The 53,738-nt window shown below is 73.5% G+C and carries 59 protein-coding genes and 4 tRNA genes (2 of these 63 running past the window's edge); 28 read left to right on the forward strand and 35 right to left on the reverse strand.

Annotation, left to right across the window (positions count from 1 at the left end; all coding sequences use genetic code 11):
• Together AC3X7Z_RS02130 and AC3X7Z_RS02135 are read left to right on the forward strand one after the other, a co-directional pair.
• Positions 1–379, forward strand: the 3' end of a protein-coding gene (locus AC3X7Z_RS02130; protein WP_489974852.1) for a dicarboxylate/amino acid:cation symporter. 1,016 nt of this gene lie to the left of the window's left edge; only the last 379 of its 1,395 coding nucleotides appear in the window; the start codon falls outside the window, past its left edge; the stop codon is at positions 377–379.
• A gap of 83 nt (positions 380–462) precedes the next feature.
• A tRNA-Arg gene (locus tag AC3X7Z_RS02135) sits at positions 463–538 on the forward strand.
• A gap of 138 nt (positions 539–676) precedes the next feature.
• Here the strand turns inward: AC3X7Z_RS02135 and AC3X7Z_RS02140 are convergent.
• From AC3X7Z_RS02140 to AC3X7Z_RS02150, 3 genes are read right to left on the reverse strand one after another with little or no spacing between them, the layout of a single operon-like run.
• A complete protein-coding gene (locus AC3X7Z_RS02140; protein ID WP_489974853.1) occupies positions 677–1,690 on the reverse strand; it encodes an adenosine deaminase in 1,014 nt (337 codons plus the stop codon).
• A gap of 25 nt (positions 1,691–1,715) precedes the next feature.
• On the reverse strand, positions 1,716–2,498 hold the full coding sequence (locus AC3X7Z_RS02145) for a DsbA family protein (protein WP_186340759.1): 783 nt from the start codon (positions 2,496–2,498) through the stop codon (positions 1,716–1,718).
• Entirely contained in the window at positions 2,464–3,009 is a 546-nt protein-coding gene (locus AC3X7Z_RS02150) for a MauE/DoxX family redox-associated membrane protein (protein WP_489974854.1), read from the reverse strand. Before AC3X7Z_RS02150 ends, AC3X7Z_RS02145 begins: the two co-directional genes overlap by 35 nt.
• A gap of 63 nt (positions 3,010–3,072) precedes the next feature.
• Here AC3X7Z_RS02150 and orn point away from each other — a divergent pair, with 63 nt between their 5' ends.
• Together orn and AC3X7Z_RS02160 are read left to right on the forward strand one after the other, a co-directional pair.
• A complete protein-coding gene (gene orn / locus AC3X7Z_RS02155) occupies positions 3,073–3,717 on the forward strand; it encodes an oligoribonuclease (RefSeq protein ID WP_489974855.1) in 645 nt (214 codons plus the stop codon).
• 45 nt (positions 3,718–3,762) lie between these two features.
• A tRNA-His gene (locus AC3X7Z_RS02160) sits at positions 3,763–3,838 on the forward strand.
• Between the two features lie 61 nt (positions 3,839–3,899).
• On the opposite strand, the gene AC3X7Z_RS02165 is transcribed toward AC3X7Z_RS02160, so the two are convergent.
• Together AC3X7Z_RS02165 and AC3X7Z_RS02170 are read right to left on the reverse strand one after the other, a co-directional pair.
• Positions 3,900–4,979, reverse strand: a complete 1,080-nt coding sequence (locus tag AC3X7Z_RS02165; protein ID WP_489974856.1) for a MerR family transcriptional regulator — start codon at positions 4,977–4,979, stop codon at positions 3,900–3,902.
• 71 nt (positions 4,980–5,050) lie between these two features.
• On the reverse strand, positions 5,051–6,163 hold the full coding sequence (locus AC3X7Z_RS02170) for an FUSC family protein (protein WP_489974857.1): 1,113 nt from the start codon (positions 6,161–6,163) through the stop codon (positions 5,051–5,053).
• Positions 6,164–6,323: 160 nt separating this feature from the next.
• Between AC3X7Z_RS02170 and AC3X7Z_RS02175 the strand changes: the two genes are divergently transcribed.
• Both AC3X7Z_RS02175 and AC3X7Z_RS02180 read left to right on the forward strand, forming a co-directional pair.
• Positions 6,324–6,641 (forward strand): rhodanese-like domain-containing protein, encoded by a 318-nt coding sequence (locus tag AC3X7Z_RS02175; RefSeq protein ID WP_186340754.1) that lies wholly within the window; start codon positions 6,324–6,326, stop codon positions 6,639–6,641.
• Between the two features lie 56 nt (positions 6,642–6,697).
• On the forward strand, positions 6,698–6,880 hold the full coding sequence (locus AC3X7Z_RS02180) for a DUF8730 family Cys-rich protein (protein ID WP_186340753.1): 183 nt from the start codon (positions 6,698–6,700) through the stop codon (positions 6,878–6,880).
• Between the two features lie 2 nt (positions 6,881–6,882).
• On the opposite strand, the gene AC3X7Z_RS02185 is transcribed toward AC3X7Z_RS02180, so the two are convergent.
• Complete coding sequence (locus AC3X7Z_RS02185; RefSeq protein ID WP_186340752.1) at positions 6,883–7,782, reverse strand: universal stress protein; 900 nt, start codon at positions 7,780–7,782, stop codon at positions 6,883–6,885.
• Between the two features lie 163 nt (positions 7,783–7,945).
• Here AC3X7Z_RS02185 and AC3X7Z_RS02190 point away from each other — a divergent pair, with 163 nt between their 5' ends.
• From AC3X7Z_RS02190 to AC3X7Z_RS02205, 4 genes are all read left to right on the forward strand, one after another.
• On the forward strand, positions 7,946–9,514 hold the full coding sequence (locus AC3X7Z_RS02190; protein WP_489974858.1) for a phytoene desaturase family protein: 1,569 nt from the start codon (positions 7,946–7,948) through the stop codon (positions 9,512–9,514).
• Positions 9,515–9,573: 59 nt separating this feature from the next.
• A tRNA-Lys gene (locus tag AC3X7Z_RS02195) sits at positions 9,574–9,646 on the forward strand.
• 372 nt (positions 9,647–10,018) lie between these two features.
• A complete protein-coding gene (locus AC3X7Z_RS02200) occupies positions 10,019–10,798 on the forward strand; it encodes a DsbA family protein (RefSeq protein WP_489974859.1) in 780 nt (259 codons plus the stop codon).
• A complete protein-coding gene (locus tag AC3X7Z_RS02205) occupies positions 10,795–11,463 on the forward strand; it encodes a vitamin K epoxide reductase family protein (RefSeq protein ID WP_186340749.1) in 669 nt (222 codons plus the stop codon). The genes AC3X7Z_RS02200 and AC3X7Z_RS02205 overlap by 4 nt, the downstream gene beginning before the upstream one ends.
• A 266-nt stretch (positions 11,464–11,729) precedes the next feature.
• Here the strand turns inward: AC3X7Z_RS02205 and AC3X7Z_RS02210 are convergent, their stop codons facing one another.
• From AC3X7Z_RS02210 to AC3X7Z_RS02245, 8 genes are all read right to left on the reverse strand, one after another.
• Positions 11,730–11,873 carry a GPGG-motif small membrane protein gene (locus AC3X7Z_RS02210; protein WP_186340748.1) on the reverse strand — a complete coding sequence of 48 codons (144 nt, stop codon included), beginning with the start codon at positions 11,871–11,873 and terminating at the stop codon, positions 11,730–11,732.
• A 98-nt stretch (positions 11,874–11,971) separates the two neighbouring features.
• Positions 11,972–13,981, reverse strand: coding sequence for an NAD(P)-binding domain-containing protein (locus AC3X7Z_RS02215; protein ID WP_489974860.1), 2,010 nt, complete (start codon positions 13,979–13,981; stop codon positions 11,972–11,974).
• Between the two features lie 50 nt (positions 13,982–14,031).
• Positions 14,032–14,331 carry a GroES family chaperonin gene (locus AC3X7Z_RS02220; protein ID WP_489975376.1) on the reverse strand — a complete coding sequence of 100 codons (300 nt, stop codon included), beginning with the start codon at positions 14,329–14,331 and terminating at the stop codon, positions 14,032–14,034.
• A gap of 38 nt (positions 14,332–14,369) precedes the next feature.
• Complete coding sequence (locus AC3X7Z_RS02225; protein WP_186340746.1) at positions 14,370–14,618, reverse strand: DUF3618 domain-containing protein; 249 nt, start codon at positions 14,616–14,618, stop codon at positions 14,370–14,372.
• Positions 14,615–15,370, reverse strand: a complete 756-nt coding sequence (locus AC3X7Z_RS02230; protein WP_489974861.1) for an energy-coupling factor ABC transporter ATP-binding protein — start codon at positions 15,368–15,370, stop codon at positions 14,615–14,617. Before AC3X7Z_RS02230 ends, AC3X7Z_RS02225 begins: the two co-directional genes overlap by 4 nt.
• On the reverse strand, positions 15,367–16,035 hold the full coding sequence (gene cbiQ / locus AC3X7Z_RS02235; protein ID WP_489974862.1) for a cobalt ECF transporter T component CbiQ: 669 nt from the start codon (positions 16,033–16,035) through the stop codon (positions 15,367–15,369). The genes AC3X7Z_RS02230 and cbiQ overlap by 4 nt, the downstream gene beginning before the upstream one ends.
• On the reverse strand, positions 16,035–16,397 hold the full coding sequence (locus tag AC3X7Z_RS02240) for a PDGLE domain-containing protein (RefSeq protein WP_489974863.1): 363 nt from the start codon (positions 16,395–16,397) through the stop codon (positions 16,035–16,037). The genes cbiQ and AC3X7Z_RS02240 overlap by 1 nt, the downstream gene beginning before the upstream one ends.
• Entirely contained in the window at positions 16,394–17,083 is a 690-nt protein-coding gene (locus tag AC3X7Z_RS02245) for an energy-coupling factor ABC transporter permease (protein WP_186340742.1), read from the reverse strand. Before AC3X7Z_RS02245 ends, AC3X7Z_RS02240 begins: the two co-directional genes overlap by 4 nt.
• A 190-nt stretch (positions 17,084–17,273) precedes the next feature.
• On the opposite strand from AC3X7Z_RS02245, the gene bcp reads away from it, so the two are divergent.
• The 3 genes from bcp (at position 17,274) to AC3X7Z_RS02260 (ending at position 18,782) form a co-directional block, all read left to right on the forward strand.
• Positions 17,274–17,744 carry a thioredoxin-dependent thiol peroxidase gene (gene bcp / locus AC3X7Z_RS02250; RefSeq protein ID WP_186340741.1) on the forward strand — a complete coding sequence of 157 codons (471 nt, stop codon included), beginning with the start codon at positions 17,274–17,276 and terminating at the stop codon, positions 17,742–17,744.
• A 9-nt stretch (positions 17,745–17,753) separates the two neighbouring features.
• Positions 17,754–17,830 (forward strand) — tRNA-Leu (locus AC3X7Z_RS02255).
• 61 nt (positions 17,831–17,891) lie between these two features.
• Positions 17,892–18,782, forward strand: coding sequence for a bile acid:sodium symporter family protein (locus AC3X7Z_RS02260; RefSeq protein WP_489974864.1), 891 nt, complete (start codon positions 17,892–17,894; stop codon positions 18,780–18,782).
• Here AC3X7Z_RS02260 and rdgB read toward each other — a convergent pair.
• Positions 18,771–19,385 (reverse strand): RdgB/HAM1 family non-canonical purine NTP pyrophosphatase, encoded by a 615-nt coding sequence (gene rdgB / locus AC3X7Z_RS02265; RefSeq protein ID WP_489974865.1) that lies wholly within the window; start codon positions 19,383–19,385, stop codon positions 18,771–18,773. The genes AC3X7Z_RS02260 and rdgB overlap by 12 nt on opposite strands.
• Positions 19,382–20,110: a ribonuclease PH gene (rph, locus tag AC3X7Z_RS02270; RefSeq protein WP_186340738.1), complete on the reverse strand. Its 729-nt coding sequence runs from the start codon at positions 20,108–20,110 to the stop codon at positions 19,382–19,384. The genes rdgB and rph overlap by 4 nt, the downstream gene beginning before the upstream one ends.
• A 249-nt stretch (positions 20,111–20,359) precedes the next feature.
• Here rph and AC3X7Z_RS02275 point away from each other — a divergent pair, with 249 nt between their 5' ends.
• Entirely contained in the window at positions 20,360–21,514 is a 1,155-nt protein-coding gene (locus AC3X7Z_RS02275) for a sensor histidine kinase (RefSeq protein ID WP_241005164.1), read from the forward strand.
• A complete protein-coding gene (locus tag AC3X7Z_RS02280) occupies positions 21,511–22,161 on the forward strand; it encodes a response regulator (protein ID WP_206054399.1) in 651 nt (216 codons plus the stop codon). Before AC3X7Z_RS02275 ends, AC3X7Z_RS02280 begins: the two co-directional genes overlap by 4 nt.
• On the opposite strand, the gene AC3X7Z_RS02285 is transcribed toward AC3X7Z_RS02280, so the two are convergent.
• Positions 22,158–22,949 (reverse strand): MBL fold metallo-hydrolase, encoded by a 792-nt coding sequence (locus tag AC3X7Z_RS02285; protein ID WP_241005165.1) that lies wholly within the window; start codon positions 22,947–22,949, stop codon positions 22,158–22,160. The genes AC3X7Z_RS02280 and AC3X7Z_RS02285 overlap by 4 nt on opposite strands.
• Positions 22,946–23,776 carry a glutamate racemase gene (gene murI / locus AC3X7Z_RS02290; protein WP_222129567.1) on the reverse strand — a complete coding sequence of 277 codons (831 nt, stop codon included), beginning with the start codon at positions 23,774–23,776 and terminating at the stop codon, positions 22,946–22,948. Before murI ends, AC3X7Z_RS02285 begins: the two co-directional genes overlap by 4 nt.
• A gap of 86 nt (positions 23,777–23,862) precedes the next feature.
• Between murI and AC3X7Z_RS02295 the strand changes: the two genes are divergently transcribed.
• Positions 23,863–24,912, forward strand: a complete 1,050-nt coding sequence (locus tag AC3X7Z_RS02295; protein WP_489974866.1) for an alkaline phosphatase family protein — start codon at positions 23,863–23,865, stop codon at positions 24,910–24,912.
• A 36-nt stretch (positions 24,913–24,948) separates the two neighbouring features.
• Positions 24,949–26,490 carry a CotH kinase family protein gene (locus AC3X7Z_RS02300; protein WP_489974867.1) on the forward strand — a complete coding sequence of 514 codons (1,542 nt, stop codon included), beginning with the start codon at positions 24,949–24,951 and terminating at the stop codon, positions 26,488–26,490.
• A gap of 27 nt (positions 26,491–26,517) precedes the next feature.
• On the opposite strand, the gene AC3X7Z_RS02305 is transcribed toward AC3X7Z_RS02300, so the two are convergent.
• On the reverse strand, positions 26,518–28,452 hold the full coding sequence (locus AC3X7Z_RS02305) for an FUSC family protein (RefSeq protein ID WP_489974868.1): 1,935 nt from the start codon (positions 28,450–28,452) through the stop codon (positions 26,518–26,520).
• Between the two features lie 78 nt (positions 28,453–28,530).
• Complete coding sequence (locus tag AC3X7Z_RS02310) at positions 28,531–29,478, reverse strand: PLP-dependent cysteine synthase family protein (RefSeq protein WP_186340733.1); 948 nt, start codon at positions 29,476–29,478, stop codon at positions 28,531–28,533.
• A gap of 89 nt (positions 29,479–29,567) precedes the next feature.
• Here AC3X7Z_RS02310 and AC3X7Z_RS02315 point away from each other — a divergent pair, with 89 nt between their 5' ends.
• From AC3X7Z_RS02315 to AC3X7Z_RS02330, 4 genes are read left to right on the forward strand one after another with little or no spacing between them, the layout of a single operon-like run.
• A complete protein-coding gene (locus tag AC3X7Z_RS02315) occupies positions 29,568–30,476 on the forward strand; it encodes an ABC transporter ATP-binding protein (RefSeq protein ID WP_489974869.1) in 909 nt (302 codons plus the stop codon).
• Positions 30,473–31,267, forward strand: coding sequence for an ABC transporter permease (locus tag AC3X7Z_RS02320; protein ID WP_489974870.1), 795 nt, complete (start codon positions 30,473–30,475; stop codon positions 31,265–31,267). Before AC3X7Z_RS02315 ends, AC3X7Z_RS02320 begins: the two co-directional genes overlap by 4 nt.
• 31 nt (positions 31,268–31,298) lie before the next feature.
• Complete coding sequence (locus AC3X7Z_RS02325; protein ID WP_489974871.1) at positions 31,299–32,510, forward strand: sensor histidine kinase; 1,212 nt, start codon at positions 31,299–31,301, stop codon at positions 32,508–32,510.
• Positions 32,507–33,133, forward strand: coding sequence for a response regulator (locus AC3X7Z_RS02330; RefSeq protein ID WP_489974872.1), 627 nt, complete (start codon positions 32,507–32,509; stop codon positions 33,131–33,133). The genes AC3X7Z_RS02325 and AC3X7Z_RS02330 overlap by 4 nt, the downstream gene beginning before the upstream one ends.
• 9 nt (positions 33,134–33,142) lie before the next feature.
• On the opposite strand, the gene AC3X7Z_RS02335 is transcribed toward AC3X7Z_RS02330, so the two are convergent.
• Both AC3X7Z_RS02335 and AC3X7Z_RS02340 read right to left on the reverse strand, forming a co-directional pair.
• A complete protein-coding gene (locus tag AC3X7Z_RS02335; protein ID WP_186340728.1) occupies positions 33,143–33,430 on the reverse strand; it encodes a MoaD/ThiS family protein in 288 nt (95 codons plus the stop codon).
• On the reverse strand, positions 33,430–33,900 hold the full coding sequence (locus tag AC3X7Z_RS02340; protein WP_186340727.1) for a M67 family metallopeptidase: 471 nt from the start codon (positions 33,898–33,900) through the stop codon (positions 33,430–33,432). The genes AC3X7Z_RS02335 and AC3X7Z_RS02340 overlap by 1 nt, the downstream gene beginning before the upstream one ends.
• Positions 33,901–33,987: 87 nt before the next feature.
• Between AC3X7Z_RS02340 and AC3X7Z_RS02345 the strand changes: the two genes are divergently transcribed.
• Positions 33,988–35,241, forward strand: coding sequence for an MFS transporter (locus tag AC3X7Z_RS02345; protein ID WP_489974873.1), 1,254 nt, complete (start codon positions 33,988–33,990; stop codon positions 35,239–35,241).
• A 32-nt stretch (positions 35,242–35,273) separates the two neighbouring features.
• On the opposite strand, the gene AC3X7Z_RS02350 is transcribed toward AC3X7Z_RS02345, so the two are convergent.
• From AC3X7Z_RS02350 to clpS, 4 genes are read right to left on the reverse strand one after another with little or no spacing between them, the layout of a single operon-like run.
• Complete coding sequence (locus AC3X7Z_RS02350) at positions 35,274–36,479, reverse strand: DUF429 domain-containing protein (RefSeq protein ID WP_489974874.1); 1,206 nt, start codon at positions 36,477–36,479, stop codon at positions 35,274–35,276.
• A gap of 18 nt (positions 36,480–36,497) precedes the next feature.
• On the reverse strand, positions 36,498–37,088 hold the full coding sequence (locus AC3X7Z_RS02355) for a DUF2017 domain-containing protein (RefSeq protein WP_489974875.1): 591 nt from the start codon (positions 37,086–37,088) through the stop codon (positions 36,498–36,500).
• A gap of 1 nt (position 37,089) precedes the next feature.
• On the reverse strand, positions 37,090–37,449 hold the full coding sequence (locus tag AC3X7Z_RS02360) for a VOC family protein (protein WP_489974876.1): 360 nt from the start codon (positions 37,447–37,449) through the stop codon (positions 37,090–37,092).
• A gap of 26 nt (positions 37,450–37,475) precedes the next feature.
• Positions 37,476–37,781, reverse strand: a complete 306-nt coding sequence (clpS, locus tag AC3X7Z_RS02365; RefSeq protein ID WP_186340722.1) for an ATP-dependent Clp protease adapter ClpS — start codon at positions 37,779–37,781, stop codon at positions 37,476–37,478.
• Between the two features lie 18 nt (positions 37,782–37,799).
• Between clpS and AC3X7Z_RS02370 the strand changes: the two genes are divergently transcribed.
• From AC3X7Z_RS02370 to AC3X7Z_RS02385, 4 genes are all read left to right on the forward strand, one after another.
• Positions 37,800–39,101, forward strand: coding sequence for a nicotinate phosphoribosyltransferase (locus AC3X7Z_RS02370; protein ID WP_489974877.1), 1,302 nt, complete (start codon positions 37,800–37,802; stop codon positions 39,099–39,101).
• A 59-nt stretch (positions 39,102–39,160) separates the two neighbouring features.
• Positions 39,161–41,914 carry an AAA family ATPase gene (locus AC3X7Z_RS02375; RefSeq protein WP_489974878.1) on the forward strand — a complete coding sequence of 918 codons (2,754 nt, stop codon included), beginning with the start codon at positions 39,161–39,163 and terminating at the stop codon, positions 41,912–41,914.
• 117 nt (positions 41,915–42,031) lie between these two features.
• The gene (locus tag AC3X7Z_RS02380; protein WP_489974879.1) at positions 42,032–43,177 is read left to right on the forward strand and encodes a methyltransferase domain-containing protein; all 1,146 of its coding nucleotides are present in this window, start codon (positions 42,032–42,034) and stop codon (positions 43,175–43,177) included.
• A 122-nt stretch (positions 43,178–43,299) separates the two neighbouring features.
• Entirely contained in the window at positions 43,300–43,875 is a 576-nt protein-coding gene (locus AC3X7Z_RS02385; protein WP_489974880.1) for a nicotinamidase, read from the forward strand.
• Between the two features lie 17 nt (positions 43,876–43,892).
• On the opposite strand, the gene AC3X7Z_RS02390 is transcribed toward AC3X7Z_RS02385, so the two are convergent.
• The 3 genes from AC3X7Z_RS02390 to AC3X7Z_RS02400 all read right to left on the reverse strand — a co-directional run bounded on the left by AC3X7Z_RS02390 (position 43,893) and on the right by AC3X7Z_RS02400 (position 46,292).
• On the reverse strand, positions 43,893–44,429 hold the full coding sequence (locus AC3X7Z_RS02390) for a DUF1697 domain-containing protein (RefSeq protein ID WP_489974881.1): 537 nt from the start codon (positions 44,427–44,429) through the stop codon (positions 43,893–43,895).
• A 31-nt stretch (positions 44,430–44,460) separates the two neighbouring features.
• A complete protein-coding gene (locus AC3X7Z_RS02395; protein WP_489974882.1) occupies positions 44,461–45,270 on the reverse strand; it encodes a hypothetical protein in 810 nt (269 codons plus the stop codon).
• Between the two features lie 110 nt (positions 45,271–45,380).
• Positions 45,381–46,292, reverse strand: coding sequence for a LysR family transcriptional regulator ArgP (locus AC3X7Z_RS02400; protein ID WP_186340716.1), 912 nt, complete (start codon positions 46,290–46,292; stop codon positions 45,381–45,383).
• Between the two features lie 72 nt (positions 46,293–46,364).
• Here AC3X7Z_RS02400 and AC3X7Z_RS02405 point away from each other — a divergent pair, with 72 nt between their 5' ends.
• Positions 46,365–46,964, forward strand: a complete 600-nt coding sequence (locus AC3X7Z_RS02405) for a LysE/ArgO family amino acid transporter (RefSeq protein WP_186340715.1) — start codon at positions 46,365–46,367, stop codon at positions 46,962–46,964.
• Positions 46,965–46,967: 3 nt separating this feature from the next.
• Here the strand turns inward: AC3X7Z_RS02405 and AC3X7Z_RS02410 are convergent, their stop codons facing one another.
• A complete protein-coding gene (locus AC3X7Z_RS02410; protein WP_489974883.1) occupies positions 46,968–47,765 on the reverse strand; it encodes a helix-hairpin-helix domain-containing protein in 798 nt (265 codons plus the stop codon).
• A gap of 63 nt (positions 47,766–47,828) precedes the next feature.
• Positions 47,829–49,061: a 4-hydroxyphenylpyruvate dioxygenase gene (hppD, locus tag AC3X7Z_RS02415; RefSeq protein ID WP_186340713.1), complete on the reverse strand. Its 1,233-nt coding sequence runs from the start codon at positions 49,059–49,061 to the stop codon at positions 47,829–47,831.
• An 81-nt stretch (positions 49,062–49,142) separates the two neighbouring features.
• On the opposite strand from hppD, the gene AC3X7Z_RS02420 reads away from it, so the two are divergent.
• Positions 49,143–49,640: an Lrp/AsnC family transcriptional regulator gene (locus tag AC3X7Z_RS02420; RefSeq protein WP_186340712.1), complete on the forward strand. Its 498-nt coding sequence runs from the start codon at positions 49,143–49,145 to the stop codon at positions 49,638–49,640.
• A gap of 10 nt (positions 49,641–49,650) precedes the next feature.
• Here AC3X7Z_RS02420 and AC3X7Z_RS02425 read toward each other — a convergent pair whose 3' ends face one another.
• The 4 genes in view from AC3X7Z_RS02425 to AC3X7Z_RS02440 are tightly spaced (at most 24 nt apart) and all read right to left on the reverse strand, a layout consistent with a single transcriptional unit that may run on beyond the window.
• Positions 49,651–50,286 carry an IclR family transcriptional regulator gene (locus AC3X7Z_RS02425; RefSeq protein ID WP_489974884.1) on the reverse strand — a complete coding sequence of 212 codons (636 nt, stop codon included), beginning with the start codon at positions 50,284–50,286 and terminating at the stop codon, positions 49,651–49,653.
• A 24-nt stretch (positions 50,287–50,310) separates the two neighbouring features.
• Positions 50,311–52,089, reverse strand: a complete 1,779-nt coding sequence (locus AC3X7Z_RS02430) for a DEAD/DEAH box helicase (protein WP_186340710.1) — start codon at positions 52,087–52,089, stop codon at positions 50,311–50,313.
• On the reverse strand, positions 52,086–52,370 hold the full coding sequence (locus AC3X7Z_RS02435) for a DUF3039 domain-containing protein (RefSeq protein ID WP_186340709.1): 285 nt from the start codon (positions 52,368–52,370) through the stop codon (positions 52,086–52,088). The genes AC3X7Z_RS02430 and AC3X7Z_RS02435 overlap by 4 nt, the downstream gene beginning before the upstream one ends.
• Before the next feature lie 11 nt (positions 52,371–52,381).
• A protein-coding gene (locus AC3X7Z_RS02440) for a WD40 repeat domain-containing protein (RefSeq protein ID WP_489974885.1) crosses the window boundary here: on the reverse strand, positions 52,382–53,738 show its 3' portion. The gene runs 5 nt beyond the window's last position; 1,357 of the gene's 1,362 nt are visible here — the last part of the coding sequence; its start codon lies off the right edge, out of view; it ends in the stop codon at positions 52,382–52,384.

Genomic DNA, 53,738 nt, shown 5'->3' on the forward strand with positions numbered 1-53,738 from the left:
TCCCGCGATCTCGGCGATCTTCGTGGCGCAGTTCTTCGGCCTCGACCTCTCGATCACCGACTACGTGCTGATCGCGTTCGTCTCCGTGATCGGCTCCGCCGCGACGGCCGGCGTCACCGGCGCCACCGTGATGCTCACGCTGACGCTGTCCACGCTCGGCCTGCCGCTCGAGGGCGTCGGCCTGCTCCTGGCGATCGACCCGATCCTCGACATGGGCCGCACCGCGGTCAACGTCACCGGCCAGGCGCTGATCCCGACCATCGTCGCCAAGCGCGAGGGCATCCTCGACCAGTCGACGTACGACGCCCCCCGCGGGCGCGAGGCGTGGCGCGAGGACGCCGACACCGACGCGAGGGGCGTCACGCCCGCCGCTGCCTGACCGTCTGCCGCCACCACGGCCCGCGCTCCGCAACCACCTTGCGGAGCGCGGGCCGTGCGCTACTGGGATACTGACCGCGCCCAGCCCCCGTGGCGCAACGGATAGCGCAACGGCCTTCTAATCCGTGGGTTGCAGGTTCGAGTCCTGCCGGGGGCGCCACAGGTCACCGACACGCCCGGCGGCGTCCCCGCGGATGCCGCCCGGCTCCGCCAGAGTGGTCGTCAGGCCCCGCCACGTATGAGGTAGCGGGGCCTTCACCTTTGCCCGCGCCGCCCGGCCGGTGGAGCTGGCGGGCCGCTACCGGGCGGCGTACGCGTCGATCTCCGCGCCGATGCGCGCCTTGACGTCCGCCGGCGCGAACGAGGCGTCGACGGCGGCCCGCGCGAGAGCGGCGACACCCCGCTCGTCGAGGTCGAGAAGGCGCGCGGCCACCTCGTAGTCGTGGTTGAGGGTGGTCGCGAACATCGGCGGGTCGTCGGAGTTGATCGTCACCACGACGCCGGCCTCGACGAACGTGCGGAGCGGATGGTCCTCGATGCGGTCGATGGCGCGCGTGGCGACGTTGGACGTCGGACACACCTCGAGCACCACGCCGGTGTCGGCGAGGTGGGCGAGCAGGTCGGGGTCGGTCGCGGCCGAGCAGCCGTGACCGATCCGCTCGGCGCCGAGCAGCCGCACCGCGTCCCAGACCGTCTCCGGCCCGGTGGTCTCACCCGCGTGCGGCACCGACCGCAGCCCGGCGGCACGTGCGGTGTCGAAGTGCTCGCGGAACTGCGCCCGCGGCACCCCCACCTCGGGTCCGCCCAGCCCGAAGCCGACGAGCGCATCGGTGCGGTGCTCGAGCGCGTACCGCAGCGTCGCATCGGCGGCCGGCAGACCGGACTCCCCCGGGATGTCGTAGATCCAGCGCAGCACCAGCCCGAAGTCGCGCTCGGCGGCGATCCGCGCGTCCTCGATCGCCTCGGTGTAGGCCTCGATCGGGACGCCGCGCAGGACGGAGGTGTAGGGGGTGCAGGTCAGCTCGGCGTAGCGAAGGTTCTGGCCCTCGGCCATGTCGCGGGCGACCTCGTAGGTCAGCAGCCGCACGTCCTCGGGTGTGCGGACAAGGTCGACCACGGAGAGGTAGACCTCGATGAAGTGGGCGAAGTCGCGGAACGTGAAGAACTCCCGCAACGCCTCCAGGTCGGACGGCACCCCCGCGTCGGGGTGGCGCGCCGCGAGCTCGGAGACGATCCGCGGCGACGCCGACCCGACGTGGTGCACGTGCAGCTCGGCCTTGGGCAGGCCCGCGACGAACGACTGGAGGCTCACGCCCCGCAGTGTCGCAGGGCGCGGGTCAGCTGGTGGGCCCGACCATCGCCTCGGCGATCTCGGCGAGGGTCTGGCCCTCGACCTTCTTGCCGTCGACCAGCACCGTCGGCGTGGACTTGATCCCGGCCTTCGACGCGGCCTCGCCGGCAGCGTCGACCCAGCCCTCGAAGGCCATGTCCTCGATGCCGGGACGCACGGCGTCCTCGTCGGCACCGGCCTCGACGGCCCACGCGACGAGCTGGTCGTCGTCGGGGAACGGGCCCGACTCCGAGGGCTGGTTGTCGTAGAGCAGGTCGTGGAAGGACTTGGCGACCTCGGGTCCGGACGTGTCGAGCACCACGGCGAGGGCGTTGGCCGCCTTCGGGGAGAAGTCGCTGATCCGCTCGAGGAACGGCAGCGCCCGGAACTCGACCTTGACCTCGCCGGCCTCGACGGCCTCGTCGAGCTGGTCGCCGACGGTCTGCTCGAGCTGGCCGCAGAAGGGGCACAGGAAGTCCTCGTAGACCACGATCGACTTCGGCGCGTCGTCCTCACCGAGGACCAGCCCGTAGTCGTCGCTCGCGCCAGCGGGAGCGGTGTCGGGCTTGTCGGAGCCGAGGTTGCTGATCAGGAAGTAGCCGCCCACGACGAGGACCAGCACACCGGCGATCAGCCCGAAGCGGGTGAGCTGCTCCTTGCGCTTGGCCTTCTTGCGTCGCTCCTCGGCCTGGGCACGGGCCCGCTCGGTCCGCGCCCGCCGCGCCTCCCGCTTGGCCGCGGTGGCGGCCTTCTCCTCAGCGGTCCTGTGCGTGGTCTTCTTCTGCGCCATCGAGGCTTCCTTCGTGGTCGGAGGTGTCATCGGTCGGGGGGTGGGTGCCGGGATCGGCGGTCGAGGCGAACAGCACGTTGTCGAGCGCCAGCCGGGACGCGGGGCGGACGACGAGCCACCCGCTCAGCGCCATCAGGACGACGTCGCGGGCGATCTCGCGGGGGTACTTCGCAGCGGCGTCGGGGATCTCGCCCCCGCCGCCGAAGCAGCCGCAGTCGATCGACAGCCCGCGCGCCCACGCGCTCGAGATCCCGATGATGAAGGCCAGGTAGAGCAGCGCGGAGACGACGGAGCTGCCGCGCACCAGCACGCCCAGGATCAGGCAGAGCCCGATGACCACCTCGAGCACGGGCAGCAGGTGCCCCACGGCAGGGACGATCGCCTCGGGCAGCAGGTCGTAGGCCCGCACGGCGCGCACGCTCTCGGCGGGATAGGGCAGCTTGAGCGCCCCCGCCACGACCCACACGCCTCCCGCCGCCAGACGAGCGACGAGGCCGAACCAGTCCTTCACGCCCATGACCCTAGGAGGTGAGGCTGAGTCGTCCCTGAGAACCCCCCAGTAGGGTGACACGTCGTGAGCGACAGACTGGTGTGGATCGACTGCGAGATGACCGGCCTCGACCTGGGCGCTGACGCGCTCATCGAGGTCGCGGCCCTCGTCACGGACTTCGAGCTGAACGTGCTGGGCGAGGGCGTCGACGTCATCATCAAGCCCTCCCAGGAGGCGCTCGACCAGATGGTGGAGTTCGTCCGCTCGATGCACGAGAAGTCCGGGCTGCTCGACGAGCTCGCCGCCGGGACCACGCTGGCCGACGCCGAGCAGGAGGTGCTCGCCTACATCAAGGAGCACTGCCCCGACGGGAGCCGGCCCCCGCTGGCCGGCAACACCGTCGCCACGGACCGCGCGTTCCTCGCCCGCGACATGCCCGGCCTCGAGTCGTTCCTCCACTACCGCATCGTCGACGTCTCCTCGATCAAGGAGCTCTCGCGCCGCTGGTATCCCCGGGCCTACTTCGCGGCCCCGACCAAGCGCGGCAACCACCGCGCGCTCGCCGACATCCAGGAGAGCATCGAGGAGCTGCGCTACTACCGCGAGGCCGTCTTCGTGCCCCCGCCCGGCCCCGACAGCGCCACCGCCCGGGAGATCGCGGCCCGGCACGGCGGCCAGCTCACCGGCCTCGGCCCGGACGCGGACGCCGATTCCGGCTCTCCGGACTGAGTGCCCTACACTTCTCGTCGTCCACAGCGCGAGCTGAGGGACATGGTGGGTATAGCTCAGCTGGTAGAGCGCCGCCTTGTGGTGGCGGATGTCGCGGGTTCAAGTCCCGTTACTCACCCCAGGCAGATCGAGCCCCCGACCGGATCCGGTCGGGGGCTCGATCGTCGTACGGGGCGGCCCGCTCAGACCTCCACCACGACGACGGCGTAGTTGTCCGGCGCCCCGGCGGCCAGGACGGCCGCCTCCACCGACGCGGCGACCTCGTCCGGCTCCCCCGGTGCGGTGAGCAGCTCGGCCAGCAGTCGCGGCTCGAGCACCGCGTGGACGCCGTCCGTGGTGAGCACCAGCCGCTCCCCCGGGGAGACCGGGCGCACGGACAGGTCGGGCGCGGTCGGCGTGCCGTGCCCCAGGGCGCGGTTGAGGATGGCCGGCGACGGCTGGTCACCGGCCTCCTCCGGCGTGATCCGTCCCTGGTCGAGCATCGACTGCACGACCGTGTGGTCGTGGGTGAGCCGGACGAGCCCGTCCTCGCCGACGGCGTACGCGCGCGAGTCGCCGACGTGGGCGACCAGCGCGCGGTCGCCGACCAGGAGCAGCGCGGTCAGGGTGGTGCCGCTGTCCGGCGCACCGTCGTCGGCACGGCGGGCCACGGCGTCGGCGGCAGTGCGGACCGCCGCGTCCACGGCCCCGAGCGGGTCGGCACCGGCGGGCGCGGCATCCAGCGCCGCGAGGGCGTCGAGGGCGACCCCCGCGGCCCCCTCGGCGTCCCCGAAGCCGTCCGCCACGGCGAAGAGCCGCTGGCCCGTGACCTGCCCAGCGATCCGGTGGGTGCGGGGATGGACGGCGTCGAGCTGGGCGTCGCGCGCCCCCCGCCCGGCGCGGTGGGCGGACCTCGGGGTCCGCGTGGTGGTCTCGGTCGTGTCGGTCATGGCGTGACGTCCTCTCATCTGGGCGAGGAGCGACGCGACGATGCTGCGGGCCGATGCGGTGTCGGCCTCGACCCCGCGCCAGTAGGACAGCAGCTCGGCCGCCGCCACCTCACCCGTGGGCGCACCGGCGACCGCCGCGATGGTGCGCAGCGGCACCCCGGCCACCCGCAGCCGGGCGACCAGGCGCGCGTGGTCCACCTGGTCGGCGGTGTAGCGGCGGTAGCCCGTGCGCTCGTCGACCTCGGCCGGAGTGACCAGCCCGAGGTCGTCGTAGAGGCGCAGCGCCTTGGCGCTGAGCCCGGTCGCCCGGGCGAACTCACCGATGGACAGCATCGTCGTTCCTCTCCTGCCGGCGACCCTGCGCCGCCGGCTGCCCGAGCGTGTGCCCTGCCCCTGCGGCAAGGTCAAGCGCGGCGCTGCGGGATCCGCAGCGGCAGCGGCGGTCCGCCGATCGGGTTCGCCTCCGCGACCTGGTCCATGGCGTCGATGAGGTTGCGCATGTTGATGATGAGCGCGCCGTAGACGGGCCACTCGGGCGAGCGCTCGGTGGAGCGCAGCTCCTCGGTGAACTCCACCAGCCGGCGGCGCACGTCGAGCAGCGCCGCGGGGTCGGCGGCGCTCGTCGCCCGGCCGGCGTCGCCGAGCATGGAGATCCACGGGACGGCGAAGGAGTCCCCCCACGTCTCGCGGTGGGCCCGCTGGCCGCCGAGGGTGCGCGCCAGGCTCCGGGTCTCGGCCACCGCCTGCTCCATGCGGCGCAGCAGCTCGTGCCACTCCTCCGGGTTCCTCATCGGGCGCGCCGAGCGGCGCGGGTTCATCCGGGCGCTCTCCTCGGCCTGCCGCACCAGCGCCCAGGCGTGGTCGAGGTCGGCGTCGATGTCGCGGGTGCGGTCGACCCAGCCCGTGACGTCCTCGTCCTGGCACCCGTCGCCCAGACCGCCCGCCATGTCGACGAGCAGGTCACCGATGCTCTCGTCGACGCGCTCGAGCGCCTTGGCCGCGGTGTGCCGGCGCAGGGGCGGCCAGACGAGGACGTTGACCAGCAGGCCGACACCCACCCCGATCGCGGTGTCGAGCAGGCGCGCGACGAGCATCACGTCGTCATCGAAGCCGGTGGTGAGCACCACGAGGCCCGTCGTCGCGATGGTGGTGGCCTCGGCGCCCAACCACGGGACGGCCCCCAGCACGAGTGCGACGACCAGCAGCAGGGTGACGGCCCAGGTGCTCAGCCCCAACGCCTCGCCCACCAGCGTCGCGAGCAGCACGGCGACGACGGTGGCCGCGACCTGCTGCATCCCCTTCGAGAACGTGCGGTAGACGGTGGCGTGGACGACGAGCAGCGCGGACCAGGGCGCCAGGAACGGCTGGGGCAGGTCGAGGACGCTCGCCGCGATGACCCAGGCGGCGACCGCCGCCAGCACGGTCTTGAACAGCTGCAGGACGTCGTTCCACCAGATCGGGTCAGCGAGCCGGTCGTCGACGCGCTCCCTCCACCTCGTCCTCCGCTTCTCCCTCACCGACGCTCCTCTCCTCGGCGGACGACCCTACGACTCCCGCCGAGGCGCGGTCTCGCGACCAGCCGCGAGTGCATACCACCGGGGGGGTATCTCTCGGTTTCGGTGCGCCTGTCCCACGGCGATAAAATCGGCTGTGGACGAAGCACCCTGAGAGGACCGCATGTCACACCGCACGCCCGAGATCACCGTCGAGGAGTACGCCGCCGAGCGCGACAGCGGCGTCACCGTGGACGTCCGTGAGACGAGCGAGTACGTCGAGGGCCACGTGCCGGGGGCGCTCTCCGTGCCCATGGGCCAGCTCCCGTCCCGCCTCGGCGAGCTCGACCGTGGCGCCCGCGTGCACGTGATCTGCGCCTCGGGCAACCGGTCGAAGGCGATGACCGACCTGCTGGTGGCCAGCGGCTTCGACGCGGTGTCGGTGGCCGGCGGGACCAAGGGCTGGCTGGCGTCCGGGCGCGAGGTCGTGGTGGAGAAGTGACGGCGTTCCCCGCCCTCGTCTGACCCACCCATCCCTCACCGAGGAAGAGGTACGACATGTGTCGAGCAGTCCGCTGCAAGACCTGCGGCAAGACCACGTGGGCCGGCTGCGGCCAGCACATCGGTCAGGTCAGGGCCGGCGTCCCCGCCGGCCAGTGGTGCAACGGCCAGCACACCGCGGAGGAGAAGGCCGCCGCGGGGGCGGGCAAGGGGTTCCTCTCACGGCTCCTCGGCCGCTGACCTCACGGGTGGTAGGCCGCCGGGTGGGATCGCGGGGTCGCGAGCAGCACCGGGCAACCGGACTCCCGGAGCACCGCGCGCGCGATCGGTCCGACGTGCGACCCGATCGGCACGAGCGGGTCGTGGCGACCGATGACCAGCAGCTCGGCGTCGAGTGAGGCCCGCACCAGGCAGTCGGCCGCGCGGCCCTGCTCGATGCGCACCTCCGCGTCGGTCGCCGCGGAGAGGTCGCCGACACGGTCCAGCGCGGACAGCACCTCGGCCCGTACGGAGTCCGACCAGCGCCCGACCTCCTCGGCCCTGGTGACCCCCTCGTAGGGGCGCGGCAGGGACCACGCGTGGACGACCCGCAGCTGCGCGCCGCGCGCGTGCGCCTCGGCCAGGGCCGCGCGCAGCACCTCGTCGGAGCGCTCGGGCACGTCGACTCCCGCGACCACGACGCGCTGCGCCCCGTCGGGACGCCACCCGCTCGGCACGGCCACGACCGGCACCCGCAGGTGCGCGGCGACGCCGCCGGCGACCGTGCGGTTGACGATCCGCGAGAGCCGCGACAGGTGCCGGTGCTCCAGCACGACCATCCGCGCCGACCGTCCGGCCTCGACCAGCGAGCCGACCGCCGTGCCACGGACCAGCTCGTGGGTCACGGGCACCGCTCCGTCGACCAGGCCCTCGGCCCGCTTCACGGCGTCGGCGAGGTGCTCGACGCCCCAGGCCTGGAGATCGGCGGCGACCAGCCAGGCCTCCGGACCGGCCGGCGCCAGGTCGAGGGCGTGCAACAGGTGCAGCCCGCACCCTGCGCGTACGGCCTCGGCGGCCGCGAACGCCAGCGCGGACTCCACGTCCTCGGGCCCGACCCCTACCACGATCCTGGGTCCGCGGGTGGCGGTGAGCTGCTCGGTCATGACGTCCTCCTCGACTGGTGCTGTGCCTCCACTCTTCGCCGCGCGGGACGCGGGACGAAGGGTCCTTGGACCCCACCCCGGCGGCGAAGGGCCTTGCTGCGGGCGCCCCGCGGCGGGCACGGCCGGCCGCCGGTCGGAGCGCCCGGGGGACTACGTTGGTGCGGTGGACCAGGGCACCGGCAGCTATGACGTCGTGGTCGTCGGCGGCGGGCACAACGCCCTCGTCAGCGCCGCCTACCTCGCCCGCGCCGGCCTCTCGGTGGTCGTGCTGGAGCGGCTCGGGCACATCGGCGGCGCCGCCGTGTCGGTCGAGCCGTTCGCCGGTCACCCGGCCCGGCTCTCCCGGTACTCCTACCTGGTGAGCCTGATGCCGCAGCAGCTGATGGCCGACCTCGACCTCGACGTCCGGCTCGCCTCGCGCACCACGGCGTCGTACACGCCCTGGACGCGCGCGGGCCGCGACGGTGGGCTCCTCGTCGAGCGACCCGAGGGCGAGGCGACGCGCGCGTCGTTCCGCGAGCTCACGGGCGGCGACGACGAGTACGCCGCCTGGCAGGCCTTCTACGACGAGGTGGGCCGGCTCGCCGGCGTCGTCGCGCCGACCCTGATGCAGCCGCTGCCGCTCGAGCGCGAGCTGCGCGACCGGGTCGACGAGCGCATCTGGGCCGACGTCGTCGAGGAGCCGCTCGGGCGCGCGATCACCCGGCGCTTCGCCGACGACACGGTGCGCGGGGTGGTCGCCACCGACGCGCTGATCGGCACGTTCGCGTCGATGGACGACCCCTCCCTCGTGCAGAACCGGTGCTTCCTCTACCACCTCATCGGCAACGGCACGGGCGAGTGGCGGGTGCCGATCGGCGGGATGGGCGCGGTGACCGACGCCCTCGCCCGGGCGGCCGTCGAGGCCGGTGCCGAGATCGTGACCGGGGCCGGCGTCAGCTCCATCACCCCCGGCGCGGACGGCGCCGAGGTCACCTGGCACGACGGGGAGCGCGAGCACGCGGTGACCGGTCGGCGGGTGCTGTCCGGGGTCGCGCCCTGGGTGCTGCGGATCCTGCTCGGCGAGGGCGAGGACGCCGAGACCAAGCCGTCGGGCTCTCAACTCAAGATCAACGTCCTGCTCGACCGGCTGCCCGCCCTCAGGTCGGGCGTCGACCCGACCGTCGCGTTCGCCGGCACGCTGCACCTCGCCGAGGACTACTCGCTCCTCGAGCAGGGGTACGCCGCCGCGGCCGGCGGCTCGGTGCCCGACCCGCTGCCGGGCGAGGTCTACTGCCACAGCCTCACCGACCCCTCGATCCTCGGCGACCGGGCCGGCTCGGCGCACACCCTGACCTACTTCGGCCTGCACACCCCGGACGGGCTCTTCGACGCCGATCCCGGCGCCCGCGACGTCGCCGTCCAGCGGGCCCTCGCCTCGATCGACGCGGTGCTGGCCGAGCCGCTCGCCGACTGCATCGCCACGGACGCCGACGGCCGGCCGTGCGTGGAGGCGAAGGTGCCCCAGGACGTCGAGCAGGACCTCGCCATGCCGGGCGGGCACATCTTCCACGGCGACCTGGAGTGGCCCTGGGCACCCAACCGCTCCCGCCTCGACACGCCGGCCCGGCAGTGGGGCGTACAGACCGAGCACGACACCGTCCTGCTGTGCGGCTCCGGCGCGCGACGCGGCGGAGCGGTGTCGGGCCTGGGCGGGCACAACGCCGCTCAAGCGGTCCTGGCCGAGCTCTGAGCCACCTCGATTTCGCGTGCCGATGGCCACGGGGTAGAGTTCTACTCGCTTCACCGCGCGCGCCATTAGCTCAATTGGCAGAGCAGCTGACTCTTAATCAGCGGGTTCGGGGTTCGAGTCCCTGATGGCGTACCGAACACAGCAGAGGCCCTTCCGGAGAGATCCGGAAGGGCCTCTGCCGTTCTGCGCGAGCTCTTCGTGCACCTGCTCGCCCGTTGGCACGGGAGGGTGCGCCGTCACCGGTCCCGCGCGGCCGCTGTTCGGCGGACGCAGCCAGGTCGGGACCTTCGGGCGCCCAGGTCGGGACCTTGTGCTTGTGGGTGCAACTCGTCGGCCCGTCAGAGTGGGGGATGCGAACGGCAGCCGCCTCCGCAGCCCCGTCGATCCGCCGGGGACGCGGCCGTCCGTTCCGCCGACTCGGCAACGACACCGGCGGACCCGGGGCGACAGTCCGGCGCAACCGCTTCCCACCCGGGAGCCGCCGGCAGCGAGAGCGAGGCGCAGGTGAACGGGCACGCGGTACCCACGACGGCTCGGGAGCGCCTGGCGCGCGAGCAGCAGCAGCGCGAGCGCCGACGCCGACAACTACAGGCTGCCGGCGGGGCCATCGTCGCGGTCCTGCTGGTCGCCGTCGTCGTCGTGGTGGTGGGCGCATCCGGACGCGCGGGAGGCCCGAGCACCGCAGCGGACACCGCTCGCGACACCTCGTCCACGACGCCGCGCAACACGGAGGGTCCCGCGATCCCCGTCGGCAGCGGCAACGCCCCGGTCATCGTCGACGTGTTCTACGACTACCTGTGCCCGTACTGCGCGGACTTCGAGGCCGCCAACGGCGCCGAGCTCGACGCCCTGGTCGAGGAAGGCGTCGTACAGCTCAACCTGCGGCCCCTGTCGTTCCTCGACCGTGCGTCATCGGGCACCCAGTACTCGACGCGTGCCGCCAACGCCGTCGCCACCGTCGCGGACTCAGCACCCGACCGCGTTCTCGATTTCCACGCCGCGCTGTTCGCCTCGCAGCCGACCGAAGGCGGCGCCGGCCACACCGATGACGAGATCGCGGACCTGGCCGTAGCGGCCGGCGTGCCGCAGGACACCGCGGCCCGGTTCGCCGAAGGCGCGTACGCCACGTGGGTCGCAGACGTCACCCAGCACGCGTTCGACTCCGACGGCATCACGGGCACCCCGACCGTCCGGGTGGACGGTGTCGTCTTCGACGGCAACCTCTACGCGCCCGGTGACCTCACCGAGGCGGTGCGGGCAGCCGCGGGGCGGTCGGACCGATGACCGCCTCGCGTTCCGCCGCCGCCGGCAGTCGCATCCCCCGCGGCCGCGGGAGCAGCAGCAGCGCGCCCCGGGCGGGTGTCGCGTCCGACCGCGGCGACTGGGCGATGATGCTGGCCGGGGCGGTCGTGAGCCTGGTCGCCTCGTTCGTCCTCGCTGTCGACGCGCTCGAGCTGGCCGCCAACGCGAGCGCGGAGTTCGGCTGCAACATCAACGCCGTCATCAGCTGCGGCACCGTGGGCAGCTCGTGGCAGGCGTCGCTGTTCGGGTTCCCCAACGCCTACCTGGGCCTGGTCGCCGAGCCCGTGGTCATCACGCTGGCCGTCGCCAGCCTTGGAGGGGTCAGGTTCCCCCGGTGGTTCATGCTCTGCGCCCAGGCGGTGTACGCGCTCGGCGTCGTCCTGGCGTACTGGCTGTTCTACCAGGGGCTCTTCGCCATCGGCGCGCTGTGCCCGTGGTGTCTGCTGGTCACGGTCGCGACCACGCTGGTCTTCTTCGAGATGACGCGGATCAACATCCGGGCAGGACACCTCCCGCTTCCGCCGCGGGCCCAGAGAGCGCTCGAGGAGGCGGTGAGCGCACGACTCGACGCGATGGTGGTCGTCGCGTGGCTGCTCGGACTGGTCCTGGTGGTGGTGCTGCGCTACGGCGACGCACTCTTCGCGTGATGCCGCCTCGCTGTGGGACTCGGTGCGGGGGCAGCGGCGACCGGACCCCACTCGGGCGCGCCAACGAGACGCGTTGACGTAACGCGAACTTGGTGGGCGAGTCCGACACCTGGAGGCCGTTGCAACCCCCTCCAAGTGTCGGAGTCCCCGCTCGAGCGGGGACTCCGACAGCGGAGCCGGGGAGCCCAGACGCGAACGCCCCGTAAATCGGAGCGAGGAGCCGGTCCTGACGGACCGACTCCTCGCACGTCCTCCCGCAAGGGCTGCTACGTGAACAGGCTGACTCCACCGGGGCCGACGAGCAGCCCGACGATGATGAGCACGATGCCCCAGAGCATCTGACCCCTGATCAACGAGACGATGCCGGACACCACGAGGATGACGGCAAGGATCCACAGCAGAAATGCCATTTCGCATGCTCCCTTCGGTTGAACGGTCAACCTAGCGGGGGGCGCGTGATCGGGGCGAGCCGATCACACCCCTCGGGGGGGTACAACGGCATGGGTCCTCAGTCCTCCTCGCGCAGGCGGGGCGGCGTGAAGTCGTCGGGGCGGATGCCGGTCTTGTCGGCGTAGAAGGCGCGCACCAGGTCCATGTCGGCGCGGACGTCGCCGGTCGGGTGGAAGGTCGGCCCCCAGCCGACCGTGCGGGACGGCGCATCGATGAACGCGAGGGTGATCGGGAGGCCGGTCTGGCGGGCGATCCGGTAGAACCCCGACTTCCAGTACTCCCCGCGCGAGCGGGTGCCCTCCGCGGCGAGGCCGAGCAACCAGGGGTCGTCGCCCTCGGCCTCGGCGAGCAGCGCCTTGATGGTCGCCGACGGGTTCTTCCGGTCCAGCGCGACGGCGCCGGTGCGGCGCAGGAGCCAGCCCAGGGGGCCCACGAAGAGCTCCTTCTTGACGAGCAGCCGGATGTCGATGCCGTAGCGCCACGCCAGGAGGATGGTGAGCACCCAGTCCCAGTTGGAGGTGTGCGGGGCGCCGACGAGGACGGCGCGCTGGGGCACCTCGCCCACGGCCCGCCAGCGGGCCGCGCCCAGCAGGACGCGGGCGAGCGTGCGGCGCACTCCCCCGCCGCCTGACGTCGGCGCGGCAGCCGCAACGGACGCGGAGGCCGCCGGCCCAGCGGCCGAGCCGAGGGACGGCGTACGCGTCGCGGCCCGCGCCCGACCGGCCTTGCGCTCGCGGTCGAGGTCCCACAGGTAGTGGTCGAAGTCGACCTCCATCGTGTGGCGCGGCGAGGCGTAGAACTGCCGCTTGTCGCGACGGTGCTCGGCGTCCATCTGGCGGCGTACGACGTCGCCGGCCGGCGGGACGTAGCGACCGGCGAGCGTGTCCGCGATCCACGCCGACTGCGCCTCCGCGATCGGCATCACCGCGCCGATGGCCTGGACGAGGCCGATGAAGTAGAGGCCCGGCAGGTCCGGGTGGACGGTGCGCTTCCACAGCGGCAGGTCGTTGTCGTGAGGGGACACCAGGTCGGGCGCGAGGAACGGGAAGCTGACCCGGTAGCCGGTCGCCCACACGATCAGGTCGGCCGGCGCCTCGCTGCCGTCGACGAAGACCACCCGGTCCCCCTCGAGTCGCTCGATGCCGGGCCGAGCGGTGATCGCGCCCGCGTCGAGTCGCTCGCGGATCCGGTCGGACTGGACGGGGTGCGACTGACCCGGCTTGTGGGTCGGGGCCGGCAGGCCGTACTTCGTCATGCTGCCGGCGTACGCGGCGCCGACCCGCAGGCGCGCCGCCGTGACCCACCACGGCAGCCACCCCGGCAGGGCGACCTGGTCGCTCGGCCGGCCCAGGAGGAACTTGCGCAGCACCCACTCCGTGCGCCGCACCGACCACGTCGTCGTACGCGCGACGAGCGACGACTCAACCGCGATGTCCATCGCGGAGTTGCCGGCGCCGACCACGACGACGTCGCGCCCGGCGAGCTGCTCGCCCGATCGGTAGTCGTGGGCGTGGATCTGCTCTCCGTCGAACGTGCCGGGATAGGCCGGCTCGGGCCACCGCGGGTCCCAGTGGTGGCCGTTGGCGACGAGCACCGCGTCGTAGGTGCGGGTCTCGGTGCCGCCGGGTCCGGAGATCCGCACGTCCCAGCGCCCGTCGGCCGAGCGGGAGACGTCCTCGACGGTGGTGTCGAACGTGATCGTGTCGCGGAAGCCGAAATGGTCGACGTACTGCTCGAAGTAGGCGCGCACCTGGTCGTGCCGTGCGTAGGGCGGGTAGTCCTCGGGCATCGGGAAGTCCGAGAACGCCATCCGCGGGCAGGACGTGTTGATCTCGAGGGTGTCGTAGCAGGCCGACTGCCCGTTGGAGTTGTCGAGGACCCAGGTGCCGCCGATGTCGCGACCCTTCTCGAAGCAGTCGAACGGGACTCCGGCGAGGTAGAGCTGCTTGGCCGCGGCGATGCCCGACGAGCCGGCCCCGATGATGCACGCGCGCGGGAGCGACTCGTCGACCGGGACGGGCGAGGTGACCGCGGGGGCGCGGTGGGACTGCTTGACGAAGTAGGCCATCGGGCGCTCCTGGCTGGACGGAGAAGGGGTCGGGCTGGAGGGCTGGAGGGCTAGAGGTAGAGCCCGGTGGAGCCGCCCTCGAGGCGCTCCGCGGCGACCGCGTGGACGTCGCGCTCGCGCATGACGACGTAGACCTCGCCCTGCACCTCGACCTCGGCCTTGTCCTCGGGGTCGAAGAGCACGCGGTCACCGACCTCCACGGCCCGGGCGTGGGGGCCCACGGCGATCACGCGCGACCAGGCGAGCCGGCGGGCGCCCATCGCGGCGGTCGCCGGGATCACGATGCCGCCGGTGGACCGGCGCTCGCCGGCCTCCTGGTCGACCTCGACCAGGAGACGGTCGTGGAGCATCTTGATCGGGGCGCTGCCCCCCACACCCGGCACGGCGCTCAGCGCGCGACCTTCCGGACGATGCCGAGCAGGACGACGACGCCGACCACGATGCCGGCGGCCTGGAGGATGTTGTCGGTGCGCGGCTCGCCCGTGTCGAGGTCGACGAAGTGCGCCTTCAGGGTCGTCACCTGGCGGCCGATGATCGTCTTGGGGTGGGCACGGTAGGCGAGCTGGTCGATTGTCGAGGCCAGCCGCTCGCGCGTCTCCTCGATCTCGCGCTCGAGCGCGCTCATGTCCTGGGTCACCCGGGCAGGCTATCAATGCGCCGGGGATCGAAGCCCCACGGCAGCTCGAGCCGGTGGGCGGCCATCAGCTCGTCGTCGGTGAGCACGTCGAACGTCGGCCGGTCGGCGACGACGACTCCCTCGCTGAGCACGACGCTGCGCGGGCACAGCTCGAGGGCGTAGGGCAGGTCGTGGGTGACCATGAACACCGTCACGTCGAGGCTGCGGAGGATGTCGGCGAGCTCGCGGCGCGAGGCGGGGTCGAGGTTGGAGGAGGGCTCGTCGAGCACCAGGACCTCCGGCTCCATCGCCAGCACGGTGGCCACCGCGACGCGGCGGCGCTGGCCGTAGGACAGGTGGTGCGGCGGCCGGTCGACGAAGTCGGCCATGCCGACCCGGTCGAGCGCGTCCATCACCCGGCGGTCGAGCTCGGCGCCCTTGAGCCCGAGGTTGGCCGGCCCGAAGGCGACGTCCTGGCGGACGGTGCCGAGGAAGAGCTGGTCGTCGGGGTCCTGGAAGACGATGCCGACGCGGCGCCGGATCTCGAGGAGGTGCTGCTTGGCGACCGGGAGCCCGCTGACCGTGACCGAACCCCGGCCCGCGGTGAGGATGCCGTTGAGGTGGAGCACGAGGGTGGTCTTGCCGGCGCCGTTGGGGCCGAGCAGGGCGACCCGTTCGCCCCGGTGGACGTGGAGGTCGACCCCGAAGAGCGCCTGGTGGCCGTCGGGGTAGGCGAACGCCAGGCCGCGGACGTCGAGGACGGGGGTGGTCACGACGGCAGCTTCCCGTCGTAGCCGCGCGAGAGCATCGCGAGGTGGACGCGCTCGCCCCGTTCGTAGGACCGGATGAACAGCGCGCCGAGCGAACGGCCCAGCACCGGCCAGTGGCGCGGCGAGCGGGGGTCGCAGCCGCGCGAGCGCAGCGCCGTCATCATCCGGGTGAGCTCGTCGGTGACGACGTCGAGGTAGCGGATCATGAAGCCCATGATCTGCACGATCAGGTCGGGTGCGCGCAGCCGTTGAAGGCCCCGGAGGAGGTCCTGCGGCTCGGTGGTGGCGGCGAGCGTGAGCGAGGCGAGAACGCCGATGCTGCCCTTGACCAGCAGCGCGACGCCGGCGACGAGCCCGGGCTCGGAGACGGTCACCCCCAGCACCTCGGTGCGCGGGCCGTGGGCGATGAAGGGCATCAGCACGGCGAAGACCACGAACGGCAGCTCGACGACCATGCGGGGCAGCAGGTAGCGCAGCGGCACCCGGGAGAGCGCGATGACGCCCAGCAGGACCGCGGCCTCGACGGCGAACAGCGGGTAGGCCTCGCGCGGGGTGGCGACGACCACGAGCATGAAGCCGAGGAGCGCCAGCACCTTGAGGTGCGCGGGCGCGCGGTGGACCGGGCTGTGCCCGTGGAAGTGGAGCCGGTGCCCGTGCCCGGCACCCATCAGGACCCCGGCGTGCGCGTCGAGGGGGTGTCGTCGTGGGACGCCTCGCGGGGCGCGGCGTCGTGCCCGTCAGGCCCGCGGCGGCGCACCAGCCAGAACAGGCCACTGCTCAGGACCAGCATCACGACCACGCCGATCACGCCGGCGAGCCCGCCGCTGATCCGGGCGTCGTCGATGCCGGACGTCTGGTAGTCGGCGAGAGGGCTGTCGGCGGTCGCGGAGTCCTCCGCGGAGTCGATGAAGCCGGTCTGCTCGGCGACGTACTCGAGGCCGTCGGGGTGGGAGCTGGCGTAGTAGCTCGCGACGCCTGCGACGAGCAGGCTGACGACCAGGGCGACGGCGAAGAAGCGGCGGGTGCTCATCGGTGGACTCCGTCTCGCAGCTCGAGCTCGCGCTCGACGAGCAGTGGTCGGGCGCCGTGGACGAGGTCGGGGCGGGCCGCGACGACGCTCGCGACCACCAGGCCGGTGACGACGGCCTCTCCGAGGCCGATGACGGTGTGCCAGCCCAGCATCGCGGTGAGGACGGCGCCGAGGTCCACCTCGATGTTGCCGCCGACGGCGAAGAGGCCGGTGAAGACGAGGGCCGCGACCGGCACGCTGACCAGGGCGGCGACCGCGGCTGCGGGCGCGACCATGCCGAGGCGCTTGGGCAGCACGCGGCGCAGGCCGACGAACACCACCCAGCCGACGGCGACGGTGACGATGCCGATGAGGGTGATGTTGGTGCCGAGCGCGGTGATGCCGCCGTCGGCCATCAGCAGGGCCTGGACCAGGAGCACCACCGACAGGCACAGCACCGCGGTCCACGGCCCGACCAGGACCGCGGCGAGAGCACCGCCCATGAGGTGGCCGCTGGTGCCCGCGCCCACCGGGAAGTTGATCATCTGCGCGGCGAACACGAAGGTCGCGACCAGCCCGGCCATCGGCGCCGTGCGGTCGTCCAGCTCGCGTCGCGCACCGCGCAGGGACAGGGCGACCGCGGTGGCCGCCACGACCCCGGTGGCCACCGAGGTGGGGGCGTCGAGGAAACCGTCGGGCACGTGCACGGGTCGCTCCTGCTGGTGGGTGTCTCGGATGGATGGCGGCCGTGGGTGGCACTGGCCGCGACTGGTTGGATGAGTGGTGTCCGGCGCGGATCCCCCGATGCCGCTCCGACACCCTCGACCTTATTGCAAATGTCTTGCAACAACCACACCCGGGCCGCGGTCCGGGCCGACCAGCGCACAGGAGCCCCCGATGCCCGACCGCCTCTCCCCCGGCGACGCCGCACCCGACTTCACCCTCCCCAGCGACACCGGCGAGCCCATCTCGCTGTCGGGCCTGCGCGGCCGGAAGGTGATCCTCTACTTCTACCCCGCCGCGATGACGCCCGGCTGCACCACGCAGGCCTGCGACTTCTCCGAGTCGCTCGAGTCGCTGCGCGGCGAGGGATACGAGGTGCTCGGCGTGTCCAAGGACGCCCCCGCCAAGCTCGCGAAGTTCCGCGAGCGCGACGCGCTGACGCTGACGTTGCTCTCCGACGAGGACCTGGCCGTGCACAGGGCCTACGGCGCGTTCGGCACCAAGAAGCTCTACGGCAAGGAGGTCGAGGGCGTGATCCGCTCGACCTTCGTGATCGACGAGGACGGCACGGTCGAGCTGGCGCAGTACAACGTGAAGGCCACCGGCCACGTCGCCAAGCTGCGTCGGGACCTAGGGTTGGCCTGATTCGGTCCAGCGCCCGTAGCCCAACAGGCAGAGGCACACGGTTTAGGTCCGTGACAGTGTGAGTTCGACTCTCACCGGGCGCACCACGATCCGCGCGCGATGCGCGAGTGGCTGCGGTGTGAGCCACGTCACCACTAGGGTCCGCGCATGGACTCCGCGCTCACCACCGTCGGACTGCCCGTCGCCCTGGCGATCATCATGTTCGGCCTCGGGCTCGACCTGACGGTCGGCGACTTCAAGCGCATCGGCCGGGCACCGCGGGCGGTGGCCGTCTCGCTGGCCTGCCAGGTCCTGCTGCTGCCGCTCGTCTGCTTCGCGCTGGTGGTGCTCTTCGACCTGCCGGCCCTGCTCGGCATCGGCATGCTCCTGCTCGCCGCCTCGCCGGGCGGCACGACCGCCAACCTGTTCAGCCACCTCTTCCGCGGCGATGTCGCCCTCAACATCACGCTGACGGCCATCAACACCGTCATCGCCGTGGTGACGCTCCCCCTCATCACCGGGCTCGCCATCGCCTACTACGACCGGCAGGACGACGTCTCGATGCCGCTGGTCGAGATCGTCAAGGTGTTCGCGCTGATCCTCCTGCCCGTCGGCATCGGCATGGTGGTCAACGACCGCGCGCCCGCCTTCGCCCGCCGGATGGACAAGCCCGTGCGGATCGGCTCCGCGGTGATCCTCGCCGTGCTGGTGCTCGGGATCCTGCTCGACCAGCGGGAGAACGTCGCCGACTACCTCGCCGACGTCGGCCTCATCGCCGCGCTCTTCTGCGCGATCAGCCTCGTCGTCGGCTACTACGTGCCGAAGGCGCTGGGCGTCACCGGGCCGCAGGCGATCGCCTCGTCGATGGAGGTCGGCGTGCACAACGCGACGCTCGCGATCTTCGTCGCGGTCGAGGTGCTCGACGAGGTCGAGATCTCGGTGCCGGCGGCCGTCTACTCGCTGGTGATGTTCGCCTTCGCCGCCCTGTGGGGCGCGTGGGTCAGCCGGCAGGTCGGCGCCCGGGAGGGCGCAGCCCTCGATGCCGACTCAGTCGCCTGAGAGGTCGGACGCGACCTGCGGCGCCAGGGCGCGCAGCGCCCGCCCCCGGTGCGAGATCCGGTCCTTCTCCCCCGGCTCGAGCTCGGCGGAGGTGAGGTCGTCGGCCTCGTGCTCGACGGCGACGAAGACCACGTCGTAGCCGAAGCCGCCGCTCCCCCGCACCTCGCGGGTGATCCGGCCGTCCATGCGGCCCTCGACCACGCGCTCGCGCCCGTCGGGCATCACCCAGGCCACGGCGCAGGTGAAGTGCGCGCGGCGCCGCTCGTCCGGGACGTCGCGGAGCTGGTCGAGCAGCAGCTCGTTGTTGCGGGCGTCGGACTTGTCCTGGCCCGACCACCGGGCCGACAGCACCCCCGGCATGCCGTTGAGGGCGTCGACGCACAGCCCGCTGTCGTCGGCGATCGACGGCAGACCGGTGGCGGCGACACCGGCGCGCGCCTTGAGCAGGGCGTTGCCCTCGAAGCTCGGCTGGTCCTCCACGGGCTCGACGTAGCCCTCGACGTCACCGATGCCGAGGACCTCGATCCCGGGCGCGTGCTCGGCCAGGATCCGCTGCATCTCGACGATCTTCTTGGCGTTGGCCGAGGCCAGGAACACCTTCACCGGGCCAGCGCCTCGTGCTGGAGGCGGGTCAGGTCGGCGCAGCCCTTCTCGGCGAGGCTCAGCAGCGCGTCGAGCTCGGCGCGGTCGAAGGCGGCGCCCTCGGCCGTGCCCTGCACCTCGACGTAGGCGCCCTCGCCGGTCATCACGACGTTCATGTCGGTCTCGGCGCGGACGTCCTCCTCGTAGGGCAGGTCGAGGCGGGGCACTCCGTCGATGATGCCGACGCTGACGGCGGCGACCGAGCCGGTGAGCGGCTCCCCGGCGAGGGCGCCGGTCTCGCGCAGGTGCGCCACGGCGTCGGCCAGGGCGACGTAGGCCCCGGTGATCGCGGCGGTGCGGGTGCCGCCGTCGGCCTGGAGGACGTCGCAGTCGAGCACGATCGTGTTCTCGCCGAGGGCCTGGTAGTCGATGACGGCGCGCAACGAGCGGCCGATGAGGCGCGAGATCTCGTGCGTACGACCGCCGATGCGGCCCTTGACCGACTCGCGGTCCGAACGGGTGTTGGTCGCGGCGGGCAGCATCGCGTACTCGGCGGTCACCCACCCCAGGCCCGAGCCCTTGCGCCAGCGGGGCACGCCCTCGGAGGCGGACGCGGCGCAGAGCACCTTGGTGCCGCCGAACTCGACGAGGACCGACCCCGCGGCGTGGTCGAGCCAGTGGCGCGTGATCGTGATCGGGCGGAGCTCGTCGTCGGCGCGGCCGTCGGCGCGGGCAGCAGAAGTCATGGCCCCGACCCTAGACGTGGCCGAGCCGGGTCCGGTCACCCCCGTGTGCTACCGGACCCGGTCCGGGGCCCTGATCCGAGGCCCCGTCCCCCGGGGGACCGTCTGCGGGAGCCGGCCCCCGCGTCCGCGCGGATCGCTCCACCCGGCCGGGGAGTCCCACCTTGCGTTGTGGAGGCGTCGCGTGCATCGGTCCCAGGTCGCATCGTGAAGCCGACCAAAGTAGGGCCAGCGCTGGCTAACCTGTGCGCCGTGACGCCACGCCCCGACACCCAACCCGAGCTCACGTGGGTGTCGCACACATGGCGCTACGCCGCCTGCCTGGTGTTCTCCGCGGCCGTCTGGCAGGTGGTGGCGGCGACCGAGTGGCGCGAGCACCGCCTCCTCTTCGGCGTCGAGCTCGCGCTCGGCGCAGCCTCCTATGTCCTCGTCCACTTCCGCCGGCAGGCCCCGGTGCAGGTCGCGCTGGCGGTCGCCGGGCTGAGCGCCCTCTCCGGCATCGCGGCCGGGCCCGCCACCCTGGCGGCGCTGTCGGTCGCCACCCGCCGACGCTGGCGCGAGGTGCTGCTGGTCGGCGGCACCAGCATCGTCGCGGCGCAGGCGTGGGCGACGGTCGCGCCGGTCCGCGGCGACGACCTCGTGGTGACCGCCCTGGTCAACGTGGCGGTCAACGCCGGGGTCATGGGGTGGGGCCTCTACATCGGGTCGCGACGCGAGCTGCTCGGCGACCTGCGCCACCGCGCCGAGCGGCTCGAGCACGAGCAGGAGCTGCGGGTCGGCAAGGCCCGCTCGGCGGAGCGGGCCCGCATCGCGCGCGAGATGCACGACGTGGTGGCGCACCGCATCACGCAGGTCTCCATGCAGGCCGGAGCCCTCGCCTTCCGCGCCGACCTCCACGCCGACCAGCTCCGCGAGGGCCTCGGTGAGATCCAGCGCCAGGCCAACGACGCGCTCCACGAGCTGCGCGGGGTGCTGGGCGTGCTGCGCCAGGACGACCCGAGTCCGCCCACCGCCCGCCCGCAGCCGACGTACGACGACGTCCCCGCGCTCATCGACGAGGCGCGCTCGCTCGGCCTCGAGGTCGACTGGGACGACGAGGTGGACACGACCGCCGCGGTCCCGCCCGCCACCGGTCGCACGGTCTACCGGATCGTGCAGGAGGGCATCACCAACGTGCGCAAGCACGCGCCCGGCGCGCAGGTGCGGATCCGCTCCGCGGGCGACGAGGAGCGCGGCATCACGGTGGTGGTGAGCAACCCGTTGGGCGAGCGTCCCAGCGCGGCGCCGGGGGCCGGCCTCGGGCTCGTCGGGCTGCGCGAGCGCACCGAGCTGCGCGGCGGCCGGCTCGAGAAGCGCACGGAGGGGGCGACGTTCGTCCTGGAGGCTTGGTTACCGTGGGCGCCGTGATCCGCGTGCTGCTCGTCGACGACGACCCGCTCGTGCGCTCTGCGCTCACCCTCATGCTCGGGGGCCAGTCGGACCTCGAGGTCGTGGGCGAGGCCGCCGACGGCGAGGAGGGCCTGGCGCAGGTCGCCCAGCACGAGCCCGACGTGGTGCTCATGGACATCCGGATGCCGGTGATGGACGGCCTGGAGGCCACGCAGGTGCTCCACTCGCGTCCGTCGCCGCCGGCCGTGGTCGTGCTGACCACCTTCGACGCCGACGACCACGTCCTGCGCGCCGTGGCGGCGGGCGCCGACGGCTTCCTGCTCAAGGACACCGCGCCCGCCGACATCGTCGGCGCCATCCGCACCGTGGCGGCGGGCGACGCGATGCTGTCACCGTCCGCCACCCGCAGCCTGGTCTCGCGGCTGCGCGGGAGCTCGCCGAGCGCGCGCACCTCCACCGCCGCCGACCGGCTGACGGTGCTGACCGAGCGTGAGCTCGAGGTCGCCGTGTGCGTGGGCCGCGGGCTCAGCAACTCCGAGATCGCCTCGGAGCTCTACCTGTCGATCCCGACCGTGAAGTCGCACGTGTCACGCCTGCTCACCAAGCTCGAGTGCACCAACCGCGTGCAGGTGGCGATGGTCGTGCACGACGCGGGCCTCGTCTAGACGTCGTACGTCGCCCCGGCGCGGGCCAGCTCGACCGGGCCGTCCCACGCGGCGCGGGCCTCGGCCTCGGCGTCGGCCGGGTCGTGCCACGGCGGGACGTGGGTGAGCACGAGCCGCTCGGCGCCGGCACGTGCGGCGGTGCGGGCGCAGTCGGCGCCGGTGAGGTGGAGGTCGGCGGGATTGGGGTCCCCGGTGCGGAACGACGCCTCGGCGAGCAGCAGGTCGGTGCCGGCTGCGATCTCGTCGAGCTCGGCGCACGGAGCGGTGTCGCCGGAGTAGACGAGTGTGCGGCCGCCGGCGGTGACGCGGAGTGCGTAGGCCGCGACCGGGTGGACCACCCGGCGAGCCTCGACCCGGAACGGGCCCAGCTCGACCTCGGCGCGGTCACCGTCGTCGCGGTCGCCGTAGACGCGGAAGTCGAACTCCTCGGTCATGCCCGGCTCGAGGGGCAGGTCGTAGGCGCGTGCCATCCGCGCGGCCGTGCCGTCGGGGCCCCACACCGGGATCGACGGCTGTGCACCGGTCGGGTGGTACTTGCGCATCACGTAGTAGCCGCACAGGTCGAGGCAGTGGTCGGCGTGGAGGTGGCTGAGGAACACCGCGTCGATGCTCAGCGGGTCGACGTAGCGGTGGAGCTGGCCGAGCGCGCCGTTGCCCAGGTCGAGGAGGATCCGCCACGTGCGGCCGTCCTGCTCGGCCTCGAGCAGGTAGCAGCTCGCGGCCGACTCGGGACCGGGATAGGAGCCCGAGCAGCCCACGACGGTGAGCCGCAGCGGGTGCGGGCTCACGCCCGACCTCCGGCGAACTGCGTCGCCCCGAGCAGCTCGGAGCCGAGGAAGCGGCGCCCGACCGTGGCGAAGTCGTCGGGGCTGCCGGTGGTCGAGAACGTGTAGGTCGGCTCCCCGTCGGGCCGCATCAGGCCCGTGCCGGCCAGCATCTTGTAGACGTCCTTGGCGCACTCCTCCGCCGAGCTCACGAGCGTGACCTCGTCGCCCATCACGTAGGAGATGACGCCGGTGAGCAGCGGGTAGTGGGTGCAGCCGAGGATGAGCGTGTCCACGCCGGCGTCCGCGAGCGGGTCGAGGTAGTCGTGCGCGGCGGCGAGGAGCTCGTCGCCGCCGGTGACGCCCTGCTCGACGAAGTCGACGAACCGCGGGCAGGCCCGGATGTGGAGGTCCAGGTGGGGAGCGGCGGCGAACGCGTCGTCGTAGGCCATCGAGCTCGCGGTCGCCCGGGTGCAGATGACGCCCACCCGCTGGTTGCGGGTGGCGGCCGCGGCCCGTCGCGCCGCCGGCAGGATCACCTCGACGACCGGGACGTCGTAGCGCTCGCGGGCGTCACGGAGCATCGCCGCGCTGGCTGAGTTGCACGCGATGACCAGTGCCTTGACGCCCTGCTCGTAGAGGTGGTCGAGGCACTCGAGGGCATACTCGCGGACCTCGCCGATGGGCTTCTGGCCGTAGGGCTGCCGGGCGGTGTCGCCGAGGTAGGTGACCGACTCGTGCGGGAGCTGGTCGATCACCGAGCGGGCGACGGTGAGCCCGCCGAAGCCGGAGTCGAAGATGCCGATGGGGGCGTCTGCGGTCTCTCTCGCGGGGGGCGTCGGCACAGGCAGCAGGCTAGGCGCTCGGGCTGGCGTCGGTCACGCGATCACGTGCGTCGGCCCCGTCACACCCCCTCCCTCCGGGTTAGGGTCGCCCGGTGACCCTGCGCTCCGTGCTCGCCTCCCTGCTCGCCTGCACCGCCCTCGCGGTGTGCCCGGCGTCGGCCCCGGCCGCGGTCCCCGACGGCGAGCTGCCGCCACCCACGCCGCGGGTGTCGGCCGACGACGCCATCGACTCCGTGGTCGCCATCTCCGTCGACGGGCTCAACACCGACGCCCTCGCCAAGCTGGGGCGAGAGCGCACCCCGCACCTGCACGACCTGATGGCCTCCGGGGCCTCGACCCTCAACGCCCGCACCGAGCACGAGCTCACCATCACCCTGCCCAACCACACCGGCATGGTCACCGGGCGCCGCATCGACGCCCGCACCGGCGGGCACGGGGTCACCTGGAACGACGACCGGCGCCGCCCGGCGACCGTCCAGTCGGCGGCCGGGCAGCGGGTCGAGTCGGTCTTCACCCAGGTCAAGGCCGCAGGGGGCTCGACGGCGCTCTTCGCGAGCAAGACGAAGTTCTCCCTGTGGAAGCGCAGCTGGCCGCGGAGCATCGACACCACCCGCATCCAGCTCGACAACACCCTGCTCGCCCGGTCGGTCCGGCGCGACCTGCGCGACCACGAGCGCGCCTTCCGGTTCGTGCACCTCTCGCTCCCCGACTCGGCGGGTCACGACCACGGCTTCATGTCCTCGCGCTACCTGCGGGCCGTCGAGAAGGTCGACGGGCTGCTCGGGGTCATCGTCGGTGCCGTGCGGTCCGACCCCGAGCTCGTCGGCCGCACCGCCATCATCCTGACCAGCGACCACGGCGGACTCGGCGCGAGCCACTCCGACCCCCGCCGGCTCGCCAACTATCGGGTGCCCTTCATGGTGGCCGGTCCGGGCGTCGAGGCCGGGGCGGACCTCTACGAGCTCAACGCCGACGACTACCTCGACCCGGGCATGCGACGCACCACCTACCGGCAGTCCGTCCAGCCCGTCCGCAACGGCGACCTCGCCAACCTCGCGCTCGACCTGCTCGACCTCGGCGCCGTGCCGGGAAGCGAGCACAACCTGCGCCTCGACCTCGACGTCTCACGTCCACCTGCCTGACCACCGATCGCCCACACAACGGGCAGAGGAGACGTCGTGTCCGTCCTGAAGAAGCTCTCCACGGTGGTCGCCCTCGCGGTCACGGCGTCGACGCTGGCGCTCACACCGGCGTCCGCCCGGGCCGCAGGTCCGGACGGCACCGCCGCCGCGGTCGGCTGGCCGCCGGCCGCCCCCTCGCAGCTGGTCATCGACACCGGCGGGGTCGTCGTCGGTCGTGAGGACTACGTGCCGGGCACGGTGACGCTGGACGGCGTCACGCGGGTCACCGAGGTCCGCGGGCGCGGCAACTCGACCTGGGGCTGGGCGAAGAAGCCCTACAAGCTCAAGCTCGAGCAGGACGCCGCGCTGGTCGGCACGCGCGCCTTCGACGAGTGGGTGCTGCTGGCGGGCTACGGCGACCGCAGCTCGCTGCGCACGGCCGCCGCGTTCGCCGTGGCCGCGCAGACGCGGCTGCGGTGGACCCCCCGGTTCCGCTTCGTCGAGGTCGTCCTCAACGGCCAGCCCCAGGGCCTCTACCTGCTCACCGAGCAGGTCGAGGTCGGCGCGGGTCGCGTGGACCTGCCCGACGACGGCTACCTGCTCGAGGTCAACAAGCGCTACCTGCGCGACGACGAGCCCGGCTTCCGCACCCGGCGCGGGACGCCCGTGGCGTTCAAGGACCCCGACGAGGTCACCAAGCGACAGCGCCGCGAGGTCCGGCGCGCGGTGTCGCGCTTCGAGGACGTCCTCTACGGTCCCGACTTCGCCGACCCCGAGCGTGGGTACGCCGCCCACGTCGACGTCGGCAGGATGATCGACTGGTACATCGTGCAGGAGCTCTTCGCCAACCAGGACTCCAACTTCCAGTCGAGCGTGCACTTCAGCTGGGTGCCGGGCAAGCGCTTCGTCTTCGGCCCCGTCTGGGACTTCGACCTCAGCGCTGGGACGCGGTGGCGCGCCTCGAGCGAGCCCGACACCTGGCACACCCGTCTCGGGCGGCACTGGATCACGCGGATGCTCCAGGACCCGGCGTTCTCGGAGCGGGTCAAGAGCCGCTGGGCCCGGCTCAAGCCGGGGGTGCGCGAGGTCGTCTCCCAGATCCCCTCCGCGGCGGCGACGCTGGCTCCCGCCGCCGAGGCCGACTGGGACCGGTGGCACGCCGCGGGCGACCTGGACTGGACCCACCGCGGGCGCGACCGCCAGGCCGAGGTCGACTTCCTCCGCGACTGGCTCACCCGGCGCATCCAGTGGCTGAGCCTCAACGAGGTGCGCCTCGGCGGCATCCGGCACCGCGCCACCGAGCGCGAGCACACGATATGGGTGCCCGTGCGGCTGCAGTCGGCGCCGAGCGCGCCGGTGCAGGTCACCTACGCCGTCCAGGCCGGCACGGCCAGCCCGGGCGAGGACTTCGTGGCCGCGCAGGGTCAGCTCGACTTCGCCGCCGGGCAGGTGGAGCAGCGTGTGCCCGTCCGGATCCTCGACGACCGCGAGACCGAGGCTCGCGAGACGGTGCAGGTCGTGCTCACCGGCGCCTCATCCGACCTCGTGGTCGGCTCGCCCGCGACGGCCGTCGTGGCCATCGCGGCCAACACCCGCTGACGTCCGCCACGATCAGCGCCGTCGGGCTCAGGCGCCGGCCGGCAGCGTCTCGAGGAGGTAGCGCTCGGCCGAGCCGGCCTGCTGGGCCAGCTCCCACACGGTCGAGGATGCCGGGGTGGGCGAGGTCCGCTCGTCGCCCGGGAGCGACACTGTCGGCGCACCCGGGGCCGCTGTCCCCTCGGGGCTCAGCGCGCGCACCACCCGGTCGACCTCGTCGCGGGCGAGGTCGGTGGCGCCGGCGAGGACGGTCAGGTCGCCCAGCACGGTGCGGAGCGTGTCGAGCTCGGCGCGCTGCCGCTCGTCGAGGTCCTCGCGGTCGGGCACCAGGTCGTCCTGCGTGCGGGCCGCGTCGCGGAACAGCGTGATCACCTCCGCTCCCATCGGCCGGGAGCCGTCCGACGAGGCCCGGAGGGCGGTCGCGGTGGCCTCGGCGGCTGTCTCGATGCGTCGCCGCAGCGGCGCGGGCCGGAAGCGCGGGATGACGGTGAACCCCAGGACGACCCCGACCAGCACGGCACTGGCGGTGAGCCCGACGTACTGCACGAGGAGGGCGACGGGGTCGAGGTCGCGGCTGACCGAGTTGAACCCGACGCTGACCACGACCATGAAGGCGTTGCCGAGCGCCGGGCGGGTCACGACGTACCACAGCCCCAGGCACAGGGAGATCGCCGCGACGGCGACGAGCAGGTCGGACGGCACGACCAGCAGCACCACCGCGACCGTGAGCGAGCCGGCGACCACGCCGACGATCTTGTTGCGGGTCTTGGTCGCCGTGTCGCTCCAGCTGGCCTGGAGGATGCTGAAGGTGGCGAGCAGCGAGGTCGAGACCAGCGGGTCGCCGCGCTCGAGGCCCGAGGTGATGATCAGCATCAGCAGCACGGCGAGCGCCGTGCGGAGCGCGTGGCGGAGCTGGATCGAGGTCAGCCTGGCCGAGGGGTGCAGCAGTGCGTCCTGGAGCTCGTGGCGCCGGGTGCGCTCGAGCTCGACGGGCGTGGTGTCGCGCTCGCGCACGGCCCGCTCGATGGTGTCGAGCGCCCGGACGGCGTCGGCGAGGGGCCCGTCCGTGGCGGACGGCACCGGCCGCGGCGCCGGCGCCCCGACGGCTGCGGTCGCGGCGGCCTCGCCCGACGTGTCGGCCGTGCCGCCCTTGTCACGACCCGGCTTGGCCCGCAGCTCCCCCGCGAGCTCCTCGGCCCGGGCCCGGAGCCCGGCCACATCGTCGGCAGCCAGCCCGTCCACCTGGGCGGCGCGCACCGCGAGCCGGTAGTCGGAGGCCGCCTCGAGGGAGTCGGCGAGCCAGCGCTGCCTGCCGTCGCTGAGCCAGGTGCTGAACGCCGTGGCGGTGGCGCCCGCGACGTCGTCGGCGACCAGCACCGCGGCCACCTGCTCGCGCGTCGGCTTGGACGGGTCGGCGATGCCCATGAGGATGCGCAGCAGGAGGGCGACGACGACACCCGCGATGGCGGCGGCGAAGACCTGCCGATGGTCGGCCCCGCCCATCGGCGCGTAGCCGTAGCCGAACATGGTGGTCATCCCGAGGCCCATCCCCGCGTTGGCGAAGCGGGCACCGACCAGGGGCAGCAGCGCCGCGACGAACGTCAGCAGCACCACGAGGGCGATCGCCGCCGGGCGGGACGCCTCCGCGACCAGCCGGGGGACGGCCGCGGCGACGACGAGCAGCGGGCCCAGCACCGCAGCGACCCGCAGGTCGGGTCGGAGCGGACCGCCCATGAACGCCACGAGCGAGAACATGCCCGTCAGGCCGCCGATGATCCCCGCCGCGCCGGCGCCCCAGTGGTCGGCGAGCAGCACCGAGGGAAGCACCACGATCATCATCAGCACGATCAGCATCGGGCTGCCCTTCGCGCGGGCGGGACGGCTGTCGCGCTTGTGGCTCTTGGGCGACGCGGTGCGGCCGGGGGGCTCGACGGAGCGTCCCGAGAGGTGGGCGGGCGCGTTCATGCCCTGACGGTAAGGAGGGGAGCCGGTAGCCACCAGAGGCCTCCGTCACGGGCCGGGCGGCGATGCGGGAGCGTGCTCCTAGGCCCAGAGCTGGCCGTCGAGGCGGTCCTCGGCCTCGTCGACGGTGCCCTCGTAGGCGCCGGTCGACAGGTACTTCCAGCCGCCGTCGCACACCACGAACGCGATCTCGGCGCGCTCCCCCGCCTTGACCGCGCGGGCTGCCTGCCCGAGCGCGGCGTGCAGGATCGCACCGGTGGAGATGCCGGCGAAGATGCCCTCCAGCTCGAGCAGCTCGCGCACCCGGCGTACGGCGTCGCGCGGGCCGACGCTGAAGCGCGAGTCGATGAGCGAGGCGTCGTAGAGCTCGGGGACGAAGCCCTCGTCGAGGTTGCGCAGTCCGTAGACCAGCTCGCCGTAGCGCGGCTCGGCGGCGACGATGCGCACGTCGGGCTTGGCGCGGCGGAAGAACCGGGAGACCCCCATCAGGGTGCCGGTGGTGCCGAGACCGGCGACGAAGTGGGTGATCTCGGGGAGGTCGGCGAGCAGCTCGGGGCCGGTGCCCTCCTCGTGCGCGAGGGCGTTGGCCTCGTTGCCGTACTGGTAGAGCATGACCCAGTCGGGGTGCTCCCCCGCGACCTGCTTGGCGACGCGCACGGCCTCGTTGGACCCGCCGGCGGCGGGCGAGGAGACGATCTCGGCGCCCCACATTCGCAGCAGCTGGCGCCGCTCCTCGGAGGTGTTCTCCGGCATGACGCACACGATGCGGTAGCCCTTGAGCTTGGCGGCCATCGCCAGGGAGATGCCGGTGTTGCCGCTGGTCGGCTCGAGGATCGTGCACCCCGGCCGCAGCGTGCCGTCCTTCTCCGCCTGCTCGATCATCCTCAGCGCCGGCCGGTCCTTGATGGAGCCGGTCGGGTTGCGGTCCTCCAGCTTGGCCCAGATCCGGACGTCCGGGCTCGGCGAGAGCCGGGGCAGCCCGACGAGGGGCGTGCCGCCGACCGACTCCAGGAGGCTGTCGAAGCGCATGCGTCCAGCATGACATCCACCGATCGGTGGATGGCCGGAGGCGCCGGTTGCCCGATGCGCGAGACGGCGCCGACGACGAGGCTGGGGCCATGATCTCGATCTCGCACCTGCGCAAGGCCTACGGCGACACTCTCGCCGTCGACGACGTCTCCCTCGAGGTCGCCGAGGGCGAGGTGCTCGGCGTCCTCGGCCCCAACGGGGCCGGCAAGACCACCACCGTCGAGTGCGTCGCCGGGCTGCGGGTGCCCGACGCGGGCACCGTGCGCGTCGCCGGCCTCGACCCGCGCACGGAGCGCGCCGCGCTCACCCGGCTGCTCGGCGTCCAGCTGCAGGAGAGCCGGCTGCAGCCCAAGATCACCGTCGCCGAGGCGCTGGGGCTCTGGTCGGCGCTCTACGACGACCCGCTGCCGTGGCACGACCTGCTCGGCAGGCTCGGGCTCGAGGAGCAGCTCCGCACGAGGTTCCGCGACCTGAGCGGGGGCCAGCAGCAGCGTCTCTCCATCGCGCTGGCCCTGGTGGGCCGGCCGCGCGTGGTGATCCTCGACGAGCTCAGCACCGGCCTCGATCCCCGCGCCCGCCGCGACGTGTGGCAGATCGTGCGCGACCTGCGCGCGGACGGGGTCACGGTGCTGCTCGTGACGCACTCGATGGAGGAGGCGCAGCAGCTGTGCGACCGGATCGCCATCATCGACGGCGGCCGGATCCGGGCGCTCGACACCCCCGACGCGCTCATCGCCGGAGCGAGCGCCGCCACGGTCACCTCCTTCACCACCGACCACCCGCTCGACCTCGAGTCGCTCCGCGAGCTCGCGTCGGTCTCCGCGGTCCGGACCGAGTCGGACCGGATCGTCGTGGAGGGGCGAGACGGCGCCGCGCTCGAGGTCCTCGAGCGACTGGCCGGCCAGCAGGTCACCCCGCACGGCCTGCGCGTGGTCGACGGCACCCTCGACACCGCCTACCTCCAGCTCACCGACACCCGCGAGGAGACCCCCGCATGAGCACCTCGACCACACCCGGCACGCCCACCGAGACGGCCCGCACGCCGCGCACCTCCCCCACGGCCGCGGTCGTACGCACCGAGGCGAGGCTGTTCGGCCGCGAGCTCGGGTCCCTCTTCTGGATCCTGCTGTTCCCGACCATCCTGCTGCTGATCATCGGCCTGGTGCCGGGCTACCGAACGCCGGAGGACGATCTCGGCGGCCAGCGCGTCATCGACCTCTACGCCTCGGTCTGCGCCATCCTGGCGATGATCATGGCCGCGATCATGGCGATGCCACCGGTGATCGCCGGCTACCGCGAGAGCGGCGTGCTGCGGCGGCTGCGCACCACGCCGATGCATCCCGCGTCCCTGCTCGGCGCCCAGGTCGGGTTGCATGCCGCCGCCGTGCTCGCCGCGATCGTCCTGGCACTCACGAGCGCCCGCCTCGTCTACGACGTGCCGCTGCCCTCCTCCCTGGGGTGGTACGCCGTCAGCATGGTGCTGGCGACGGCCGCGGCGTTCTCGGTCGGCGCGGTCGTGACCGCCGTGTCCTCCAACACGCGCGTGGTCCAGACCGTCGGCACCATCGTGTTCTTCCCGATGATGTTCACCTCCGGCGTGTGGCTGCCGGTGCAGGGCATGGGCGGCTGGCTGCACGACCTGGTGGTCGCCACGCCCCTCGGCGCCGCCGCGGAGGCTCTCAACGACTCCCTCGTGGGACGCACACCCGACCTCACCGACCTCGCCGTGATGCTCGCCTGGACGGTCGTGCTCTCCCTCGTGGCCGTGCGGCGGTTCCGATGGGAGTGAGAGGAGCGCCACGGACTGCAAGGATGAGGCCATGAGCGAGGGGGCGCGCGGGCAGAGCGGCGGGTGGGCCGCGTCCCTCGCGCACGAGCAGGCCAGCGACGAGCGGTGGCTGCGCTGGCTGCCGTTCGGACTGCTCGGGCTCGCCACCGTCGTCGCGACCGCGGCCGCCCCGGCGCTCGAGGTGGGCGCGGCCGAGGTCCGCTGGACGCTCGCCCTCTCGGCCCTCACCGCCGCGTGGATGGTCGCGACGCCCCGACCCAGCGCGATCAACTACGCGGGGCGCATCGCGCTCGCCTTCGTGCTGTGCTGGCTCAACCCGTTCTACGGCATCTTCGGCGTCGCCGGCTTCTTCGACGCCTACGAGTCGCTCAAGGGACGCTGGGTCTACGTCGGCATGGTGGTCGTCGGGATCACCCAGGCGGGCTCGCAGTCCGGCGGCTTCCCACCACAGGATCCCGCCCAGGCATCCGTCTTCGGCGCCCTCATCGTGCTCAACGCCGGTCTGGCCACCGCCTTCATGAAGGTGTCGCTGCGCACCGAGCAGCGCACCGCCGAGCTCGAGCGCCTCAACGCCGGGCTCGAGGAGGCGCTGGCGGAGAACCGCAGCCTGCACGAGCAGCTGATCGCCCAGGCGCGCGAGGCCGGCGTGCAGGAGGAGCGCGCCCGGCTGGCCGGCGAGATCCACGACACCATCGCCCAGAGCCTGGCCGGCATCGTCACCCAGCTCGAGGCGGCCGTCGGCGGCGAGCGCCAGCAGCGCGCCCTCGACCTGGCGCGTCAGGCGCTGGCGGAGGCCCGGCGCTCGATGCTCGACCTGTCCCCCGGCGACCTCGACGGCACCACCCTGGCCGAGGGGCTGTCGACCGTCGTGGCCGCCTGGTCCGCCGAGACCGGGGTGCGTGCCGACGCCGTCGTCGTCGGCGACGCCGTGCCGCTGCACCCCGAGGTGGAGGCGACCGTGCTGCGCATCGCGCAGGAGTCGCTGGCCAATGTCGCCAAGCACGCCGGGGCGACCCGGGTCGGCGTGACGCTGTCCTACGACGGGGACGAGGTCGTCCTCGACGTGCGCGACGACGGTGTCGGCTTCGACGTCGCCGCCCCTGCCGCGTCGAGCTCGTTCGGCCTGCGGGGGATGCGCCAGCGCGTCGCGCGGCTGGCCGGCGCCCTGGCCCTGGAGTCGGAGCGGGGTCGCGGCACCGCGGTCTCCGCCCGGCTCCCCGCGCTGGCGAGGGAGGCGGCATGACGGTGCGCATCGTGGTGGTCGACGACCACCCCGTCGTCCGCGACGGCGTGCGCAGCATGCTCGCCGGCGTCGACGGCTTCGATGTCGTCGGCGAGGCGGCGAGCGGTCCCGAGGCGGTCGAGCGGGTCATCGCGACCGACCCCGACGTCGTCGTGATGGACCTCCGGATGCCCGGCGGCGGCGGCGTCGACGCCGTCCGCGCCCTGCGCGAGCGCGGCTCGCGGGCCGCGGTCCTGGTGCTGACGACCTACGACACCGACAGCGACACCGTCGCGGCGATCGAGGCCGGGGCGACGGGCTACCTCCTCAAGGACACCCCCGCCGAGACGCTCTTCGACGCGGTGCGCGCCACGGCCGCCGGGGAGACCGTGCTGTCCCCGGCCGTGGCGGCGCGGCTGGCCTCGCACGTACGCCGCCCGGCCGCGTCGGGCGTGCTGAGCGCGCGCGAGCGGGAGGTGCTCACGCTGGTGGCGCGGGGGCGCTCCAACCGGCTGATCGCCGAGGAGCTGTTCGTCAGCGAGGCGACGGTGAAGACCCACCTCGTGCACGCCTACGACAAGCTCGGCGTCAGCGACCGCGCCGCCGCGGTGGCGACGGCGTACGAGCGCGGGATCCTGGGCTGAGCTGGCGGCTCAGCAACCGCCCGCGACGGCGGGCAGCACGACGACCTGGTCGCCGTCGGAGAGCTCGGCGTCGAGGCCACCGATGAAGCGGACGTCCTCGTCGTTGATGTAGATGTTGACGAAGCGGCGCAGGTCGACCGAGCCGGCCTTCTCCTCGACGAGGCGGTCCTTGATGCCGGGGTGGCTCCCCTCGAGGTCGTCGATCAGCGCGGACAGCGTGCCGCCCGATCCCTCGACGGCCTTGGCGCCGTCGGTGTAGGTGCGCAGGATGGTGGGGATCCGGACCTCGATGGCCATCAGGGGGTGCTCGCTTCCTCGGTCTGCTCGGGTGTCTCTGGCGTCTCTGTCGTCGGTGCGACCGTGACGTCCTCCTCGGTCACGACCCCGTCGACGATCCTGTAGGACCTGAACTCCACCGGGCCCTCACTATTCCCGTGCTCGCGTGTGCTGACGAGCACGTAGTGGGCGTGGGGCTCGCTGGCCAGGTTGATGTCGGTGCGGCTGGGGTAGGCCTCGGTGGCGGTGTGGGAGTGGTAGATCACCACCGGCTCCTCGTCGCGGGCGTCCATCTCCTTGTAGAGCGCGAGCAGCTCGCTGGAGTCGAACTCGTAGAACGTCGGGCTGCCGGCCGCGTTGACCATCGGGACGAACCGCTCGGGACGGTCGCTGCCCTCGGGACCCGCGACGACTCCGCAGGCCTCGTCGGGGTGGTCGCGGCGCGCGTGCGCCACGATCGCGTCGTAGATCTCCTGGTCCAAGGTCAGCACGCAGCCAAGCGTAGGCACGAGGCCGATGCGGCCGGCCCGCGTCTCACGACATAGTCTCGACGTCGAGATACTTTGTCGAGGAGAGTCATGTCGTCGTCGCACGCGCCCGCACCGCTGACCCGGAGGGGGATCCCGCTCGAGCGGGACCTGCGGGTGCTGGCGCTGGGGTCGTTCGCCAACCGGTTCGGGGCCGGCGCGGTGATGACCACCAGCGCGCTCTACTTCACCCGACAGGTCGGCTTCTCTGCCGCCGAGGTCGCGTTGGCGATGGCCGTCGCGGCCGTGGTCGGGATCGTCGTGCAGGTGCCGGCCGGCCAGCTCGCCGACAGCCGGGGACCGCGGCGGGTGCTGACGGCGTTCATGGTCGGCGCCGCCCTCACCAGCGCGCTGCCGGCGCTGGCCCGCACGCCGTGGCAGCTCGCGCTGCTGCTGGCGCTGCTCACCTTCTTCGAGCGCTCGGCCGGGTCCGTGCAGCAGGGCGTCATCGCCCAGCTCGCCACGGGTGGGCGCGGCGTGCAGTTCAAGGCCTACCTCCGGGCGGTGACCAACACCGCGATCGGCCTCGGCTCGGTCTTCGGCGGCGCGGCCCTCGTCGTGGACGAGCCGTGGGCCTACATCTCGGTGTTCGTCCTCAACGCGGTCTTCACCGGCTTCGCGGCGTGGAACACCACGCGGCTGCCCGACCTGCCGGCCTACGTCCGCGTCGAGGGCGAGCCGCGCCTGGCGGTGCTGCGCGACTGGCCCTACGTCGTCGTGGTGGCGCTGACCGGGCTGTTCTCGCTGCACTTCTTCGTGATGGAGCTCGGCCTGGCGCTCTACATCTCCGAGCGCACCTCCGCGCCGCCGGTCATGGTCGCGATCCTGCTCATCGTCAACACCGCCTGCGTCGCGCTCTTCCAGGTCCGGCTGTCCCGGCGCGCCGACTCGGTCGAGGCGGGCGCCCGCGCGCTGGTGCGCGGCGCGGTGTGGATCGCCGCCGGCTTCGCCATCGTCGCCCTGGCCGACCGGGGTGACGCCACCTTCGCGGTGGTCGTGCTGGTCGTCGGCTCGCTGGTCCACGTCGTCGGCGAGATGATCGGCTCCGGCGGCCAGTGGGGGCTCCAGATGGGTCTCGCACCGCACGAGAAGCAGGGCCAGTACCAGGGCTTCGCCGGGCTGGGGTTCAGCGTGATCGCCGTCGTCGGCCCGCCCGTGGTGACCCTGCTCTGCGTCGAGATGGGCGAGACCGGCTGGCTGGTGCTGGCCGCGCTGATGCTCGCGGTGGCGCTGGTGTCGGTGCCCGTCTCGCGCTGGGCCCTCGCCTCACGCGAACGCTACGGCGTGCTGACCCACTCGGGCTGAGCAGCGCCCCGGGCAGGGTGGGCGTACGCCGCTCAGGCCCAGATCGCGGCCGGGACCCCGTCGGAGAAGACCTCGGGCTCCTCGGGGTACGACTCCGCGACCCCGTGCGCGTGGCGCACGGCCGTCCACGCGGCCGCGCAGGCGTCGAGCAGGTCGTCCTCGCCGAAGCCCGCGCCGCGGAACCACGCCGGCGCCACGACCCCGTGGGCGGCGAGCGCCTCGCGCCGGGCGCGGACGCCGTCGGCGTCCTTCTTGCGCGCCCGCACGGGCGCGCCCGCCATCCGGGCGAAGCTCAGCTCGGGGTGCACCTCGATCACGAGGACGCCTGGCCGCCCGCGCACCCACGCGTCGACCTGCAGCACCTTCTCCCGCAGCGCGTAGGCCTGGGCGCTCACGCTGGTGCGCCCGTCGGTCGCGGCGAGGTTGGCCGCGCGCGCCAGCTCGTAGGTCTCCGCCTCGAGCGCGGCCCGCACCGGCGTGGAGAACACCGAGGACGCCTTCCCCACCAGCGCGCGCCGGGCCTCCGCGTCCGCCTTCCGGCCGCCCGCGTCGGGCAGTCCGATCGGGATGTCGACGGCCGCGACCGCGACGTCGTGCTGCTCGCGGACCAGGTCGACGAGCCCGGCGATGTCGGGTGCGACGTAGACGGAGGCGCGCAGCCCGGTGTCGAGCACCACCCCCACCCAGCCGGCCGGGCAGGCGTCGACGCCGAGGACGGGCACCGGCGGTGCGAGGACGGGCGGCGGCTCGACGTCGTGCTGGCCCGGCGGGCGCACGAACCGTGCCTCGGGGTCGTCGTCGAGGGCGGCCTCGATGCGGGCGGTCATCAGCTCCGACATCGGCGGCAGCGCACCGACGGGCCACCACCGCACCTCGCTCGACTCGTCGTCGGCCACGTGGGCCTCGCCCTCGACCCAGGTGCAGGCGAAGGTGAGGTCGAGGTAGGACGCGCGGTCGCCGTTGGCGTGCACGATCTCGCCGTGCACGCCGGTGGAGGCCAGCCGGTCCACCCGGATCCGGACGCCGGTCTCCTCCCGCGCCTCCCGGGCGGCGGCCTCGGCCGGCTCCTCCCCCGGCTCGGGGATCCCGGTGACGGGCGTCCAGTGGCCGTTGTCGGCGCGCTTGACCAGCAGCACCTGGTCGCCGCGGCGGACGACCGCGGTGACCCCGGGGAGCCAGAGCGGGTCGTGCCCGATCCTCTCGCGCAGCGCCAGGACGAAGTCGGGCACCGGGCTCACGGGCGGCTCACCGTCCGCTCACGAGGTGAGCGCCTCGACCACGGTCTCCTGGAGGTAGCCCACCCACTCGTAGATGTCGTGGGCCTGCGCCCGCGGGTCGTCGTCGGGCAGCGAGTGCCAGTAGTGCTCGTCGCCGGCCTCGACGCCGAGCCGGGTGGCCAGCGCGAGCCGGATGTCGGTGAAGGCGCGCATCCACGTCTCGGCCTCGGCGTCGGTGAGCTCGACGTCGATGACAAGGCCGTCCTGGTCCAGCTCGGACGGCAGCCCGGCCTCCTCCAGGGTGTCGATGATCGAGCCGGCCGTGGCCGCCTTGCCGTCGCGCAGGCCGCCCTCGGTGAAGCGGCGGAAGTCGGCGGCCGCCTCCTCGTCGTCGGGATAGGCGGTGGGGAAGAGCCGGGCGAGCACCGGGTCGTCGGGGATCGTCGTGGCGCCGGAGAACTCTGCCATCATCGCGTCGAACGGGTCGGCGCTCGGGGCGGCGGGCTCGGCGCGCTCGTTGCGCAGCAGCTCGACCATCTGCGAGGCCAGTGACCGCAGGAGGTCGGCCTCGAACCCGGAGAAGGTAGCGATGACGCGCCCGGACCTGCGGTGTCGCTCGAAGCCGCTCACGTCAGGCCCCCCACGTGGTCGCGTGGCGGTCGAAGTCGGCCTGGTCGGTCCACACGGGGACCACGCAGAACACCAGCCCGCCCGGGTCGGTGAGCACCGCCCAGGTGTCGTGTCGGCTCTGCACGGTGGCGCCGAGCGCTTCGAGGCGGGCCACCTCGGCGTCCACGTCGTCGGTCTCGAGGTCGAGGTGCACGCGCGGTGGAGTGCCGCTGCCGGTGCGCTGGAGCTCGAGCGCGACGTTGCCCGGCAGCCGCTCCAGCGACTCGAAGGCGGGTTCCTCGTTGGTCGTACGACGACCGCCCCGCGCGGCGGCCCAGAACGCGGCCGCGGGGTCGTAGGTCTCCTCGGGGTGGTCGATCATGACCACGGAGATGCGGGACCGGTGCACTACGACGCCTTCTCCATCGTCGCCCAGAGGCCGTACTCGTGCATCGCCTGCACGTCGCGCTCCATCTCCTCACGCGTGCCCGTCGAGACCACCGACTTGCCGTCGGTGTGCACCTCGAGCATGAGCTTCTCGGCCTTGGCCTTGTCGTAGCCGAAGTACTTCTGGAACACGTAGGAGACGTAGGACATCAAGTTGACCGGATCGTCCCAGACGAGGGTCACCCACGGCTTGGCCAGGAAGGTGATCTCGTCAGGGGTGATGGTCGGCTCGACCTCTACGGGACTGGCGGCTGACACGGGTCCCATCGTGGCACAGTGTGGGTCGTGACCAGCTCCCCCCGTGCGTCGACCGCGCTCCTGACCGACCACTACGAGCTGACCATGGTGCAGGCCGCGCGCCAGGCCGGCACGGCCGAGCGCCGGGCGGTCTTCGAGCTGTTCCCCCGGCGGCTGCCGGAGGGCCGGCGCTACGGCGTCGTCGCCGGGGTCGGCCGGGCGCTCGACGCGATCGAGGACTTCCGCTTCGACGCGGCGGCGCTCACCGCGCTCGAGGGCATCGTCGACCCGGGCATGCTCGACTGGCTCGCCTCCTACCGCTTCACCGGTGACGTGTGGGGCTACGCCGAGGGCGAGGCCTACTTCCCCCACTCACCCCTGATGGTCGTCGAGGGCACCTTCGCCGAGGCCGTGCTCCTCGAGACGGTCCTGCTGTCGATCTACAACCACGACTCCGCCATCGCCTCGGCCGCGTCGAGGATGGTGCTGGCCGCCCACGGCCGCCCGTGCATCGAGATGGGCGCGCGCCGCACCCACGAGGACGCGGCGGTCGCGGCCGCCCGGGCGGCGTACGTCGCCGGCTTCGACGCCACGAGCAACCTCGCGGCCCGGGCCCGCTACGGCGTACCCTCCACCGGCACCGCGGCCCACTCGTTCACGCTGCTGCACGACGCCGAGGCCGACGCGTTCCGCGCGCAGGTCGAGACGCTCGGCGTGGGCACCACGCTGCTGGTCGACACCTACGACGTCGCCGAGGCGGTGCGACTCGCCGTCGAGGTGGCCGGCACCGGGCTCGGTGCGGTGCGGCTCGACTCGGGCGACCTCGGCGACCTGGCCCGCGAGGTGCGCGCCCAGCTCGACGGCCTCGGCGCCCACGACACCCGGATCGTGGTGACGAGCGACCTCGACGAGTACGCCATCGCGGCGCTCGCCGCGGCCCCCGTCGACGCCTACGGCGTCGGGACGCAGCTGGTCACCGGCTCCGGGCACCCGACGTGCGGCTTCGTCTACAAGCTCGTCGCGCGTGAGGGGACCGACGGCGAGCTGGTGTCGGTGGCCAAGCGGTCGACCGACAAGCTGTCCATCGGCGGCCGCAAGCACGCCCTGCGCCGCCGCGGACCCTCGGGCGTCGCCCAGGCGGAGGTCGTCGGGATCGACGAGGTCCCGGGGGACGACGGGGACGACCGCCCGCTGCTCGTCCCCCTGGTGCGCGACGGCGAGGTCGTCGGGCGGACCACGCTCGACGAGGCCCGGGCCCGGCACCGCGCGTCGGTCGCCGAGCTCCCGCGCGCCGTCACGATGATGTCGGCGGGCGAGCCGGTCATCCCCACGGTCCACCTCGGCGGGTAGCGCCCCACCTGCCCCGAATTGTCGATGCCCTCGGGGCCGACGGCTGCGATCATGCCCCCATGGGTCTCGTCGCGCGCGACGCCGAGCTCGCAGTCATCGCCGGGGTGCTCGACCAGGAGCCGACCCCGGTGCGGGCCCTGGTGCTCGAGGGCGAGCCGGGCGTGGGCAAGACCAGCCTCTGGGAGCAGGCGCTGGCCGGCGGGCGCGACCGCGGCCTGCGCGTGCTGGCGGCGCGGGCCAGTGCGTCCGAGACGGAGCTGCCGTTCGCGGGGCTCATCGATCTGCTCGACGAGGTCGAGGTCGAGGAGCTGGAGATGCCGGCGCCCCAGCTGCACGCCCTCGCGGTGGCGCTCTACCGTGCCGACCCCGGCGAGCAGCCGCCCACGGAGCAGGTCGTCTCGCTCGCCCTGCTGTCCGCGCTGCGGACGCTGGCCCGCCACCAGCGACTGCTCGTCGCCGTCGACGACCTGCAGTGGCTCGACGCCTCCTCCCTGACCGCGCTCGCCTACGTCGCGCGCCGCCTCCCCGACGACGTGACCGTCGTGCTCTCCCGCCGCCCCGGAGCGCCGACCGCGGTCGAGCGGGCGTTCCGCGAGGGCCGGGTCGAGCACCTCGTCGTGCGCGCCACCACGCTCGGCGGCACCCGCCAGATCCTCGCGACCCGGCTCGGGCTCCGGCTGCCGCACCACCTGCTCCGTCGCGTCTACGACACCACGCTGGGCAACCCGCTGTTCGCCCTCGAGGTGGGCCGGCTGCTGGCCCGGCGCGACCCGGCGACGCTGGGCGACGAGCTCCCGGTGCCCGACGCGGTCGAGGACCTCCTCGGCCTGCGGGTCGCCGACCTCGACCCCACCACGCGCCGGCTGCTGCTCGCGCTCGCCCTCGACGCCGACCTGCGCGCGCCCCGGCTACAGGCGCTGTTCGGGCCCGACGCGCTCCAGCAGGCCGCCGCCGCAGGGGTCGTCGACCTCGACGGCGAGCGGGTGCGTTCGGCGCACCCCCTCCTCGCGCAGGCGGCGCGGCGGGCGGCGTCGCCCGACGAGGTGCGCGGGCTGCACGCCGACCTCGCCGCGGTCGTCGCCGACGACCCCTGCCGGATGCTGCAGCACCTCGCCCTCGCCGCCACCGAGCCCGACGCCCTCCTCGCCGAGCGGCTCGACGGTGCCGCCACGCGGGCCATCGCCCGCGGCTCGATCCGGCTCGCCGCCGACGTCGCGACCCACGCCCTGCGCCTGACACCGGCCGGCGAGCCCGACGCGGCACGCGTGATGGTGCTGGCCAAGGTGCTGCACATGGCCGGGGAGAAGCAGCGCCTCACAGCGCTGCTCGGCTCCCGCGCGGCGACGCTGCCCGACCGCGCCGACCGGGTCCGGGCCTACGTCCTGCTCACCGGCGGCGTGGTGCGCGGCAACGCCGACATCCGCGCGCTGCTCCAACAGGCCCTCGACGAGGCCGGCGACGACCACGACCTGCGCCTGCGCGTCCTGTGCCACCTCGCCGAGAACGAGGCCGTCATCGCGGTGCGCCACGTCGCGCTCGCCGACGCGCGCGCCGCCCAGGCCGTCGAGGCCTCCGCGACCGGCACCGGCGGCGACCAGCGCCTCGCGCTCTACACGCGGGTGTGGACCTCGGCCCTGCGCGGGCGGCCGCTCGACGACCTCCTCGAGCGCTACGAGGCGCTGGCCAGCCGGTCGACCTACCTGGCCCGCACCCCGGGCCGGGTGGCCGGCCAGCAGCACGTGTGGCGCGGCGAGCCGGGCCCGGCCCGCGAGCGCTTCGAGGCGTTCCGCGGGCTCGCCGCCGAGCGCGGCGAGCCCAACTCCTACGCGCTCGCCCGGCTCCACCTGTGCGAGCTCGAGCTGCGCCTGGGCGGGTGGGACGCCGCCGAGGCGCTGCTCGACGAGTGGGCGGCCTCGACCGACAGCAGCCTGCTGCACTGGCCGATGTACGAGCGCTGCCGCAGCCTGCTCGCCGCCGGCCGCGGCGACCCCGCGGCGGCGCGCGACTGGGCCCAGCGCGCCGTCGCCCAGGCGGAGGACACGGGCGTCCAGTGGGACTGGCTGGAGGCCACCCGGGCGGCGGGCGTGGCCGACCTGCTCGACCACCGGCCCGACGAGGCCGCCAGCCGGCTGCGCGCGGTGTGGGCGCACACACGCGACGCGGGCGTGCTCGACCCCGGCGCCTTCCCGGCCGCCCCCGACCTCGTCGAGGCCCTCGCCGAGGTCGGCAGCACCGACTCCCTCGACGAGGCGCGCCAGGTCGTCGACGCGCTGGCCGACGCCGCCGACCTGCAGGACCACGACTGGGCCCGGCAGGCCGCGGCCCGCGGCTCGGCGACCATCGCGCTGGCCCGGGCGTGGTCGGACGCCGACGCCGCCGCACTGGCCGGCATTGCGTCGGGCTACGACGACCGCGGGCTGGTCGCCGACGCCGCCCGCACCTGGCTCGCCCTCGGCCGGGCGCAGCGCCGCTCGCGCAAGTGGGGCGCGGCCCGCGCGTCCCTGGAGTGCGCGGTCGGCCTCTTCGAGGCGCAGCACGCCCCCGGCTGGGCCGACGCCGCGCGCGGCGAGCTGGAGCGCGTCGGCGCCAGGCGCCCGGGCTCCCCCGGCCGGTTGACGACCGCCGAGCGCCGGGTGGCGGACCTCGCGGCGCAGGGACTGGCCAACAAGGAGATCGCCCGGGCCCTCGTCGTCACCGTCAGCACCGTGGAGTTCCACCTCCGCAACACCTACACCAAGCTCGAGATCCGCTCCCGGATGGAGCTCGCGCCCCGCCTCGCCGAGCTCGACGCCGGCGTGACCCGACCGGAGTGACCCGACCGGAGTGAGCCGACCAGCGCCGGTCGGTCGTGTCGACTGGGGTTCCTCCCCGGCCATTTCCTCGGGTCATCCACAGTTTCGCGGACCCTCATGGGCGCGCACGGTGGAGACATGGCCGAGTACCTCGTCGAGCTCTACGTCGCCCGGGGCGACCACGCCGCCGCGCGGCATCAGGTCGCGCTGGCGGAGCGGGCCGGCGCGGACCTGTCCCGCGAGGGCCGGGCCGTGCGCTGCCTGAGGTCGATCTTCGTCCCCGAGGACGAGACGTGCTTCCTGCTCTACGAGGCCGACTCGGCCCACCTGGTCGCCGAGGCGGTGCGACGGGCCGGGCTCCGGCTCGAGCACGTCTCGGCGGCCACCACGTCCGTCGCCGGCGTTCCCGAGACGCCGGTCGGCACCACGAAAGGAACCAGCATGACCAGCATCGGCAGCAGCACCACCCCGAGTCCCAGCCCGGACCTCACCGAGCTGCGCGACAAGCAGCAGAAGGTCTGGAGCAGCGGCGACTACAACAAGATCGCCGCCCTGACCGTCCCGGTGTCGGAGCACCTCGTCGACCACGTCGGCGTCGGCCCGGCCGACCGGGTGCTCGACGTCGCCACCGGCACGGGGCACGTCGCCCTGGCCGCCGCGCGCCGCGGCGCCGAGGCGGTCGGCATCGACTACGTCCCGGCGCTGCTCGAGATCGCCCGGCGCCGGGCCGCCGCGGAGGACGTCGCCGTCGACCTCACCGAGGCCGACGCCGAGCACCTGCCGCACGACGACGCGTCCTTCGACGTCGTGCTGTCGGCGATCGGCGTCATGTTCGCCGCCGACCCCGACGCCGCCGGGCGCGAGCTCGTCCGGGTGACCCGCCCCGGCGGGCGGATCGGGCTCGCGAGCTGGACCCCGGAGGGGTTCGTGGGCGGCATGCTGCGCACTGTCGGGGCGCACGCCGCGCCGCCGCCCGGCGCCCGGCCCGCGACCCGCTGGGGCACGGAGGAGGTCGTCGCCGGCCTGCTCGGCGAGGGGGTGGGAGACCTGCGGTCGCAGACCGCCACGGTGACCCAGCGCTTCACCGACGCCGGAGCCTTCGCCGACCTGTTCCTCACCTACTACGGGCCCACGTTCGCGGCGGCGAGCCGGCTGGACGACCAGGGGCGCGCCGCGCTCCGGGCCGACCTGGTCGCGCTCGCCGAGTCGCACGACCGCCGCGAGGGGTCCGGCCACCTGGTGTGCGACTGGGAGTACCGCCTCGTCACGGCCACCCGCCGCTGAACGACGCGGACAGGGATGCGCCCTGTCGCGCCGGCCCGGCCGTGGGGACCGAGGCCGCGAGCAGCCCTCCTGCCGCGAGGCGGGAGGGCTGCTCCCACGACGGGGACCGCTAGCCTCGTGGCATGGCCCGAGCCCTGATCGTCGTCGACGTCCAGAACGACTTCTGCGAGGGCGGCTCGCTTCCCGTCACGGGCGGCGCCCACGTGGCGGCCGGCATCAACGACCTGCTCCACCGCTGGCACGCGCGGGCCGAGGACGCCCCGGCCTACGACGCCGTCCTCGCCACGAAGGACCACCACGTCGACCCCGGGCCGCACTGGTCGGCCAAGCCCGACTTCACCGACTCGTGGCCGGTGCACTGCAAGGTCGGCACGGAGGGCGCGGCGTTCCACCCCAACCTCGACCCCCAGCCCTTCGACGAGGTCTTCTACAAGGGCGAGCACGCGGCCGCCTACAGCGGCTTCGAGGGGCGTACCTCGTCGGGCGAGCCGTTGGCCGAGTGGCTGCGGGCCCGGCAGGTCGACGAGGTCGACGTGTGCGGCATCGCCACCGACCACTGCGTCCGCGCGACGGCGCTCGACGCCATCGCCGAGGGGTTCACGACCCGGGTGCTCACCGCGCTGTGCGCCGGGGTCGCCGAGGAGTCCTCGGCCGCGGCGATCACCGAGCTGGCGCGCGCCGGGGTGGAGATCGCCTGACGGCTCCGCGAGCGGTCTCAGCACCACTTCTGGGTGACCGTGCGGAGCACCTTGATGGTGCGGGCGGTCCCTCGGCCGAGCGCGGCGAGCTCCTTCGCCGCCATCACCCTCGAGGTGTGGATGTCGCCGTCGAGCAGCACGTAGGCGGCGCGGCCGTCGACGACCACGGTCTCGCCGGGGTGAGCCAGGGCGTGGACCGCGTCGACGGCCGCTGCGGGCGGCGGGTCGGCGTACAACGACACGTAGTGCTGGCCCGCGGGGTCGTGGCGGGCGTGCAGCTCCTCCCCCCGGGCAGCGAGCGCGGCGAGGTCTGGTGCGGTGAACACCACGGTCGGCACCTCGAAGCCGGCCTCGGCGGCGTACGCCTGCTCCAGCACCGCCTGCACCTTGGCCACCGAGCGGGCCGGGTGCGTCAGCCGGACGTTGCCGGTGTTGATGTAGGTCTCCACGTCGGTGCCGCCAGCCGCCTCCGTCGCGGCGCGGATCGCGTCCTTGGGGAACTTCCGCTTCGCGCCGAGGTTGATCGCGCGCAGGAAGGCGATGTAGGTGGGCATGCCGGGAGTATCCCCCCGAACCGGCGTGGGGTCAGCCGCGCTTGCACTGGCTGGGCGGCGTCACGACCGGGTCGAAGACGTGCTTGGGCGGCGTGATGTTCGCATCGTTCTGCGACTCCTTCATCGTCATCGCCCACCAGCCGGCCTTGCGGGTCTCGATGGCGGAGCGCGCGGCGGCGGGGACGTCGTTCCACATGTTCACGACGTCGACGCCGACCTCGATCAGGTGGCCGTGCGGCGTGACGACCGCGCCGGCCTCGATCTTGTCGAGCGCGGGAGGCACGGACGGGAAGAGACCGCGCGGCATCCCGGTGATCACCGTGCGCGCCGGCACGCCCACCGCGACGCCGTCGCCGGCGAGCCGGATCGCCCGGGCCGCGACGACCGGCCAGGTCGGGTCGAGGTCGGTCGGCAGGCCCCAGCTGCGAGACTCGTCGCCGGTGATGTCGGCCCAGCAGTCGGAGGCGTTGGGGCCCCAGACCTCGCTGTTGAAGTAGGTGCGGCCGGCGACGACGAGGTAGTCGACCTGCTGGCGGTTGCCGTCGATCGCGGAGTCCATCGAGAGCTCGCTGTAGCCGGTGGACGGGCTGTAGCGGCCGTCAAGGTCGAAGATCCGCTTGCCGCCGTTGTCCGGGTTCTTCGTCAGCAGCTGGCCGTGCCACTCGACGAGGCCCATCTTGTCGACCTGGCCCTTGATCGCGTCGAGCTGCTCGTCCTCCAGCAGCACGCCCTCGGCGCCGTCGGTCGCGGCGGTCTCGCCCGATCCCCCGCACGCGGCGAGGGTGAGCAGGAGGCCCGCGCAGGCGGCGACGGCACGCCCTGCGGCTCGACGACGTGTCACTGGCCTTCCCCGATCAGGTCGGTGATGAGCTCCGTGCTCGATCTGGCTCGGAGCCTAGGTCCGGCACCGTCGCCTGTCAGCCGAATCCCGGATCCGATCGAGTGCGGCCCTCAACCGGCCATCCACCCGCGGGCGGCGCCGACCACGGCGTCGGTCAGGTCGTCGACCAGCGCGGAGCCGAGGCGCCAGTGCTGCCAGAACAGCGGCACCTCGGGCCGGCGGCCCGGCACGAGCTCGACGAGGTCGCCGCGGTCGAGCTCGTCGACGACGTCCGACTCGGGCAGCAGGCCCCACCCCATGCCGACCCGGATGGCCCGGTCGAACTCGCGCACCGACGGCACGTAGGTCACCGGCGGCGCGAGGTGGCGCCGCGTGACGCGGCGGATGAAGTCGTGCTGGAGCGAGTCGTTGCGGTCGAACGCCACGATCGGCGCCTCGCCCAGCGAGCCCGAGGCGACGCCGTCGGCGAAGTGGGCGGCGTGGAAGTCGCGGGTGGAGACGGCGGCGTAGCGGAGCCGGCCCAGGCGCACCACCCGGCAGCCCGGCACCGGCTTGGGCTCACCGGTGATCGCCGCCACGACCTCGCCGCGCCGCAGCCGCTCGGCGGTGCGGGTGTGGTCCTCGCGGACCACCTCGAAGACGACCCGGTGGCGCGACTGCACCTCGGCGAGCGCGTCGACGAACCAGCCGTAGAGCGCGTCGGCGTTGACGGCGATCGGGAGCGAGGCGTACGACGTCGTGCCGCCGCCGGTCTCCTCCACCAGCTCGGCGACGGCCTCGCGCTCGAGCAGCTCGGTCTGGGTGGCCAGTCGCACCAGCACCTGGCCCGCCTCCGTGGGCTCCAACGGCTTGACGCGGTGGAGCAGCACCCGGCCGATCCGGGTCTCCAGCGCCTTGATGCGCTGGCTCACCGCCGACGGCGTGACGTGCAGCTCGCGAGCGGTCGCCTCGAAGGTGCCGAGGCGCACCGCGACGGCGAGTGTGCGGAGAGCCACAGGGTCGAGCTGGGTGATGTCTTTCATAACAAGACATCCTAATGATTCCTCAGAATAGTTCGCTGGATTGCACCACACACGCGACCTACCGTTGACCACGTGTTCCAGGTTGCTCTCGCCGGTCTGCTGACCGGACTCGCTCTCATCGTCGCCATCGGCGCGCAGAACGCGTTCCTCCTGCGCCAGGGGATCCGCGGTCAGCACGTGCTGCCGATCGTGCTGACCTGCCTGCTCTCCGACGTCGTGGCGATCACGGCGGGAGTGGCCGGCCTGGGCGTCGTCCTCGAGCGGTGGCCGGGCGTGCTGCCGTTCGCCCAGCTGCTCGGCGGGCTCTACCTGATCGCCTTCGGCCTGCACGCCGCGATGCGCGCGTGGCGGCCGAAGGGGCTCGAGGCGGGCGAGGGCACCGCACTCACCCCGGGCCGCGCGGTGCTCCTGACGCTCGCGCTGACCTGGCTCAACCCGCACTTCTACCTCGACGCGGTGCTGATGCTGGGCACGGTGGCCAACAGCTTCGGCACCGACCGCTGGTGGTTCCTCGCCGGCACCCTCGTCGCGAGCCTGCTGTGGTTCTTCGGACTGGGCTACGGGGCACGGCTGCTGCGCGGCCTGTTCGCCCGCCCGGCCGCCTGGCGCGTGCTGGACTCGACGATCGCGGTGGTCATGGGCGCCCTCGGCGTGGGGCTGCTCGCGCACTGACCCCTATCGGTCGGCGAACGCCAGGTCGCGCTCGGCCAGCGCCTCCGCGAGACGGGTGATCGCCATCGGGCCGACGCCGTGCATCGCGGCCAGCTCGTCGGCGCTGCGGGTGGCGACCTGCTCGAGCGTGGTCAGCCCCGCCCCGCGCAGCGCCCGGGTCGCGGGCGCCCCGATGCTCCTCGGAAGCGGCGTGCCCTCCTCGCGGGGGGCGCGCTCGCGCGGTGCCGGCAGCCCGGCGTCGACCACCGCCTCGCCTCGCGGGGACAGCAGGTAGCCGATCGCCAGCGACTCGGTGAGGCCGAGCTCCTTGAGCTTGCGCACGTCCTTCTTGAAGTCGGCCGTCTCGCGGCCGACCCGGGCCGCGAGGTCGGGGGCGCGCACCGTCGGGTTGAGGTCGATCAGGTCGAGGGTCTCGCGCGTCCACGGCCCGGTGGACGAGGCGGCGTCGAGGCGGTCGAGGCGGGCGTTGATGGCCGCGATCTCGTCGGCGTCCGGCACGGTGGAGCGCAGCGTCTCACGGGGGTCCGGACCGGCGTACGCCAGCCCGATGCGCCACGCCGGGTCGTCCGGGCGCGCCGCCAGCGCCTGCTTCAGCGCCACGAGCGACTGTGCTCCGGCGCGGCGGGCGTCCTCGGCGCGCAGGCTCGACACGCTGACCTCCTCGACGGAGGTCACCTCGACGACCCCGACGGCCGTGCGCATCCGGGTGCCGACCACCACGCGGGGCCGGGCCCAGCGACGGAACGCCAGGTCCACGGTCCCGGCCTTGATCGCGGCCAGCTCGGCCGGTCGGATCATCATGGCGCCGAGTCTCCCACCGGCGGCCGCGCCGTCTCCAGCGCCCGCCCCGCGCGCCGGGCGCGGTCAGAGGTTGCCGCGGGCGTCCTGCTCGCGCTCGATGGCCTCGAAGAGCGCCTTGAAGTTGCCCTTGCCGAAGCCGAGCGAGCCGTGGCGCTCGATGAGCTCGAAGAACACCGTGGGCCGGTCGCCGAGGGGCTTGGTGAAGATTTGGAGCAGGTAGCCGTCCTCGTCGCGGTCGACGAGGATGCCGCGCTTCTGCAGCTCCTCGATCGGCACCCGCACCTCGCCGATGCGCGCGCGCAGCTCGGGGTCCTCGTAGTAGGAGTCCGGGGTGTTGAGGAACTCCACGCCGTTGGCACGCAGGGCGTCGACGGTGGTGAGGATGTCACCGGTGGCGAGCGCGAGGTGCTGGGCGCCGGGGCCGTTGTAGAACTCGAGGTACTCGTCGATCTGCGACTTCTTCTTGGCGATCGCCGGCTCATTGAGGGGGAACTTCACCCGGTGGTTGCCGTTGGCGACGACCTTCGACATCAGCGCGGAGTAGTCGGTGGCGATGTCGTCGCCGATGAACTCGGCCATGTTCACGAAGCCCATCACCTTGTTGTAGAAGGTGACCCACTCGTCCATCCGCCCGAGCTCGACGTTGCCGACGATGTGGTCGAGGGCCTGGAACAGGCGCTTGGGCTGGTCGGGCTTCTTCTCCCAGCGCGGCGCGACGGGAACGTAGCCGGGGAGGTAGGGGCCGGCGTAGGTCTCGCCGTCGACGGTGCGCTGCACGAGCGTGTGGCGGGTCTCGCCGTAGGTCGCGATCGCGGCGACGCGGACCTTGCCGTGCTCGTCGGCCACGGTCTGCGGCTCCACGAGCACCGTCGCGCCGGCCCGGCGGGCCTGGGCGATGCACTGGTCGACGTCGGGCACCTCGAGGGCGATGTCGACGACGCCGTCGCCGTGCCGGGCGTGGTGGGCGATGAGGTCGCTGTCGGGCGCGACGGCGCCGCTCAGCACGAACTTGATCGAGCCCGACTTCAAGACGTAGGACTTGTGGTCGCGGTTGCCGTTCTCCGGGCCGGAGTAGGCGATGAGGTCCATGCCCCAGGCCGAGGCGTAGTAGTGCGCGGCCTGGGTGGCGTTGCCGACCACGAAGCAGATCGCGTCCCACCCGGTCACCGGGAACGGGTCGGCGTCGGCGTCGTACTCCACGAGGCCGACGAGCTGGCGCAGCTGCTCGAGGGAGAGGTCGGCCTTCATCTCGTCCACGGTCAGGGCGCCGCCGGTCGAGGCGATGTCAGTCGTCATGGTCCGAACCCTGCCCACCGACGGCACAATGTGCAACAGTACGCCGAAACATCGAGCAGATTGCCCAACCAAGGGAGCCTGATGGACGAGATCGACGGCAAGGTGATCGATCTGTTCGCCGGGGAGCCGCGGCTGGGGGTGCTCGAGGCGAGTCGCCGCCTCGGCATCGCCCGCGGCACCGTGCAGGCGCGCCTGGACAAGCTGGCCGCCGCCGGCGTGATCACCGGGTGGGGTCCCGACCTCTCCCCCGAGGCGCTCGGCTACCCCGTCACGGCCTTCCTGACCCTGGAGATCCGCCAGGGCTCGGCCGACCGCGGCGGCCACGAGGCCGTCGCCGCGCACCTGGCGGGCATCCCCGAGGTGCTGGAGGCCTACACGATCACCGGCGCCGGCGACATGTGGGCGCGCGTCGTCGCCCGCTCCAACTCCGACCTCCAGCGGGTGATCGACCTCGTGCTCACCGAGCCCGGCATCGACCGCTCGACGACGGTGATCGCGCTGGCGACGCAGATCTCCCACCGGGTGGTGCCCCTGGCCCGGGCCGCCGTGCGGCCGACCCCGGAGCCGCCGACCCCCTAGGGCGCCCGCGTCACCCGAGCCGTCGGGCGACCGCAGCCGCGGCGGCGATCACCTGCGGCGCGACGGCGTCCTCGTCGATGGCGCCGTCGAGCGTCACGATGCCCACGCTCGCCCGCAGCCCCTCGACGCCGCGCACGGGCGCCGCGAGCCCGCGGGCGCCGGTCTGCAGCTCGCCGCTGGTCACGGCGTACGCCGGCTCGTCGACGTCGGCCAGCGCGATGGCCTTGCCGGCCGCGCCCTGGGTCAGGGGGTGGCGGGCGCCGACGCGGTAGGAGACGTGGAAGTCGGTCCAGGTCGGCTCGACGACGGCCAGCGCGAGCGCCTCCTCGCCGTCGGCGACCGTGAGGTGGGCGGTCGCGCCGAGCGCCTCCGCGAGCCGGCGCAGCTCGGGCAGCGCGAGGTCGCGCAGCAGCGGCTGCACGCCGCTGGCGAGGTGGAGCACGCCCAGGCCGATGAAGAGCCGCGAGCGCGCGTCGCGGCGCACGAGGCCGTGCTGCTCGAGGGTGCTGATCAGCCGGTAGACGACCGTGCGGTTGACCTCGAGCCGGTGGGAGAGCTCGGTGACGGTCAGCCCCTCGGGGCTCTCGGCCAGGACCTCGAGCACCCGCAGGCCACGGTCGAGCGTCTGCGAGGTCTCGGTCGCCACGTGCCCACTATGGCAGTGCGAGCCTCAGGAGGTCTGCCGCACCGCCCACTCGCGGATCCGGTTGATCCGCTCGTGCAGCTGCTCGGCGTTGGCGACCGCCGCCGGCGGGCCGCCGCACTCCTTGCGCAGCGCGTTGTGGGTGATGCCGTGCGCCTGGCCCGTGCGGTGGTGCCAGGCGGCGACGAGCCCGTTGAGCTCGCGCCGGAGCACGCCGAGCTGCTGGTGCGTGCTGAGCTCCTGCACCGAGTCGACCACCCGGTCCCCGGCGCCGTCGGCGCGCTGCTTGCGCGCGCGCTCGCTCTGGCGCGAGTGCAACAGCTCGCGGACCTGGTCGGGCTCGAGCAGGCCGGGGATGCCGAGGAAGTCCATCTCCTCCTCCGAGCCCACGTTGACCTCGCCGGAGTGGCCGAACTGCGCACCCTCGTAGAGCACGTGGTCGAAGGACGCGGTGGAGCCCAGCGCCTCCCACGACATCTCGAGCTCGTCGGAGGCGGACTCCCCCTGCTGCGCCTCGGCGAGCAGCCCCTCCTCCGCGGCGAAGATGTCGTCCTCGTCGGTGACCCGGCGCCCCAGCACGTGGTCGCGCTGGGCCTCCATGTCGGAGGCGAACTCCAGCAGGTGCGGCACCGACGGCAGGAACACCGACGCGGTCTCGCCGCGCGAGCGGGCGCGGACGAAGCGGCCGACCGCCTGGGCGAAGAACAGCGGCGTGGAGACGGTGGTCGCCCAGACCCCGACCGCCAGGCGCGGCACGTCGACGCCCTCGGAGACCATCCGGACGGCCACCATCCAGCGGTCGTCGGAGGCGGTGAACTTCGCGATCTTCTTCGACGAGCCCTTCTCGTCGGACAGCACGACGGTGGGCGACTCGCCGGTGATCTTCTTCAGCAGCCCGGCGTAGGCGCGCGCCGTCTCCTGGTCGCCGGCGATCACCAGCCCGCCGGCGTCGGGCACGTGGCGGCGTACCTCCGACAGGCGCGTGTCGGCCGCCTCCAGCACCGCCGGGATCCACGATCCCTTCGGGTCGAGGGCCGTGCGCAGCGCCTGGGCGTGCATGTCCTTGGTGAGCGGCTCGCCCAGCCGGGCGACGACCTCGTCACCGGCCCGGGTGCGCCACTGCATCTCACCGGAGTAGGCCATGAAGATCACCGGGCGCACGACGTGATCGGCCAGGGCGTGGGCGTAGCCGTAGGTGTAGTCGGCGGCCGAGACCGGGATCCCGTCCTCGCCGGGGGCGTAGGTGACGAACGGGATCGGGTTGATGTCGGAGCGGAACGGGGTGCCGGTCAGCGCCAGCCGGCGGGTCGCCGGGTCGAACGCCTCGCGCACGCCCTCACCCCACGACAGCGCGTCGCCGGCGTGGTGGATCTCGTCGAGGATCACCAGCGTCTTGAAGCGCTCGGTGCGGATGCGCATGGCGAGCGGGTTGACCGCCACCCCGGCGTAGGTCACCGCGATGCCGACGTAGTCGTCGGAGGTCCTGCCCTTGCCCGCCGAGTAGGTGGGGTCGATCGGGATCCCGGCGCGGGCCGCGGCCTCGGCCCACTGCGTCTTGAGGTGCTCGGTGGGCGCGACGACGGTGATCCGGTCGACCAGCCGCCGGCTCAGCAGGTCGGCCGCGACGGTCAGCGCGAATGTCGTCTTGCCGGCGCCGGGCGTGGCGACCGCGAGGAAGTCGCGGGGCTGGCGGGACAGGTAGACGTCCATCGCCGCCTGCTGCCAGGCACGGAGGGAGGGCGCGGTGCCCCAGGCGGCCCGGTCGGGCCACGCGGGAGGCAGCGGCGCGTCGGGCCGCCCCGTCACGCCTCGGGGCCCGAGCCGTCGGAGCCGTCGCCGGGCTTGCCCGGGTTCATCGAGTCCCAGATCTCCTTGCACTCCGGGCACACGGGGTACTTCTCCGGGGAGCGGGAGGGCACCCAGACCTTGCCGCACAGCGCGATCACCGGGGTGCCCATCACCATGGCCTCGGTGAGCTTGTCCTTGGGGACGTAGTGCGAGAAGCGCTCGTGGTCACCCTCGTCCGTCGGGACGGTCTGACGCTCTTCGATCGTCTGGCTGCCCGGGGAGAATCCGATGGTGCTCATGATGGGCAAGCCTAACGCCCACGCACCCAGATGAAGACGTTGGCGACGCCGCGCCGGGTGCCGCGCAGCACGTCGTGGGCGTCGCTGGCGTACGCCACCCGCGAGGCGTCGTCACTCAGCGAGACGCTCTCCTGCGTGCCGGCGGGCCGCCCCACGAAGGCCGCGGAGCGCTCGCCCGTGGCGGTCGCGACCAGGCGCAGCGGACGTCGTGACGTGGCCACCGTGTAGTGGGCACCGTCGGCGGTGACGGCGGCGCCGAGGTTGTCACGCGACGGCCCCAGCGACGACCCGAGGAGGGTGTCGTGGACGCCGCCCACCGGACGCCCGCCGTCGCCGCAGCAGGCGGGGATGCCCGCCCCCGTCACCGACACCAGCCGCCCGTCGTTCGACACCGCCACCCGGCGCGTGCTGCCGGACTCGACGCCGAGGCGGCCGAGGTCGCGCACGGAGCCGTCGGTCGTGTCGAGCATCCGGCTGCGGTCGGCGTCGACGAGGACGACGTGGCGGGCGTCGTCCGACATCCCGGCGAACACCTGCGACCCGAGGTCGGGCACGACGGTCCGGGTCGTGCCCGTGGCGGCGGTCCACTCCAGCAGCTGGGGCGCGGGCACGTTCATCACCGGGTAGCGGTCCCGGTAGACCACCCGGGCGCCGTCCGCGGTCAGCGCCGCCCCGGACGCGCGTGGGGCGACCTCGGTCAGCGATCCGTCGGTGCGGTCGAGGAGGACGAGCCCGGGATCGAGGTCGAGCAGCACGCGCCGGCCGTCGTGGCTCAGCCCCTCGACCCTTGTCCAGGCGTCCGGGTGGAGGAGCGACACCCGCCGGGACGACGCCTCCCAGACGTAGAGCCGCTCGACGCCGCGGCGGGTGCCCGCGACGAGGTTGGTGGCGGCGGAGGAGAACACCACGGTCCCGCCGTCGCCCGACACGGTGACGTCGCCGCTCCACCCGTTGGCCGGACGGCCGTCCAGGCCGCGCGTCACCAGGACCGTTCCGGGGGCGGCGCGCGGCGTCACGGCCTTCAGGACGAGCGTCGTGCGCCGCGTCTCGCCCCGCTGCGTGCGCACCCCGCGCTCGACGAGGCCGATCCGCCAGGTCCCCAGCCGCGGCGCCGTGCCGGTGAGGCGACCCCCGCGCAGCCGCAGCCACCGCGGCAGGCGGTCCGCGTCCTGCACGCGCCAGTTCTTGCGCTGGTAGTCGTAGCGCTCCCCCCGCAGCACGGTGTCGACGACCCGGTTGCGGGCGGGCTGCTCAGCAGCCGTGCCGGCGGTCCGCACCGCGGGGGCGACGGGTGGCGCACCGGCCGCACCGACCGCGCCCCCGGGCGGCACGGCCACCAGGCCCCACGCCGCCGCAGCCGCCAGGGCG

It is taken from the genome of Nocardioides sp. Z24_21 (assembly GCF_058134345.1).

Coding starts and splice junctions, on each gene's coding strand:
- clpS (WP_186340722.1), bottom strand. CDS start 37,781: ATGGGACCCGTGTCAGCCGCCAGTCCCGTAGAGGTCGAGCCGACCATC.
- AC3X7Z_RS02400 (WP_186340716.1), bottom strand. CDS start 46,292: ATGAAAGACATCACCCAGCTCGACCCTGTGGCTCTCCGCACACTCGCC.
- AC3X7Z_RS02240 (WP_489974863.1), bottom strand. CDS start 16,397: ATGAGCACCCGCCGCTTCTTCGCCGTCGCCCTGGTCGTCAGCCTGCTC.
- AC3X7Z_RS02210 (WP_186340748.1), bottom strand. CDS start 11,873: ATGGCATTTCTGCTGTGGATCCTTGCCGTCATCCTCGTGGTGTCCGGC.
- AC3X7Z_RS02330 (WP_489974872.1), top strand. CDS start 32,507: ATGACGGTGCGCATCGTGGTGGTCGACGACCACCCCGTCGTCCGCGAC.
- AC3X7Z_RS02385 (WP_489974880.1), top strand. CDS start 43,300: ATGGCCCGAGCCCTGATCGTCGTCGACGTCCAGAACGACTTCTGCGAG.
- AC3X7Z_RS02185 (WP_186340752.1), bottom strand. CDS start 7,782: ATGACCGAGCAGCTCACCGCCACCCGCGGACCCAGGATCGTGGTAGGG.
- AC3X7Z_RS02320 (WP_489974870.1), top strand. CDS start 30,473: ATGAGCACCTCGACCACACCCGGCACGCCCACCGAGACGGCCCGCACG.
- AC3X7Z_RS02380 (WP_489974879.1), top strand. CDS start 42,032: ATGGCCGAGTACCTCGTCGAGCTCTACGTCGCCCGGGGCGACCACGCC.
- AC3X7Z_RS02165 (WP_489974856.1), bottom strand. CDS start 4,979: ATGCTGTCCATCGGTGAGTTCGCCCGGGCGACCGGGCTCAGCGCCAAG.
- bcp (WP_186340741.1), top strand. CDS start 17,274: ATGCCCGACCGCCTCTCCCCCGGCGACGCCGCACCCGACTTCACCCTC.
- AC3X7Z_RS02215 (WP_489974860.1), bottom strand. CDS start 13,981: ATGGCCTACTTCGTCAAGCAGTCCCACCGCGCCCCCGCGGTCACCTCG.
- AC3X7Z_RS02390 (WP_489974881.1), bottom strand. CDS start 44,429: ATGCCCACCTACATCGCCTTCCTGCGCGCGATCAACCTCGGCGCGAAG.
- AC3X7Z_RS02335 (WP_186340728.1), bottom strand. CDS start 33,430: ATGGCCATCGAGGTCCGGATCCCCACCATCCTGCGCACCTACACCGAC.
- AC3X7Z_RS02260 (WP_489974864.1), top strand. CDS start 17,892: ATGGACTCCGCGCTCACCACCGTCGGACTGCCCGTCGCCCTGGCGATC.
- AC3X7Z_RS02175 (WP_186340754.1), top strand. CDS start 6,324: ATGTCACACCGCACGCCCGAGATCACCGTCGAGGAGTACGCCGCCGAG.
- AC3X7Z_RS02180 (WP_186340753.1), top strand. CDS start 6,698: ATGTGTCGAGCAGTCCGCTGCAAGACCTGCGGCAAGACCACGTGGGCC.
- cbiQ (WP_489974862.1), bottom strand. CDS start 16,035: ATGGGTGCCGGGCACGGGCACCGGCTCCACTTCCACGGGCACAGCCCG.
- AC3X7Z_RS02325 (WP_489974871.1), top strand. CDS start 31,299: ATGAGCGAGGGGGCGCGCGGGCAGAGCGGCGGGTGGGCCGCGTCCCTC.
- AC3X7Z_RS02345 (WP_489974873.1), top strand. CDS start 33,988: ATGTCGTCGTCGCACGCGCCCGCACCGCTGACCCGGAGGGGGATCCCG.
- AC3X7Z_RS02375 (WP_489974878.1), top strand. CDS start 39,161: ATGGGTCTCGTCGCGCGCGACGCCGAGCTCGCAGTCATCGCCGGGGTG.
- AC3X7Z_RS02305 (WP_489974868.1), bottom strand. CDS start 28,452: ATGAACGCGCCCGCCCACCTCTCGGGACGCTCCGTCGAGCCCCCCGGC.
- AC3X7Z_RS02360 (WP_489974876.1), bottom strand. CDS start 37,449: ATGATCGACCACCCCGAGGAGACCTACGACCCCGCGGCCGCGTTCTGG.
- hppD (WP_186340713.1), bottom strand. CDS start 49,061: ATGACGACTGACATCGCCTCGACCGGCGGCGCCCTGACCGTGGACGAG.
- AC3X7Z_RS02435 (WP_186340709.1), bottom strand. CDS start 52,370: ATGAGCACCATCGGATTCTCCCCGGGCAGCCAGACGATCGAAGAGCGT.
- AC3X7Z_RS02310 (WP_186340733.1), bottom strand. CDS start 29,478: ATGCGCTTCGACAGCCTCCTGGAGTCGGTCGGCGGCACGCCCCTCGTC.
- AC3X7Z_RS02145 (WP_186340759.1), bottom strand. CDS start 2,498: ATGGCGCAGAAGAAGACCACGCACAGGACCGCTGAGGAGAAGGCCGCC.
- AC3X7Z_RS02410 (WP_489974883.1), bottom strand. CDS start 47,765: ATGATGATCCGACCGGCCGAGCTGGCCGCGATCAAGGCCGGGACCGTG.
- AC3X7Z_RS02220 (WP_489975376.1), bottom strand. CDS start 14,331: ATGCTCCACGACCGTCTCCTGGTCGAGGTCGACCAGGAGGCCGGCGAG.
- rph (WP_186340738.1), bottom strand. CDS start 20,110: ATGACTTCTGCTGCCCGCGCCGACGGCCGCGCCGACGACGAGCTCCGC.
- AC3X7Z_RS02205 (WP_186340749.1), top strand. CDS start 10,795: ATGACCGCCTCGCGTTCCGCCGCCGCCGGCAGTCGCATCCCCCGCGGC.
- AC3X7Z_RS02315 (WP_489974869.1), top strand. CDS start 29,568: ATGATCTCGATCTCGCACCTGCGCAAGGCCTACGGCGACACTCTCGCC.
- AC3X7Z_RS02420 (WP_186340712.1), top strand. CDS start 49,143: ATGGACGAGATCGACGGCAAGGTGATCGATCTGTTCGCCGGGGAGCCG.